59 protein-coding genes and 1 pseudogene (1 of these 60 only partly in view) are annotated in these 55,743 nt (G+C 71.3%); 35 read left to right on the top strand and 25 right to left on the bottom strand.

Annotation, left to right across the window (positions count from 1 at the left end; genetic code table 11):
* Positions 1-522, bottom strand: the 5' portion of a protein-coding gene (locus AB0H62_RS39930; RefSeq protein WP_220247576.1) for a putative hydro-lyase. Its footprint begins 243 nt before the window's first position; only the first 522 of its 765 coding nucleotides appear in the window; its start codon is at positions 520-522; its stop codon lies off the left edge, out of view.
* Positions 523-550: 28 nt separating this feature from the next.
* Positions 551-1,783, bottom strand: coding sequence for an NRAMP family divalent metal transporter (locus AB0H62_RS39925; RefSeq protein ID WP_220239083.1), 1,233 nt, complete (start codon positions 1,781-1,783; stop codon positions 551-553).
* A gap of 93 nt (positions 1,784-1,876) precedes the next feature.
* Between AB0H62_RS39925 and AB0H62_RS39920 the strand changes: the two genes are divergently transcribed.
* From AB0H62_RS39920 to AB0H62_RS39905, 4 genes are read left to right on the top strand one after another with little or no spacing between them, the layout of a single operon-like run.
* On the top strand, positions 1,877-2,698 hold the full coding sequence (locus AB0H62_RS39920; protein ID WP_354875106.1) for a creatininase family protein: 822 nt from the start codon (positions 1,877-1,879) through the stop codon (positions 2,696-2,698).
* A gap of 3 nt (positions 2,699-2,701) precedes the next feature.
* Positions 2,702-3,478, top strand: coding sequence for a GntR family transcriptional regulator (locus tag AB0H62_RS39915; RefSeq protein ID WP_360591827.1), 777 nt, complete (start codon positions 2,702-2,704; stop codon positions 3,476-3,478).
* Between the two features lie 3 nt (positions 3,479-3,481).
* Positions 3,482-4,726, top strand: a complete 1,245-nt coding sequence (locus AB0H62_RS39910; protein WP_220239080.1) for an MFS transporter — start codon at positions 3,482-3,484, stop codon at positions 4,724-4,726.
* 48 nt (positions 4,727-4,774) lie between these two features.
* Positions 4,775-5,767, top strand: a complete 993-nt coding sequence (locus AB0H62_RS39905; RefSeq protein ID WP_220239079.1) for an LLM class flavin-dependent oxidoreductase — start codon at positions 4,775-4,777, stop codon at positions 5,765-5,767.
* Positions 5,768-5,769: 2 nt separating this feature from the next.
* Here the strand turns inward: AB0H62_RS39905 and AB0H62_RS39900 are convergent, their stop codons facing one another.
* The 4 genes from AB0H62_RS39900 to AB0H62_RS39885 form a co-directional block, all read right to left on the bottom strand.
* Positions 5,770-6,213 carry a nuclear transport factor 2 family protein gene (locus AB0H62_RS39900; protein ID WP_220239078.1) on the bottom strand — a complete coding sequence of 148 codons (444 nt, stop codon included), beginning with the start codon at positions 6,211-6,213 and terminating at the stop codon, positions 5,770-5,772.
* Between the two features lie 117 nt (positions 6,214-6,330).
* Positions 6,331-6,660, bottom strand: a complete 330-nt coding sequence (locus AB0H62_RS39895) for a hypothetical protein (RefSeq protein ID WP_360591826.1) — start codon at positions 6,658-6,660, stop codon at positions 6,331-6,333.
* Between the two features lie 69 nt (positions 6,661-6,729).
* Positions 6,730-7,308, bottom strand: a complete 579-nt coding sequence (locus AB0H62_RS39890) for a transcriptional regulator (RefSeq protein ID WP_360591825.1) — start codon at positions 7,306-7,308, stop codon at positions 6,730-6,732.
* The gene (locus AB0H62_RS39885) at positions 7,269-7,526 is read right to left on the bottom strand and encodes a hypothetical protein (protein ID WP_360591824.1); all 258 of its coding nucleotides are present in this window, start codon (positions 7,524-7,526) and stop codon (positions 7,269-7,271) included. The genes AB0H62_RS39890 and AB0H62_RS39885 overlap by 40 nt, the downstream gene beginning before the upstream one ends.
* A gap of 166 nt (positions 7,527-7,692) precedes the next feature.
* On the opposite strand from AB0H62_RS39885, the gene AB0H62_RS39880 reads away from it, so the two are divergent.
* From AB0H62_RS39880 to AB0H62_RS39855, 6 genes are all read left to right on the top strand, one after another.
* A complete protein-coding gene (locus AB0H62_RS39880; RefSeq protein WP_220239075.1) occupies positions 7,693-8,559 on the top strand; it encodes an oxidoreductase in 867 nt (288 codons plus the stop codon).
* A gap of 47 nt (positions 8,560-8,606) precedes the next feature.
* On the top strand, positions 8,607-9,080 hold the full coding sequence (locus AB0H62_RS39875) for a DUF664 domain-containing protein (RefSeq protein WP_220239074.1): 474 nt from the start codon (positions 8,607-8,609) through the stop codon (positions 9,078-9,080).
* 86 nt (positions 9,081-9,166) lie between these two features.
* Positions 9,167-9,562, top strand: a complete 396-nt coding sequence (locus AB0H62_RS39870) for a YciI family protein (RefSeq protein WP_220239073.1) — start codon at positions 9,167-9,169, stop codon at positions 9,560-9,562.
* Complete coding sequence (locus AB0H62_RS39865; RefSeq protein WP_360591823.1) at positions 9,562-10,791, top strand: DUF6596 domain-containing protein; 1,230 nt, start codon at positions 9,562-9,564, stop codon at positions 10,789-10,791. The genes AB0H62_RS39870 and AB0H62_RS39865 overlap by 1 nt, the downstream gene beginning before the upstream one ends.
* Before the next feature lie 97 nt (positions 10,792-10,888).
* Entirely contained in the window at positions 10,889-11,275 is a 387-nt protein-coding gene (locus AB0H62_RS39860; RefSeq protein WP_360591822.1) for an Imm1 family immunity protein, read from the top strand.
* Between the two features lie 70 nt (positions 11,276-11,345).
* A protein-coding gene (locus tag AB0H62_RS39855) for an IS5 family transposase (RefSeq protein ID WP_360591821.1) occupies positions 11,346-12,187 on the top strand; the annotation gives its coding sequence in 2 pieces (ribosomal slippage) (positions 11,346-11,688 and positions 11,688-12,187; 843 coding nt in all).
* 228 nt (positions 12,188-12,415) lie between these two features.
* Here AB0H62_RS39855 and AB0H62_RS39850 read toward each other — a convergent pair.
* From AB0H62_RS39850 to AB0H62_RS39835, 4 genes and pseudogenes are all read right to left on the bottom strand, one after another.
* Complete coding sequence (locus AB0H62_RS39850) at positions 12,416-13,135, bottom strand: cold shock domain-containing protein (RefSeq protein ID WP_360591910.1); 720 nt, start codon at positions 13,133-13,135, stop codon at positions 12,416-12,418.
* Positions 13,136-13,165: 30 nt separating this feature from the next.
* Positions 13,166-13,363, bottom strand: a pseudogene (locus AB0H62_RS39845) (cold shock domain-containing protein); the annotation flags it as partial.
* Between the two features lie 149 nt (positions 13,364-13,512).
* A complete protein-coding gene (locus AB0H62_RS39840; protein WP_360591820.1) occupies positions 13,513-13,869 on the bottom strand; it encodes a YrdB family protein in 357 nt (118 codons plus the stop codon).
* 68 nt (positions 13,870-13,937) lie between these two features.
* The gene (locus AB0H62_RS39835; protein WP_360591819.1) at positions 13,938-15,026 is read right to left on the bottom strand and encodes an MFS transporter; all 1,089 of its coding nucleotides are present in this window, start codon (positions 15,024-15,026) and stop codon (positions 13,938-13,940) included.
* Positions 15,027-15,493: 467 nt separating this feature from the next.
* Here AB0H62_RS39835 and AB0H62_RS39830 point away from each other — a divergent pair, with 467 nt between their 5' ends.
* Positions 15,494-15,694, top strand: coding sequence for a hypothetical protein (locus AB0H62_RS39830; protein WP_220239066.1), 201 nt, complete (start codon positions 15,494-15,496; stop codon positions 15,692-15,694).
* 79 nt (positions 15,695-15,773) lie between these two features.
* Here AB0H62_RS39830 and AB0H62_RS39825 read toward each other — a convergent pair whose 3' ends face one another.
* Genes AB0H62_RS39825 through AB0H62_RS39810 form a run of 4 tightly spaced genes read right to left on the bottom strand, consistent with a single transcriptional unit; the run spans position 15,774 to position 21,485 of the window.
* The gene (locus AB0H62_RS39825) at positions 15,774-17,606 is read right to left on the bottom strand and encodes an ABC transporter substrate-binding protein (RefSeq protein WP_220239065.1); all 1,833 of its coding nucleotides are present in this window, start codon (positions 17,604-17,606) and stop codon (positions 15,774-15,776) included.
* On the bottom strand, positions 17,603-19,666 hold the full coding sequence (locus AB0H62_RS39820) for an ABC transporter ATP-binding protein (protein WP_360591818.1): 2,064 nt from the start codon (positions 19,664-19,666) through the stop codon (positions 17,603-17,605). Before AB0H62_RS39820 ends, AB0H62_RS39825 begins: the two co-directional genes overlap by 4 nt.
* Before the next feature lie 5 nt (positions 19,667-19,671).
* Positions 19,672-20,541 (bottom strand): ABC transporter permease, encoded by an 870-nt coding sequence (locus AB0H62_RS39815; protein ID WP_220239062.1) that lies wholly within the window; start codon positions 20,539-20,541, stop codon positions 19,672-19,674.
* Complete coding sequence (locus AB0H62_RS39810; RefSeq protein ID WP_220239060.1) at positions 20,541-21,485, bottom strand: ABC transporter permease; 945 nt, start codon at positions 21,483-21,485, stop codon at positions 20,541-20,543. Before AB0H62_RS39810 ends, AB0H62_RS39815 begins: the two co-directional genes overlap by 1 nt.
* Positions 21,486-21,772: 287 nt before the next feature.
* Between AB0H62_RS39810 and AB0H62_RS39805 the strand changes: the two genes are divergently transcribed.
* Entirely contained in the window at positions 21,773-23,023 is a 1,251-nt protein-coding gene (locus AB0H62_RS39805) for a hypothetical protein (protein WP_255637780.1), read from the top strand.
* 148 nt (positions 23,024-23,171) lie between these two features.
* On the top strand, positions 23,172-23,978 hold the full coding sequence (locus AB0H62_RS39800) for a serine protease (protein WP_360591817.1): 807 nt from the start codon (positions 23,172-23,174) through the stop codon (positions 23,976-23,978).
* A 15-nt stretch (positions 23,979-23,993) separates the two neighbouring features.
* On the opposite strand, the gene AB0H62_RS39795 is transcribed toward AB0H62_RS39800, so the two are convergent.
* From AB0H62_RS39795 to eno, 3 genes are all read right to left on the bottom strand, one after another.
* The gene (locus tag AB0H62_RS39795; RefSeq protein WP_220239058.1) at positions 23,994-24,893 is read right to left on the bottom strand and encodes a LysR family transcriptional regulator; all 900 of its coding nucleotides are present in this window, start codon (positions 24,891-24,893) and stop codon (positions 23,994-23,996) included.
* A gap of 6 nt (positions 24,894-24,899) precedes the next feature.
* The gene (locus tag AB0H62_RS39790; protein ID WP_266118388.1) at positions 24,900-25,466 is read right to left on the bottom strand and encodes a PadR family transcriptional regulator; all 567 of its coding nucleotides are present in this window, start codon (positions 25,464-25,466) and stop codon (positions 24,900-24,902) included.
* 88 nt (positions 25,467-25,554) lie between these two features.
* On the bottom strand, positions 25,555-26,832 hold the full coding sequence (eno, locus tag AB0H62_RS39785) for a phosphopyruvate hydratase (protein ID WP_220239056.1): 1,278 nt from the start codon (positions 26,830-26,832) through the stop codon (positions 25,555-25,557).
* 551 nt (positions 26,833-27,383) lie between these two features.
* Between eno and AB0H62_RS39780 the strand changes: the two genes are divergently transcribed.
* The 14 genes from AB0H62_RS39780 (at position 27,384) to AB0H62_RS39715 (ending at position 42,174) form a co-directional block, all read left to right on the top strand.
* A complete protein-coding gene (locus AB0H62_RS39780) occupies positions 27,384-28,343 on the top strand; it encodes a phosphate/phosphite/phosphonate ABC transporter substrate-binding protein (RefSeq protein ID WP_220239055.1) in 960 nt (319 codons plus the stop codon).
* Complete coding sequence (phnC, locus tag AB0H62_RS39775; protein WP_360591816.1) at positions 28,340-29,128, top strand: phosphonate ABC transporter ATP-binding protein; 789 nt, start codon at positions 28,340-28,342, stop codon at positions 29,126-29,128. The genes AB0H62_RS39780 and phnC overlap by 4 nt, the downstream gene beginning before the upstream one ends.
* Entirely contained in the window at positions 29,125-30,771 is a 1,647-nt protein-coding gene (gene phnE / locus AB0H62_RS39770) for a phosphonate ABC transporter, permease protein PhnE (RefSeq protein WP_360591815.1), read from the top strand. The genes phnC and phnE overlap by 4 nt, the downstream gene beginning before the upstream one ends.
* A gap of 98 nt (positions 30,772-30,869) precedes the next feature.
* Positions 30,870-31,619 (top strand): GntR family transcriptional regulator, encoded by a 750-nt coding sequence (locus tag AB0H62_RS39765; RefSeq protein ID WP_255637778.1) that lies wholly within the window; start codon positions 30,870-30,872, stop codon positions 31,617-31,619.
* The gene (gene phnG / locus AB0H62_RS39760; RefSeq protein WP_220239051.1) at positions 31,612-32,046 is read left to right on the top strand and encodes a phosphonate C-P lyase system protein PhnG; all 435 of its coding nucleotides are present in this window, start codon (positions 31,612-31,614) and stop codon (positions 32,044-32,046) included. The genes AB0H62_RS39765 and phnG overlap by 8 nt, the downstream gene beginning before the upstream one ends.
* Positions 32,043-32,636 carry a phosphonate C-P lyase system protein PhnH gene (gene phnH, locus AB0H62_RS39755; RefSeq protein WP_220239050.1) on the top strand — a complete coding sequence of 198 codons (594 nt, stop codon included), beginning with the start codon at positions 32,043-32,045 and terminating at the stop codon, positions 32,634-32,636. The genes phnG and phnH overlap by 4 nt, the downstream gene beginning before the upstream one ends.
* Positions 32,636-33,745, top strand: a complete 1,110-nt coding sequence (locus tag AB0H62_RS39750) for a carbon-phosphorus lyase complex subunit PhnI (RefSeq protein WP_220239049.1) — start codon at positions 32,636-32,638, stop codon at positions 33,743-33,745. Before phnH ends, AB0H62_RS39750 begins: the two co-directional genes overlap by 1 nt.
* Positions 33,745-35,562 carry an alpha-D-ribose 1-methylphosphonate 5-phosphate C-P-lyase PhnJ gene (locus AB0H62_RS39745; protein WP_220239047.1) on the top strand — a complete coding sequence of 606 codons (1,818 nt, stop codon included), beginning with the start codon at positions 33,745-33,747 and terminating at the stop codon, positions 35,560-35,562. The genes AB0H62_RS39750 and AB0H62_RS39745 overlap by 1 nt, the downstream gene beginning before the upstream one ends.
* A gap of 5 nt (positions 35,563-35,567) precedes the next feature.
* Complete coding sequence (locus tag AB0H62_RS39740) at positions 35,568-36,305, top strand: ATP-binding cassette domain-containing protein (RefSeq protein ID WP_360591814.1); 738 nt, start codon at positions 35,568-35,570, stop codon at positions 36,303-36,305.
* 34 nt (positions 36,306-36,339) lie between these two features.
* Complete coding sequence (locus AB0H62_RS39735; RefSeq protein WP_360591813.1) at positions 36,340-37,545, top strand: alpha-D-ribose 1-methylphosphonate 5-triphosphate diphosphatase; 1,206 nt, start codon at positions 36,340-36,342, stop codon at positions 37,543-37,545.
* A gap of 76 nt (positions 37,546-37,621) precedes the next feature.
* Positions 37,622-38,443, top strand: coding sequence for an inositol monophosphatase family protein (locus AB0H62_RS39730; protein ID WP_220239044.1), 822 nt, complete (start codon positions 37,622-37,624; stop codon positions 38,441-38,443).
* Positions 38,440-38,976: an HD domain-containing protein gene (locus tag AB0H62_RS39725; RefSeq protein WP_220239043.1), complete on the top strand. Its 537-nt coding sequence runs from the start codon at positions 38,440-38,442 to the stop codon at positions 38,974-38,976. The genes AB0H62_RS39730 and AB0H62_RS39725 overlap by 4 nt, the downstream gene beginning before the upstream one ends.
* Positions 38,977-39,148: 172 nt before the next feature.
* Positions 39,149-40,708, top strand: a complete 1,560-nt coding sequence (locus tag AB0H62_RS39720; RefSeq protein WP_220239042.1) for a metallophosphoesterase family protein — start codon at positions 39,149-39,151, stop codon at positions 40,706-40,708.
* Positions 40,709-40,956: 248 nt separating this feature from the next.
* On the top strand, positions 40,957-42,174 hold the full coding sequence (locus AB0H62_RS39715) for a cytochrome P450 (protein WP_360591812.1): 1,218 nt from the start codon (positions 40,957-40,959) through the stop codon (positions 42,172-42,174).
* A 3-nt stretch (positions 42,175-42,177) separates the two neighbouring features.
* On the opposite strand, the gene AB0H62_RS39710 is transcribed toward AB0H62_RS39715, so the two are convergent.
* Both AB0H62_RS39710 and AB0H62_RS39705 read right to left on the bottom strand, forming a co-directional pair.
* Positions 42,178-42,570: a PPOX class F420-dependent oxidoreductase gene (locus tag AB0H62_RS39710; RefSeq protein ID WP_220239040.1), complete on the bottom strand. Its 393-nt coding sequence runs from the start codon at positions 42,568-42,570 to the stop codon at positions 42,178-42,180.
* A 10-nt stretch (positions 42,571-42,580) separates the two neighbouring features.
* A complete protein-coding gene (locus tag AB0H62_RS39705) occupies positions 42,581-43,825 on the bottom strand; it encodes an MFS transporter (protein WP_220239039.1) in 1,245 nt (414 codons plus the stop codon).
* 192 nt (positions 43,826-44,017) lie between these two features.
* On the opposite strand from AB0H62_RS39705, the gene AB0H62_RS39700 reads away from it, so the two are divergent.
* Entirely contained in the window at positions 44,018-44,953 is a 936-nt protein-coding gene (locus AB0H62_RS39700; RefSeq protein ID WP_220239038.1) for a LysR family transcriptional regulator, read from the top strand.
* Positions 44,954-45,182: 229 nt separating this feature from the next.
* Here the strand turns inward: AB0H62_RS39700 and AB0H62_RS39695 are convergent, their stop codons facing one another.
* Positions 45,183-45,452, bottom strand: coding sequence for a hypothetical protein (locus AB0H62_RS39695; protein ID WP_360591811.1), 270 nt, complete (start codon positions 45,450-45,452; stop codon positions 45,183-45,185).
* Between the two features lie 422 nt (positions 45,453-45,874).
* On the opposite strand from AB0H62_RS39695, the gene AB0H62_RS39690 reads away from it, so the two are divergent.
* Complete coding sequence (locus AB0H62_RS39690; RefSeq protein WP_360591810.1) at positions 45,875-46,153, top strand: hypothetical protein; 279 nt, start codon at positions 45,875-45,877, stop codon at positions 46,151-46,153.
* Here AB0H62_RS39690 and AB0H62_RS39685 read toward each other — a convergent pair.
* Together AB0H62_RS39685 and AB0H62_RS39680 are read right to left on the bottom strand one after the other, a co-directional pair.
* Positions 46,131-47,225, bottom strand: a complete 1,095-nt coding sequence (locus AB0H62_RS39685) for a CaiB/BaiF CoA-transferase family protein (RefSeq protein ID WP_220239035.1) — start codon at positions 47,223-47,225, stop codon at positions 46,131-46,133. The genes AB0H62_RS39690 and AB0H62_RS39685 overlap by 23 nt on opposite strands.
* Positions 47,226-47,270: 45 nt before the next feature.
* Positions 47,271-47,678 carry a MarR family winged helix-turn-helix transcriptional regulator gene (locus tag AB0H62_RS39680; RefSeq protein WP_220239034.1) on the bottom strand — a complete coding sequence of 136 codons (408 nt, stop codon included), beginning with the start codon at positions 47,676-47,678 and terminating at the stop codon, positions 47,271-47,273.
* A gap of 78 nt (positions 47,679-47,756) precedes the next feature.
* On the opposite strand from AB0H62_RS39680, the gene AB0H62_RS39675 reads away from it, so the two are divergent.
* The 6 genes from AB0H62_RS39675 (at position 47,757) to AB0H62_RS39650 (ending at position 51,029) form a co-directional block, all read left to right on the top strand.
* Complete coding sequence (locus tag AB0H62_RS39675) at positions 47,757-48,362, top strand: non-oxidative hydroxyarylic acid decarboxylases subunit B (protein ID WP_220239033.1); 606 nt, start codon at positions 47,757-47,759, stop codon at positions 48,360-48,362.
* Entirely contained in the window at positions 48,332-49,753 is a 1,422-nt protein-coding gene (locus tag AB0H62_RS39670; RefSeq protein WP_360591809.1) for a non-oxidative hydroxyarylic acid decarboxylases subunit C, read from the top strand. Before AB0H62_RS39675 ends, AB0H62_RS39670 begins: the two co-directional genes overlap by 31 nt.
* A 23-nt stretch (positions 49,754-49,776) precedes the next feature.
* The gene (locus AB0H62_RS39665; RefSeq protein ID WP_220239031.1) at positions 49,777-50,010 is read left to right on the top strand and encodes a non-oxidative hydroxyarylic acid decarboxylases subunit D; all 234 of its coding nucleotides are present in this window, start codon (positions 49,777-49,779) and stop codon (positions 50,008-50,010) included.
* 94 nt (positions 50,011-50,104) lie between these two features.
* Positions 50,105-50,371: a hypothetical protein gene (locus AB0H62_RS39660; protein ID WP_220239030.1), complete on the top strand. Its 267-nt coding sequence runs from the start codon at positions 50,105-50,107 to the stop codon at positions 50,369-50,371.
* A gap of 49 nt (positions 50,372-50,420) precedes the next feature.
* A complete protein-coding gene (locus tag AB0H62_RS39655) occupies positions 50,421-50,720 on the top strand; it encodes a putative quinol monooxygenase (protein ID WP_220239029.1) in 300 nt (99 codons plus the stop codon).
* A gap of 114 nt (positions 50,721-50,834) precedes the next feature.
* Entirely contained in the window at positions 50,835-51,029 is a 195-nt protein-coding gene (locus AB0H62_RS39650) for an antitoxin (RefSeq protein ID WP_220239028.1), read from the top strand.
* Positions 51,030-51,095: 66 nt separating this feature from the next.
* Here the strand turns inward: AB0H62_RS39650 and AB0H62_RS39645 are convergent, their stop codons facing one another.
* From AB0H62_RS39645 to AB0H62_RS39635, 3 genes are read right to left on the bottom strand one after another with little or no spacing between them, the layout of a single operon-like run.
* Positions 51,096-51,710 (bottom strand): isochorismatase family protein, encoded by a 615-nt coding sequence (locus AB0H62_RS39645; RefSeq protein ID WP_220239027.1) that lies wholly within the window; start codon positions 51,708-51,710, stop codon positions 51,096-51,098.
* Positions 51,707-53,584, bottom strand: coding sequence for a hydantoinase B/oxoprolinase family protein (locus AB0H62_RS39640; protein ID WP_360591808.1), 1,878 nt, complete (start codon positions 53,582-53,584; stop codon positions 51,707-51,709). The genes AB0H62_RS39645 and AB0H62_RS39640 overlap by 4 nt, the downstream gene beginning before the upstream one ends.
* Positions 53,585-53,587: 3 nt before the next feature.
* Positions 53,588-55,678 (bottom strand): hydantoinase/oxoprolinase family protein, encoded by a 2,091-nt coding sequence (locus AB0H62_RS39635; protein ID WP_220247574.1) that lies wholly within the window; start codon positions 55,676-55,678, stop codon positions 53,588-53,590.
* Between the last annotated feature and the right edge of the window lie 65 nt (positions 55,679-55,743).

Here is a 55,743-nt window from a genome sequence, read left to right as displayed (position 1 = left end):
CTGGCCGGAGATGCGCACGGCGTCGGCGACGCGGTCGGCGGCGATCGGGCGCATCGAGACGACCATGGGACCGCTCAGGCGGCCCGCGGGGGCGCACTCGCGGGAAGTCTTGTACATCGAGACGTTCTGGCCCTTGCTGATGTGGCGAACCTCGATGCCCGCGGCGACCATGGGCGTCTCGAACGTGTAGCTGCAGCCGATGAGGAACGTGACGAGGTCGTCGTTCCAGTACTCCAGCACGTCGTCCGGCTCGTCGACCAGCTCGCCGTCGCGCCAGACGCGGTAGGCGCCGACGTCGGTGCGCAGGTCGGCACCCGGCGCGAGGTCGGTGTGGGGGCTGCCGGTGTCGGTGACGCCGATGATCGGGCACGGCTTGGGGTTGCGCTGGCCGAACAGGAGCGCGTCGTAGGCGTACTCGCGCGGCACGATGATCATGTTGGCCTGGGCGTAGCCCGGCGCCCAGCCTGCGGTCGGCACGCGCAGGCCGCCGCGGAAGGCTTCGCGGGATTCGGCCGGGCTCAGAGCGGGGGTGACAGTCATCAGCAACTCCTCAGGAGAAGATCGAACCGAGTGAGGTCAGGGATTCCACGGCGGCGTACGCGGTGAACAGCCAGGCGGCGATGCCGACGCCGAGCAGCACCTTCGGGTAGCGGTAGCCCGCGATCAGGTCGCGGCGGCGCAGCGCCACCCACAGGATGATGGCCAGGCCGATGGGCAGCACGAGCCCGTTGATCGCGCCCGCGAACACCAGCATCGACTGCGGCGTCTGACCCGCGGCGATGAAGATGATCGTCGCGAGGCCGATCAGCACGATCACGGCGCGGTTGAAGTGCGTGCGCACGGGCTTGACGTAGGACTGCAGGAACGTGGCGGTGGTGTAGGAGTTGCCGATCACGCTCGTCATCCCGGCGGCCCAGAACACCAGGCCGAACAGGTGCAGCCCCACCGTGCCGAACGCGGAGAGGAACGCCGAGCCCGCGGCGTCGTTCTTGTTCGCCAGCGTCGCGCCGGTCGCGACCACGCCGAAGAAGCCGAGGAACAGCACGATCCGCAGCACGCAGGCCACGAGGATGCCGGTCCACGCGCCGCGGTTGATGCGCTTGAGGTTCGCCACACCGGTGATGCCGGCGTCGATCAGCCGGTGCGCGCCGGAGTAGGTGATGAACCCGCCGACGGTGCCGCCGATCAGCGTGAGGATGGGCAGGAACGGCAGGCCCTTCGGGTCGACGGTGCCCACGGCGGCCTGGCCCACCGGCGGCGCCGTGGCCACGACCAGCGCGATGATCAGCGCGATCTTCACGAGCCCGAGCACCACCATCACGCGGTCCACTGCCGTGAGCACCGAGCGGACCAGGAAGATCGCGATGGTGAGGATGCCGCTGATGGCCGCGCCGATCCGCGGGTCGATGCCCAGCAGGTTGTGCAGGCCGAGGCCGGTGCCGGCGATGTTTCCGATGTTGAACACGACCGCGCCCAGCACCACGAACACCGTGAGCACCTGGCCGGCGCCCGGGAACACCTTGCTCGCGATGTCCTGCGCGCGCTGCCCCGAGATGCCGAGGATGCGCCATACGTTGAGCTGCACGGCGACGTCGATGATCATCGAGACCACCACCGCGAACGCGAACGAGGCCCCGTAGAGCACGGTGAACGAGGCGGTCTGGGTGATGAACCCCGGTCCCGCCGCGCTCATGGCCATCAGCAGTGCCGCGCCGAACAGCGGCGGCACGCGCAGCCTGCCCGGCCGGGCCTGCCGGTCGTCGGTACTGGTCACGCTGTCCATCCCACTCCTTGGTCCCGATTGGCGGGGGTTGCCACGCAGCTTAAGTTAGACGTCTGACGTCTTACGACCTGTTTCACCATCTGGGAGGTACCCGTGGCGGACACCCTGCCTTCGGTTTGGATCCAGGACCTGACCTGGGAAGAAGTGAGCTCGTACCTGGAGCACGAGCGGATCGTGATCGTGCCGATCGGCAGCACCGAGCAGCACGGCCCGGCCGGTGTGCTGGGAGTCGACTCGTACGTGGCCATCACGTTGGCCGAGGACGTGGCCGAGCGCAAGGGCGTGCTGGTCGCGCCCCCCATCTGGTACGGCGACTCGTCGCACCACGGCGCGTTCCCCGGCACCATCACGGTGCGCCCGGACACGCTGATGCTGCTGATCCGCGACGTCGCCCGCAGCCTCGCGCGCCACGGCTTCACGCGCATCATCCTGCTCAACGGGCACAAGGGCTCGAACCTGCCCGCGCTCAACAGCGCCGTGCGCGTGCTGCACGACGAGGAGCTGCCCGAGGTGCTCTTCGCCGTCGCGGACCCGCTGCACCTCGCGCGGTCGGCCTCGCCGACGATCAAGGAGACCAACGAGCACCACGCCGGTGAGCTCGAGCTCTCCCACGTGCACTACCGCTACCCGGGCAAGATCCGCACCGACCGGCTCACCGACGCCTCCGTCGACTTCGACGCGGTCTTCGGCGGCTTCGTCGGCAACGACCTGTTCGGCCCGGCGCCCGACGGCGTCGAAATCATCTGGTCCGGCGACGAGCAGCGCGCGTTCACCCCGACCGGCTCGTTCAGCTCGTCGAAGGGCCTCTCGGAGGACAAGGGCAAGCGCTACCACGACCACATCGTCGGGCGCCTGGGCGAGCTGGTCGACTGGCTGCGCACGTACAACGGTCCCATCGGCCACCGCGAGGACTGACCCGTGGTCACGCGGATCCACCCCGAACCCGCTCTGCCGGCCGACCTCACGGCGATCACGTCCGACGCGTACCGGCAGGTCAAGGACCGGCTGCGCGAGGTGATCACCCGCCTCGGCGAGGCGGGCCGGCTGCGGCTGCCGTCGGAGGCGGAGCTCTCGTCCGCGCTCGGCGTGAGCCGGGCGACGCTGCGTTCGGCGCTGCAGTCGCTGCAGAAGGAGGGGCGGATCCGCCGGCTGCACGGCCACGGCACGTTCATCAACCGCCACGCGCTGGGCCTCGGCGCCAACCTCGCCGAGGCGGGCGCGTTCATGGACCTGCTCGCGAAAGCCGGTCACGAGGCGTCGGTGAGCACGGCCGACCAGCGGGTGGCGGCGCTCGAGGCGGACATGGCCGCGTCGCTGGAGATCCCGGCCGGCGAGCAGGCGCTGCGGATCGAGCGCGTCTTCGCCGCCGCGGGTGAGCCCGCGGTGCACAGCGTCGACCACTTCCCGGTGCGGCTGCTCGGCGAGGACGCGCGGGCGCTGGAGCCCGCGCAGTCGACGTTCGAGTTCGTGGAGCGCCACCTCGGCCCGCCGGTGTGCTACTCCGTGGCCGAGGTCCGGCCGGTGCTGCCACCGCCGGACGTGGCCGCGGCGCTGAAGATCCCGGCGACGCAGCCGTTGCTTCGGTTGCGCCACACCCACATCCGGGCCGACGAGCAGCCCGTGGCCGTCACGGTCGCGCACGTCAACGACGAATACCTGCGTTTCTCCGTGATCCGGACCTACCTCGATGAGTGAGAGATGACCACACTGGCCAACCCACCGCGGCTCGACCGCAAGGCGTGGGGCGTGCTGGCGCTGACCCTGGTGTTCTGGGTCGCCGACGGCTACGACACGTTCGTGCTGCTGATCACCGCGCGGCCGACGCTCACCGAGCTGCTGCCGCACGACCAGCTGCCGCACCTCACGACGTACCAGGGTTACCTGGTCGCCATCACGCTCGCGGGCTGGGCCACGGGCGGGATCGTCGGCGGCGTGCTCGGCGACCGGCTGGGCCGGCGGCGGACCATGATCGTGGCCGTCGCCGTGTACAGCGTCTTCACGGCGTGCTCGGCGTTGTCCGGGAACTGGTGGATCTTCGGGCTCACGCGGTTCCTCACCGGGCTCGGGATCGGCGCCGAGTGGGGTGTGGGCACTTCGCTGCTGCAGGAGGTGTGGCCGGAGCGGTGGCGCGCCCGGGGCGCCGGCTTGCTGCAGGCGGGGTTCTCCGTCGGCGGCGTGCTCGTGTCGGGCCTGTGGGTGCTGCTCGGCTCGACGCTCGGGCTGTCGTGGCGCTGGATGTACCTGTTCGGGGTGATTCCGCTCGTGGTGGTGCTGCTGGTGCGCCGCAGCATCCCCGAATCCCCGCGATGGGCGGCGCAACGCAAGCGAAAAGTCGGGCTGGGTGAGCTGCTGGCGCCCGGCGTGCGGCGCAATTTCCTGGGCGCGCTGGCGGTTTCGATCGCGATCACCGGCGGCTGGTGGGCGGTGAGCTCGTTCCTGCCCAGCTTCGTCGGCGGACTCGTCGACGATCCGAAGCGCGTCGCGTTCTACACGGGCTGGGCCGGGGCGCTGTACAACCTCGGCGAGATCGTGGGCTGCGTCCTGCTCGGGTTCCTGGCCGAGAGCTGGGGCCGCAAGCTCTCGGTCCAGGTGTACTTCGCCGGGTGCGTGGCGATCGTGCCCATCGTGTTCCTGCTGGTGCACGACGCGGCGACCGCCACGTGGCTCCAGCTCATCGCCGGGTTCCTCACCGGCGGCGTGTACAGCTGGTACACCGTGCACACGCCGGAGCTGTTCTCCACGTCGATCCGCGCGACGGCGATCAGCGTGGTGTTCAGCGGTTCGCGGTACCTGGCCATGGCCGGCGCCGTGCTGATCGGCCCGCTGGCCTCGGCCGTGGGCGGATTCGGCCACGCCGCCGCGATCTTCGCCCCGATCTACCTGCTCGGCATTCTCGCCGTGCAGTTCCTGCCCGAGACCAAGGGCAAACCCCTGCCGGACTGAGTGCTTCTCGCCGGACTGAGTGCTTCTCGCTGGAAGAAAGGACCACCCATGACCGTGAAGGTCGACATCCGGGTTCCCGTCGGCCGCCCGCTGCCCGAGCTGACGAAGTTCATCGTGTCGTGTGAAGAGGCCGGGTTCAACGGCGTCGGCGTGCACGACCACCACCACTCGGGCCGCGACGTCTACTCCGCCCTGACGCTGGCCGCGGCGGCGACGTCGAAGCTGCAGCTGTACCCGGCCACCACCAACACGGTGACGCGCCACCCGCTCGTGCTCGCGGCGATCGCGAACTCGCTCGCCGAGATCGGCCCGGGCCGCGTGCTGCTCACGCTCGCGCCGGGGTTCCTCTCCGTCGAGAAGGCGGGCCGCCCGCAGGGGCGGCGTGAGCAGCTCGGCGAGGCGGTCACGGCCATCCGCAAGCTCGTGGCCGGTGAAACGGCCACTGTGGACGGTCACGAGATCAAGATGAACAACGTCGCCAAGCCCGCGCCCGGGATCTTCGTGCTCGCCGCCGGGCCGAAGATGCTGGAGCTGGCCGGCGAGGTCGCCGACGGCGTGGTGATGCTCGCGGGCCTGCACCCGGACAGCATCGAGGCGGCGCGCTCGCACGTGCGCGCGGGTGCCCTGCGGGCTGGCCGGGCGCCGGAGTCGGTGCAGGAGATCCTCATCGTGCCCACGGCGATCGAGCCGTTCGACACCGCGCGCGAGTGGGTGCGGCGCTACTTCCGGCCCGACAAGCCGTTCCTCAACTACCCGAGCACGGCCAACCTGCGGTGGCTGCGCGCGGCCGGTCTCGACATCCCCGAGGACCACGACCCCACCGCGTTCACCTCCGCGCAGGCCAAGGAGATCAGCGACGCGTTCGGGCTCTTCGGGCCCGCCGAGTACTGCGCGGAGCGGCTCCTGCAGGCGCGCGAGGAATCCGGCGTGGAGCACGTGTTCTTCTTCCCGTCGCACACGGCCGAAAGCGGCTACGACCTGCCGGAGGCCGACGTCGCCGCGTTCGCCGACGTGATCGGTCCCCGCCTGGCCGCCGGCTAGTTTCAGTCCCGCACGGGAACCGCTTCGCCCAACGCCTGCACCACGGCCAGCGAGTCGAGGTAGTCGCGCCAGTGCACGACCTTGCCGTCCGCGACGGTGACGATGGAGACGAAGCGGTTCTCGTACGGCCGGCCGGTTTCGACGATCCGGCCGCGCACCGAGTACTCGAGGGTGACCACGGACTTCTCGCGGTCGTGGTGCACGGCCAGGTCGCCGGCTCCGTCGAGCACGATGGCGTCGCCGTAGCCACGGTAGAGCTCGGCCAGCGCCGCGCGGCCTTCGACCCTTTTCGGGTAGCCGGGGACGGTGACGACGAACTCGGTGACGAGATCTTCGGCGAGCAGGTCGAAGAAGTGCTCGCCCTCGGCGAGGCCGGCGAGGCCTTGCTGGACGACACCGAAAAACGGGTCGAGAGCGGCGAAGTCTTCGAGGTGTTCCACGGTCATGGGGCTGTCCTGTTCTCGATCCGGGTGGGTCCCGTAGCCGAGAACGGTAGGACCCGGCACCGACAGTTTCGGCCGCCGCGGCTTCCCTCGATCCGGTGAACCGGCCGCCCCCCGACGCTACTTCGTCAGCGTCCGCATCAGCTCCACCAGGCCGGAAGCCCCGGCGACGGCCCGGGCTGTCACCGCGTCGGCCGGGGCGTTGCGTTCCGCCATGGCCGCGGCGAAGAGGTCCATGTCCAGGAGTTCGACCTTGCTGAGGTGCTCCACTTTCTCCGCGGTGATGGCCTCGCCGAGGGCGGAGAGGGTGAAGCTGCCCACGCTGCCGTTCTTCAGGACGGCGACGAGCGACGGGAGGTCCACGTCGAGCGGGAAACCCGCTTCGGCGATGGCCGTGGCCAGCGGGGCGCCTTGGTCGCCAAGACCGATGAATCCGATCGAAAGAGTCATGCCTCCAGTTTCGGCAAGTGCACGGGCCACCCGGGTAGGCCGTCGTTTTCCTGGGAGCGACAGGGCCAATCAGGCGGCGAGACTGCCGAGCAGCTCGGCGCTGCGGCTGCCCGGGTCGGCCTGGAACACGACGAGCGTCACGGCGTCCGTACCGTCGACGGTGAGCTTCGTCGACCGCAGCTCGAAGTCACCGATCGAAGGGTGCGTCAAGCGGTGCACGCGGCCGACTCTCGGGCGCACGTCGTGGCGGCCCCACAGCTGACGGAACCTCGCGCTGCGCACGGAAAGCTCGCCGACGAGTTCCCGCAGCCGCGGGTCGTCGACGTCCGGGCCGACGCGGGCGCGCAGCGTCGCCACGCCCGCGGCCGTCGCCTCCGTCCAGTCGCGGCGCAGCGCGCGTTCCGCGGGGTCGAGGAAGACCGCGCGCAGCAGGTTCACGCCCGGCCGGTAGTTCGGGGACAACGCGGTGGCCGGCGGGTTGGCGGCGAGCACGTTCGTGAGCTTGTCCTGGACATACGCGGGCGTGTCGGTCACGCAGTCCACCAACCGGTCGACGCCGGGCGGCAGGCGCCGGGGCGGGCTCTTCCGGCGCGTCGGGCGGCTCAGGCTCAGCAGGTGCGCGATCGCGTCGCCATCCAGCTGGAGCACACCGGCGAGCGCGCGCAGCACCTGTTCCGACGGGTTGCGGTCACGGCCTGTTCGAGCCGCAGGTAGTAGTCGGAGCTGATGCCGGCGAGGATCGCCACCTCCTCGCGGCGCAGCCCGGCGACGCGGCGACCGGTCCCGCCGGGCAGCCCCGCGACCTCCGGGCGCACCAGGTCGCGCCGGGCGCGGAGGAATTCGCCCAGCGCGTTCGTCGTGTCCACACCGGCGACGGTAACCGCGGCCGGCGCCGGAAAACCTGGCCCTGCCACTCCCAGGCTCCGCCACTCCCAGGAACGCAGGGGCCGTCCCATCCCCCGGCCCGCGGGCGCATCGTGGAACACGGGCGGGACAACCGTCCGGAAAACCCAGCAGGAAAGGCATCCGACCATGGCCGACAGCGTTCCCGGCGGCACCCTCACCCTCGCCGACGACCTCACCCTCAGCCGCATGGGCTACGGCGCCATGCAGCTGGCCGGCCCCGGCGTCTTCGGTTCCCCCAAGGACCACGACGAGGCGATCGCCGTGCTGCGCGAAGCGGTCGAGCGCGGCATCACCCACATCGACACCAGCGACTTCTACGGCCCGGCCGTGACCAACGAGCTCATCAAGGAAGCGCTGCACCCCTATCCCGCCGACGTGCACATCGTCACGAAGGTCGGCGCGCGCCGCGGCCCCGACGGCGCCTGGATCCCGTCGCTGGAGCCGGAAGACCTCAAGGCGCAGGTACGCGAGAACCTGCAGCACCTCGGCCTCGACGGGCTCGACGTGGTGAACCTGCGCGTCGGCGCCCACGAGGGCACGGACGACACCCCGCTCAGCGACGAGTTCGGCGCGCTGGCCGAGCTGCGCGAGCAGGGCCTGATCCGCCACCTCGGGCTCAGCGGCGTCTCCAGCGCGCAGCTCACCGAGGCGCAGGCCATCGCGCCCGTGGTCACCGTGCAGAACCTGTACAACCTGGTCACCCGCGACGACGACGCCCTGGTGGCGCGCTGCGCCGCGGAGAACATCGCGTTCGCGTCGTTCTTCCCGCTCGGCGGTTTCAGCCCGCTGCAGTCGGAGACGCTGGCCAAGGTCGCCGCGAACCTCGACGCGTCGCCGCAGCAGGTCGCGCTCGCGTGGCTGCTGCAGCGCTCCGCCACGACCGTGCTGATCCCCGGCACGTCGTCGCGCGGGCACCTGCGCGAGAACATCGCGGCGGCCGACCTCGTGCTGCCGGCCGAAGCGGTGGCGGAGCTGGACGCCATCGGCGCCTGAAAGTCCACAGTGGATCCAGATGCGATCGCGGGGCTACGCTCACCGGCGTGATCACCACGGACGGATACCTGTACCTCGTCGACCGCGCACTCGACGGGATGGCGGCCACACTCACCGAGCTCGGCGACGAGCTCGTGAACGCGCGCCCCGAGGCGGCCGGGACGAACTCGCCGTACGCGATCGTCACGCACTGCCTCGGGGTGATGGCGTTCTGGGGCGGCCAGGTCGTGGCCGGCCGCGACGTGGCGCGCGACCGGGCGGCGGAGTTCGAGGCGGCGGGACCCGTCGCGCCGCTGGTGGAGCGGATGCGGGCCCTCCGGGAGCGGTTCGGCGCCGATGTCGCCGGGTGCGCCCCGGAGGCGCCGCCGAAGGGCGAGGTCCCGCCGAAGTACCGCGACACCCCGATCGGTGCGACTCAGGGCGTGGCGCTGCTGCACGTGTACGAGGAGCTGGCCCAGCACCGCGGCCACCTCGACCTCACCCGCGACGTGCTGCTCGGGCGCGTGGAGAAAACCGGGTAGAGCGCTGTGTAGAGGACACGGGAGCGGCTCCGTCCTTACAGTGAGCGTGCCGACGCGCGGCACGCCGGAAGGGCGGAGGAGCGACGATGACGAAGTACATGGTGATGCAGACGTACTCGGGCGGCGAGGCCTGCGACGTGCCGATGACCGAGTGGTCCCCCGACGACATCCGCGCGCACATCGCGTTCCAGCGGGCGCTCAACGAGGAGCTCGCCGACAAGGGCGAGCTGGTGGACGCGCAGGGGCTGGCCGGGCCGGAGGCGGCGAAGAAGGTCGTGTCCGGCGGTGCCGGTGGGACCGTGGTGACCGACGGGCCGTTCACCGAGAGCAAGGAGCTGCTCGCGGGGTACCGGATCATCGACGTCGACTCGGAGGAGCGGGCGCTCGAGATCGCGGCGCGGCTCTCGGCGGCGCCCGGGCTCGGGGGCACGCCGATCCGCCAGCCGATCGAGGTCCGCCAAGTGATGAGCGCGCCGGCCTGATGACGGCCGACCGCGTCGAGGACCTGCTGCGCACGCTCGCGCCGCAGGTCCTCGGCGTGCTGGCCCGGCGGTTCGGCGACTTCGACGCCGCCGAGGACGCCGTGCAGGAGGCGCTGCTCGCCGCGGCGCTGCACTGGCCCGGCGACGGCGTGCCGGACAACCCGCGCGGCTGGCTGATCCAGGCGGCGGCGCGGCGGCTGACCGACGCGTACCGCAGCGACGAAGCCCGCGCGCGGCGTGAGCTGGCGGTGTCCGCCGAGCCGGGCGGCGCCGAGGTCCCGGACGAGGACGACACGCTCACCCTGCTGTTCCTGTGCTGTCACCCCGCCTTGACGTCGGCTTCGGCCATCGCGCTCACGCTCCGGGCCGTCGGCGGCCTGACGACGGCGGAGATCGCGGGCGCGTTCCTCGTGCCCGAGGCGACGATGGCGCAGCGGATCAGCCGGGCGAAGGGGAAGATCAAGGCGTCGGGTGTGCCGTTCCGGCTGCCGGCCGGCGACGAACGCGCGGCGCGGCTGAAATCGGTGCTGCACGTGCTCTACCTGGTGTTCAACGAGGGCTACACCAGCAGCGCCGGAGCCAGCCTGCACCGCACGGAGCTCTCGGGCGAGGCGATCCGGCTCGCGCGCCTGGTGCAGCGGGTGCTGCCCACGGTGTTGCCTCAAAGCAGCGGCGAGGTCACGGGCCTGCTGGCCCTCATGCTGCTCACCGACGCGCGGCGTCCCGCGCGGACCGGGCCCGACGGTGACCTGGTGCCGCTGGAGGACCAGGACCGTGCGTTGTGGGACCGGTCGTCGATCAGGGAAGGCGTCTCGCTCGCCACCGCGGCGCTTTCCGACGGGCCCGCCGGTGAATACGGGCTGCAGGCGGCGATCGCGGCGAGCCACGACATCGCGTTGCGCGCGCAGGACACGGACTGGCCGCGCATCCTGGCGCTCTACCAGCGGCTTGAAACACTGGCGGACAACCCGATGGTCACGCTGAACCGCGCGATCGCGACCGCGATGGTCCACGGGCCCACCACCGGTCTGGACCTGCTCGCGACGCTCGACGAGCGGCTCGCCGGCCACTATCGTCTCGACGCCGTGCGCGCTCACCTGCTGGAACGCGCGGGCGAAACCGCGGCCGCGATCGGCTGCTACGAGGCCGCCGCGGCGCGCACCACGAACGCCCCGGAACGCCGCTACCTCACGGTTCGCGCCGCGCGGCTGCGGGCGGACCACCCCTGACTGTCCTCTTCGGACAGTGAGTTGATGTTCCACACTTCGTTCTCACACCGTGGCCCAGTAGGATCAGCACCGATCCTCACTGGAAGCGGAGCGGACCATGGCCACCACGGGTGATCGGCGGACGGGGTACGACATCACGAGCGTGCCCGCCGAGACGGTGCTCGCCGCGCTGCAGGCAGCTGTGCCGCCGTCGGCCAACGCGGGGGTCGTCTGGTGGATCTACGCCGGTCAGGGCCCTGGGACACCCCACCTCGTCGTCGGCCTGCGCGGTGAGCGCGGCGCCCTGGTGTGGCAGGAACACGGCGCCGCGCACCTGCCCGCCGACGGCGACGGCGCCGCGTCCGCCGACTACTTCAGCCTGCAGGGCGGCCACTTCCCGCAGCCCGAGGGCAGCGAGGTGCCGGCCGAGCTCGTGCTCCGCGCAGTGCGGGAGTTCGCCCAGACCCGGGTCCGGCCGGAGTGCGTCGCCTGGAAGCTGCCTTAGACCTGGTCTCAAAACTTAAGGGTGTGTCACTGCGTAACCTGCCGGTCCTGGTCGTCGATCGTGGGCGGTCGTGGCGAAGACGACGCAGCAGCGGCGGGTCGAAGACCGGCTCTGGGACCTGATCGAACCCCTGATCCCGTCCCGACCAGCGCCGCGCGGTCCGGGTGGGCGGCCCCGGATCGATGACCGTGCCGCGCTAGAGGGGATCTTGTTCGTGCTCGACACCGGCTGCCGCTGGCGAGACCTACCCGAGCAGCTCGGATGCGGTTCCGGGCACACCGCGTGGCGGCGGTTACGTGAGTGGCAGGACGCCGGCGTGTGGGACCGGCTGCACCAGCTCGTGCTCGACGAGCTGTCCAACATCGACGAGCTCGACTGGACCAGAGGCTGCATCGACGCGGTGTCGGTGCGGTCGAAAAGGGGGGCGAGCTGACCGGCCGCAGCCCCACTGACCGGGGTAAAGCCGGCTCCAAGTACCACGTTCTGTGCGACGCGAACGGGCTACCGCTGCACATCATGTTGTCGGCGGCAAACACCCACGACAGCATGCTGTTCGAGCGGCTGCTGGACACGAACCCGACCGTGCGCGGCCACCACGGCCGGGCGGGCCGGCCACGATGCCGACCGGACAAGCTGCACGCCGACAAGGGCTACGACTACCGCCGCTGCCGCCGCTACCTGACCCGCCGCGGTATCAAGGTCCGTATCGCCCGGCGCGGGATTGAGGACAAGTCCCGCCTCGGCCGGGTCCGCTGGGTCGTCGAACGCACCATCTCCTGGCTGCTGCGGTTCAAACGCCTCGGGCTGCGCTACGACCGGACCGAACGCACCACGCTGGCGCTACTCACGCTGGCCTGCACCGTGATCAACGTCCGCCGGCTCATAAAGATCGAGCTCTGCGACCAGGTCTAACGCATCCATTCACTCGTTGGGATACATCGGTAGCTCTGTGTCGTTGGGTGGGGGTGACTGGCGAGCTTCTGAGCGCGGAGCAGGTCCTCGGGTCGGCACGGGGCCCCGTCACCACGAGGGAGATCGATCTCCTGGAGGAGGCTGCAGCCGCGTTGCTGACGGCACCATCGACGGGGATGAACGAGCGCTCTCGTCGGGAAGTGATCAGCCATCGGTGGGGCCGCCTCTTCAGAGGCGTTCGATGCGGTCGGCCTGCGGGCCCCGGTCGCTCTGACGCACCGCGTACCGGACCCGGTCACCCTTCCGCAGCGGCTCCGACCCCATGATCACGGACACGTGGGCGAAGAGATCGTCGCCGCCTGCGTCCGGGGTGATGAAGCCGAAGCCGCGGTCGCCGTCGTAGCGCGCGACGACGCCCTCGCCGCCTCGTACGGGCACGTCCCGCGCCGCCGGCCCTGCGGCCGCGGCAGGTGCCGACCGCTGCGGCGCCGTCTGGGGCTCGGTGCCCCGGACCAGGTGCACGTCGCGGGCCTGCGGGCCCTTGTCTCCACTAGCCACCTCGTAGGCGACGCGATCGCCCTCCGCGAGCCACGTCAGCCCCTCGGCCAGGGCCCGGGCGTGAACGAAGACGTCCCCGGCGCCGGAGTCGGGGTTGATGAAGCCGAAGCCCTTGTCCTCGTCGTACCAGGCCACCGTGCCGTCGGCACCGTCCGCGATACCAGCCGCAGCGGGTGAGCCGGCCCCTGCTCCCAGCGGGATCACGTGCCCGGCCTGCGGGCCGCGCTCGCCTTCGACGATCAGGAAGGCCACCCGCTGCCCCTCGGTGACCACGCCGCCGGTCACGATGGCGGAGCTGTGCACGAAGATGTCGGCGCCGCCGCCGTCCGGCGACGCGAAGCCGTACCCCTTGCCCGGCTCGTACCAGTTGACGGTGCCGAGCAGGCCCACGGCGCTGCCGGTGGCCGCATCGGCGGTGACGCGAACGCGCAGCGCCTGGGGCCCGCGGTCGTTCTCGCCGACCTCGAACACGACGGCCTGACCCTCGCGGAGCACTTTCGCGCCGCCGTCCCCGACGATCTCGGAGGCGTGCACGAACACGTCCGGCGAGCCGTCCTCGGGCGCGAGGAAGCCGAAACCCCGTTCGGCGTCGAACCAACGGACGGTCCCTTGCGGCATCAAAGGCTCCAGGTCGAGAGGGCGGGCACTGGCCCCCAGTCTCTCTGACAGACCTCCGGTCCGTCGGGCCGGGCCCACAGGCGGGCGGTGCGGAGCCAGGGGCCGGCCGTTGGTTCACCTAGCGACACGCCGAGTTTTGAGACCAGGTCTTAGGCCGTCGCCGCGTCGAGGTGCATCAGCTTCACCACGGCGAGGTTCGCGACGAACAGGGCGGGCAGCAGGAGCCCGAGCGTCTGCAATCCCGAGAACCACAGACCCACGCCGGCGCCACCGATCACCACGACGACGGTGAGCGCGTAGAGCAGCGGCGTGTGCAGTTTCGCGGTCGGCGCGGCGAACAGGGCCCACAGGCCGATGCCCACCGCGGGCGCGCCCAGGCCGAGCAGCAGCTTGCCCGCGGTGGACTCCCCCGCATGGAACCCCCAGTACCCCAGCGCGACGATCGCGGCCAGCTCCAACAGGAAAGCCAGGCCCAGGTTTCCCCAGCGCCACACGGACTCGATCACGGTCGCCTCCTTGACTTGAGAGCAGTGCTCTCTGTTGGGAGCAGTGTTCACCCGCCGGGTTCGCGTTGTCAAGAGCACTGCTCTCGGATTGCCAGGGCGGCGGTCGCGAGGACGGCGGCGAGCCACACCGGCGCGCGGTAACCGGCGCCGATGAGGGCGGCGGCGAGCCACGGCCCGGCGGCAGCGCCGACGTTGAGCGCGGCGGTGGCGAACGCGCCCCTGAGCGCCGGTGCGTCCGCGGCGGCGCGGAGCACCTGCGCGACGGCGGTGGACCCGACGGCGAACGACAGCAGCGCTTGCAGCGGAACGAGGACGAACAGCACTGTCGCGTTCCCCGCGCCGAGCGCGAGGGCGAGCCAGCCGACGGCGAGCGCCACCTGCGTCTTTCGCGTAGCGGGACGCCGACCGGCGAGCGCGACCCCGGCGGCGGCGCCGATGCCGAACAATGCGAGGAGGACGGGGAGCCCGCCTTCGGCTTGCGAGGTCGCAAGCGGGGCGAGGTAGGTGAAGACGGCGAAGGTGGCGCCGTTCACGAGCGCGCCCCTGCCGAGCGCCGCCAGCACCCGCGGCCGCTTCACCACCGCGAACTCGGCTTTGACGGGCACGCTCGCGGTCTCCGTCGCAGGCGCCCACCGCGCGATGGCGGCGAACGCGGGCACGGACACCAGCGCGACCGCCCAGAACGCCGAGCGCCACCCCCACACCTGCCCGAGCACGGCGCCCGCCGGCACCCCGGCGATGCACGCCAGCGTGGTCCCGGTCAGCACCACGGCGGTCGCCCTCCCCTCGGCCCCGGGCGCGGCATCGGCCGCCACCGTCAGCGCGACGGCGAGAAACCCGGCCGTCGCCAGCGCGGCCACCAGCCGCGTGACGAGCAGGATCCCGAACCCGGGCGCCAGCGCCCCCGCCACGTGCACCGCGACGAACACCCCGAGATACCCCAGCAACGCGCCCCGCCGCGGCCATCCCCGCCCCGCGACCGCCAGCACCGGTGCCCCGAGCACCATCCCCACGGCGAACACCGCTGTCAGCGACCCCGCCGCGGCCACGGAAACCCCCAGGTCCCGCGCGACCTCGGGCACCAGGCCCGACACCATGAACTCCGACGTTCCCTGGGCGAACACGGCCAGGGCGAGCAGATACGGCAAAACACGCAAGACAGACACTCCCGAGATCGACGTGACCGTCCTGTTCGGACGGTGAAAGAAGGCACGGTCGATCGGAGCGCCTGGCCTGAGCCACTAGGGAACACAGCCCCCAGGCAACACAGCCACTAGGGAACACTGCGGCCAAGGAACACAGACCCCGCAACGCCACCGCTCGACCGGTGGCGCCACTCTGTTGGCCTCAGGACTCCCCACGGCGCGCACGGTAGCAGCGCCGCGTGGTGGTGCCGAACGGTTTTCCACCGGGGCTGCGCGACCGCGCAGGCCTGTGCCGGGATTCGCGGTCCCGAAACGGCCGTGGGCCGGAAAAATCACCTGCCAAGAGGCCAAGGGCCACCCTCGGTGGTAGTTCCGGGCAGTGGTCACGATGGGTAGCGCTCGAACGGAGCAGCGAGCCGAGATCGTGTCCTTCGTTCGGCGGCGTCGCTCTACCGTGGGTCTCAGTAATCTTCTCCGCCATGAACGACCGAAGGACCGGGATTCGCACGGTCCAGATGGCGGGCCTGGGCATCGTCGCCGGGCTGGGGTTCCTGGTGGCGAGCCTGTGGTGGTCGGCGGCCACGTGGTGGAGCTGGCTGGGCGGGAGCCTGCTGGTGGGGATGCTGACGTGGATCTTCGTGTTCGAGCTGCTGAGGCTGGGGCGAAGAGACGACGACTGAACCATGCGAGGAAACCAAAGGCACAACGGCACGAAAAAGGGGCCGCCCCAGAGAAAAGGGCGGCCCCTGAAAAGAAAACCTACTTGGTGAAGTACCACTCCTCAGGGCTGCGCGCCGTCTGCACGGCCGGGAACGAGACGCCGCCGAGGTCCTTCGCGACGACCTCCGTCGCGCCGCGCAGGGGCATGTTGATCTGGCCCGGCAGGGTCTTCGTCGCGTAGTCCTCGTAGGCGGCGAAGGCGTTCTTGTCGTCGCTGTGCAGCGTGGCCTCGATGAGCTTGTCCAGCTGCGGGTCGTCGTAGTTGCCGATGTTGCCGGTGGAGCCGGGGAGCAGCAGCTGGTCACCGGTGGGCACGGCGTTGTATTGCTGGTACCCGAAGTAGCCCATCTGCCAGTCGCACGCGGGGCCGGAGCCGTGGCAGTCGCTGACGTCGCTCAGCACCGCGTTGAACTCCTGGCCCTTCAGGTCGAACACGATGCCCGCCTCGGCGGCGTCCGACTTCCACTGCTGCATGATCCGCCCGTACGCGGGATTGCCGGTGGAGTACTGCAAAGTCAGCTCCAGCCGGGTGCCCGCCGCCACGCCGGCGCCGCACTGGTTCGGGGCGCTGCCTGGCGCCGTGCACGTCATGGCGCCGTTCTGCAGGGTCCAGCCGTGCGACGTCAGCAGGGCCTTCGCCTTCGCCTTGTCGAACGGGTACGGGCCCGCGCCGCGTTCGGCGTCGGTCACGTAGGAATTGTCCGGGTTGATCGGCACCGGGCCGGTGGTCACGGTGGCGTAGCCGCGGTAGGCGACGTTCACGTCCGTCACCTGGTCCAGGGTCTGCTGGAACGCCTGCCGGACGTAGAGCTGCTTGAACACGGCCCCGAACTTCGGGTTGTCCATGTTCAGGATCGTCGAGCTCCAGCCCCACGCCGCGGCGGGCACGAGGTTGTAGTTGGCCTGCAACGGGTTAGTCGCCGGCAGCTTCTCGTTCGCCTTCTTCTGCGGCAGATCCGCGCCCTGCACGCCACCGACCGAGATGGTCCGGCCGCTGCGCATCGTGTTGAACTCCGCGCTGGTGCTCGTGAACGGCTGCATCTTGTAGTGCGCGAGGTGCGGCTTGTCCGGCCCGCTGTAGGAGGGGTTCGGGTCGTAGCTGATGTTCCCCTCGGCGTCGAACGACGTGAGGTGCCACGGCCCGTCCACGACCTGCCACAACGGATCCGTCGCGTAGGTCGAGAGGTCCTTGCTCTTGGTGAACAGGTACTTGTACACCGCGTCGCACTTCGCGCGGTCGTCCGCGCAGCCGCCGCTGCCCGCCGCCGCGGAGTCGGAGGTCTTGTCCCACGCCATCGGCAGCGGCGCGATCTGCGCGAGCTCCTGGCCGGTGAACCACGTCGGCGAGTACGAGTCGGTGAGCTGCAGCGTCACCTGCTGCGGCCCGGTCGCGGTCGCGGACTTCACGTTGTCCGGGAACTGGCCGGGTACGTAGCCGTACCAGTTGGCCTTCTCCGCGAACATCATGTTCATCCAGAACACCACGTCCTTGGCGTTCACCGTCTCGCCGTTGGACCACTTGTACGGCTTGACGTTGATCACCACCTTCGTGTTGTTGTCGCTGAACACGGGCGGGTCGGCGAGGCTCTTGCGCGTGTTGACCCCGGTGCTGCCATCGGCGTCGCCGAACCAGTACAGCTCGCGGTACATCAGCTGCTGCAGGTCGCCCGTGGCGTAACCGCTGTTGTGCGCCGAGTCCACGAACGGGAAGATCCAGTTCGGCTGGGCGCCCGGCGATTCGGCGAACACGGCCGTGCCGCCTTCGGTCGGGGTGCCGCCGCCGGAAGACGAGCTCCCGCCGCTGCACGCGGTGGCGAGCGCGGCCGCGGCCAGCACCACCACCGGCGCCACGAGTGCCTTGCGCAGTCTCATCCGTTCTCTCCTTGGTAGACCTTCGTCGCGTCGTGCTCACGAGCGGCGTCGAGCGGGAAGTGGCAGGCCGCCTCGTGCCCGGCGCCGAAGGGCCGCAGCACGGGCTCCTCGGCAGCGCAGATCTCCTGCGCGAACGGGCACCGCGTGCGGAACCGGCAGCCGGACGGTGGCGAGATCGCCGACGGCAGCTCGCCCGAGACGCCGCCGCTCTGCCGGGCCGCCCACGGGTCCGCCACCGGCACGGTGTCGATCAGCCCGCGCGTGTACGGGTGCCGCGGGTGACCGTGCACCTCGGCGGCCGGACCGGTCTCCACGAGCTTGCCGAGGTACATCACGCCGATGCGCTGCGCCAGGTACCGCACCACGGACAGGTCGTGGGAGATGAACACGTACGTGAGCCCGTGGCGCTCGCGCAGGTCGTTCATCAGGTTCAGGATCTGCGCCTGCACGGACACGTCCAGCGCCGACACCGGCTCGTCGGCCACGATCAGCTTCGGCTCCAGCGCCAGCGCCCGCGCAAGCCCGACGCGCTGGCGCTGCCCGCCGGAGAACTCGTGCGGGTACCGCTGCGCGGCGTCGGCGGGCAGGCCCACCTCGCCCAGCAGCTCACGGACCCGCCGGCTGCGCTGCGCCCGTGTGCCGGCGCCGTGGATCTCCAGCGGTTCGGCCAGGATCGCGCCGACGCGCATGCGCGGGTCGAGTGAGGCGTACGGGTCCTGGAACACCAGGTGCGTGTCGCGGTGGCGCTGCCGCAATTCGGCCCCGCGCAAGGAAGTCAGCTCCGTGCCGCCGATCCGGATGTGGCCCGACGTCGGCTCATCAAGGCCGACGACGGCCCGGCCCACGGTCGTCTTGCCGCAGCCCGATTCCCCGACCAGGCCGAAGGTCTCCCCCGCCGCCACGGAGAAGCTCACGCCGGCCACCGCAGACACCGTGCCAGTGCGCCGCCGCAGCACCGCGCCCTTGGTGACGGGGAAGTCCTTCACCAGGTTCTCGACTTCCAGGAGCGGCGCGCCCGCCGTCGGCTCCGAGGCCGGCGCGCCCGCCCGTTCGTGCACGCGGACGACGGCCGACGGCTCCTCGACGCCGGCCGAACCGACCGGGTGGAAACACGCGTACTCGTGCCCGGCCACGTCGGCGCGCAGCTCCGGCTCCTTCTCGACGCACTCGTCGGTCGCGTAGCGGCAGCGCGGCGCGAAGCGGCACCCGGCCGGCGGCTCACGCAGATCCGGCGGCAGGCCGGGGATGCTGTAGAGCTTCTCCCCCGACTCCGCCGAGTTCTCCGGCAGCGCCTCGAACAACGCCTCGGTGTATGGGTGGCGCGGGTTGCCGAACAGCCGGCGCGCGTCCGTGAGCTCGGCGATCTTCCCCGCGTACATCACGGCGACGCGGTCGGCGCGGCCCGCGACCACGCCGAGGTCGTGCGTCACGAGGATCACGGCCATGCCGAGGCGCCGGCGCAGGTCGTCGATCAGCTCCAGGATCTGGTGCTGCACGGTCACGTCGAGCGCGGTGGTCGGCTCGTCGGCGATGAGCAGCTCCGGCTCGCACACCAGCGCGCGGGCGATCATCACGCGCTGGCGCATGCCGCCGGAGAGCTGGTGCGGGTAGTCCTCGGACCGCTTGCGCGCGTCCGGCAGCCCCACCAGCTCCAGCATCGCGACGGCGCGCTCGTGCAGCTCCCGTCGAGAGAGCGTCGAGTGCAGCTCCAGCGGTTCGCTCACCTGGCGCCCGATGGGCAGCGACGGGTTGAGCGAGGTCATCGGATCCTGGAACACCGTGCCGATGCGCTTGCCGCGGACCTCCCGCAGCTCGGCGGGGGTCATGGCCGCGACGTCGTCTTCGCCGAGCAGGATCCGCCCCGACGCGATGCGCCCGCCGGACGGGAGCAGCCGCAGGATCGACAGGGCCGTCATCGTCTTGCCGCAGCCGGACTCGCCGACGAGCCCGAGCAGCTCGCCGCGGCCGACTTCGAGCGTCACGCCGTCGACGGGGTGCACCATGCCGTCGCGGACGTCGATGGTGGTGTGCAGGTCTTCCAGGCGCAGCACGGGGTTCATGGGGTTCAGCGCCTCCGCAGCCGCACTTCGAGCGCGTCGCGCAGGGCGTCGCCGAGCAGGTTGAACGCCACGACCACGAGCATGATCGCGATGCCGGGCGGCAGGATCATCCACCAGTAGCCGTTCTGCACGAACTCGGTGCCGTTGGACAGCATGTTGCCCCAGTCGGCGTGCGGCGGCGCGATGCCGAGGCCGAGGTAGCTCAACGCCGCCACGAGCAGGATCGCGTCGGCCACCTGGAAGGTCGCGTTGACCACGATGGTGCCGATCGCGTTGGGCATGATGTGGCGCAGCACCACGCGTTTCCCGCCGCCGCCCATCATCCGCACGGCCTGCACGTACTCGCGGGTGCGCAGGGAAAGCGTCTCGCCGCGCACGAGCCGGGCGGGACTCAGCCACGCGCCGAACGACACCACCAGGATCAGCAGTCCCAGCGTCGGCGTGAAGATCGCGGCGAGGATCAGCAGCAGGAACAGCGTGGGGATGGCCAGCAGCGTGTCGACGATCCGCATCATCACCGTGTCGACGAACCCGCCGACGTAGCCCGCGATGGCGCCCCAGAACGTGCCGAACATGGTCGCGAGCACCGCGGCCGCGACGCCGATCTCGAGCGACGACTGGCCCCCGACCATGAGCCGGCCGAGCTCGTCGTAGCCCACGTCGTCGGTGCCCAGCGGGTGACCCGCGCCCGGCGGCTGGTTGGCGCCCGCGAGGTTCGTCGCGATCTGCTCGGTGTGGTAGACGAGCGGGCCGAAGAAGCAGAACAGCACGAACAGAACGATCAGCACGAGCCCCGCGACCGCCAGGCGGTTCTCCAGGAAGGCCCGCAGGGTCGCCCGCGCCGTCGATCTCGGGGGTGCCGCTTGGTCGGTCATCAGTACTTCACCCTCGGGTCGAGCACGGCGTAGCCGATGTCCGCGAGCAGGGAGCCGGCCACCGTCGCGAGCGCGACGACGAGCCCGATCCCCAGCAGCACCGGGTAGTCGTGCACCTGGGCACCCTGGATGAACGTGAAGCCCATGCCCGGGTAGTTGAACACCTGCTCGGTGATGAGCGCGCCCGCGAACAGCTGCGGCAGCGACAGCCCCAGCAGCGTGACGATCGGGATGAGCGAGTTGCGCAGCACGTGCCGCGTGAGCACCTTGCCCTCGCTCGCCCCACCCGCGAGCGCGGTGCGCACGTAGTCCTGGCTCAGGTTCTCCATCACCGACGAGCGCGCGTAGCGGCTGAACGACGCGATGGTGATCAGCGCCAGCGTGACCACGGGCAGCACGAGCGCGGGTGCCTGCGACAGGATCTCGCCCAGTGAGTCACCGCTCGGCCCGAGCGGGGAGAACCACTGCAGCTGCACCGCGAACAGCAGCACGAGGATCTCGCCGAGGAAGAAGCTCGGCATCGAGTAGAACGCGAACGACAGGCCCGTGGCCACGTAGTCGCCCAGCGTGTTGCGCTTGCGCGCCTGGTACACGCCCAGCGGCACCGCCACGACGAGAGCGACCAAAGTGGACAGTGTCATGAGCAGGATCGTCTTGGGCAGGTGATCGGCGATCACGTCGGTCACCGGCTGGTTGAGCTTGTACGAGTAGCCGAGGTCACCGTGGAGCACGCGCCCGGCCCAGGTGAGGAACTGCGTGATCAACGGACGGTCGTAGCCGTTGTCGTGGAGGAAGGTCCGGATCTGCAGCTGCGTGGCCTTCGGCCCCAGGATCGCGCGGGCCGGTCCGCCGGGCAGCAGCTGCAGCAGCACGAAGGTGAGCACCGCGACCAGCACGACCACCACGACCGACTGCAGGACGCGGCGCGCCAGGTACCCCGCCATCAACCGTCCCCGTGATCGTTCCAGTACTTGCCTGGTGCATAGACCTACACCGGCAACGGCTCACCTGTCCACGGTGTCCACGGAAACTGACGTGCTGGTGTCCCACCTGGTGATCTTCCTACTTTCGGCGCTACCGCTCCCGAAGTGTCCGATGTAGATGATCGGCAAACCGGACAATCCGGGGCACACTGTGATACACGACCCCGCCTCCGCGTTGTACGGATCGTGTACGGAACGCGCACAGACTCCTCACCGTTCGCGACGGACGAGTGAAGGAGCTGAGTGTCGTGCTGGGGAAGACAGTCGGGAAGACAACTGCCCGCCGCGTGGTCGCGGCAGTCCTGGCCGCGGGCGCGGTCACCACGAGCGGGGTGGCGCTGGCGGCGCCCGCGAGCGCCGCGCCGGCCGGGTCCTGGCGCGCCGATCTGTCCCATGTCGACGGTGACGACGTCAACGTCGAGGCGGCGGGCGGAGCGCTGACGCTGAAGGATTCCGCTTGGCACAGAACGGATCTGCTCACCGCCGGCAGCCAGGGCTACCTGGTCTCCGCCGCGCGGCAGCTCGCCTCGCCGGTGAACCGCGTGACGACGAAGGTCGCCGCGGACCTGCCGAAGGGCACCGACGTGCAGATCGACGTGCGCGGCCGCACCGGCGCCGACGACTGGACCGAGTGGACGCCGGCCGGCGCGCAGGCCGCGACCTTCGGCCGCGCGGTGAGCGTGGTGCAGGCGCGGATCTCGCTGTCGAGCACCACCGACGGCGTGCGCCCGACCGTGCGCGAGGTCGACCTCGACGGCACGCTGGCCCCGCAGGCCAACGCGCTCGCGGCCACGACCCCGCTGACCTACACGATCTACGCCACGCGCGAAGGCCTCACCGGCCACACCACCGCCAACGGCCACGTGATCACGGCCAACGACCACTTCGTCGCGCTGCCCTCGGGGAAGGCGACCTCGCCCAAGGGCACCGGGAACTACACGGTGAAGGTGTGCCGCACCGACGGCAGCCGCTGTGAGTACGCGCCGGTGTGGGACGTCGGCCCGTGGAACACCAAGGACGACTACTGGAACCCGGCCTCGGTCCGCTCGGAGTACAAGGACCTGCCGCAGGGCCAGCCGGAGGCGTATGCCGCCTACCACAACCACTACAACGGCGGTAAGGACGACCTCGGCTACACCGTGGGCAACCCGGCCGGCATCGACCTCGCCGACGGCGTGTTCAACTCCGGGCTCGGGCTCGCCGACAACGGCAACGTGAAGGTGACCTATTTGTGGACTGGTTCGGCCGCCGCCACCGGGGTCGTGAGCACCGCCGGCGACCCGATGAACGTGCGCGCCACCGCGAGCACCACGGCCGCCGTCAAGGGTCTCGCGGCGAACTACGCCAAGGTCAACATCGAGTGCTACGTCAACGGTTCTTCGGTGACCGGAACGTTCGGCACCAGCACGATCTGGGACCGCATCGGCCCGGACAACTTCATCTCCGACGCCTACGTGAAGACCGGGTCCGACCTCCCCGTCGCCCCGCTCTGCTCCTGAATTCGGCGGTGAACGGTCCGGCGGGGACACTCCGCCGGACCGTTCACCTTGACCCGCAACGTTTTTTCCACCCGGTTCAGCGACACCGGTTTCCCGTCGGCCCAGCTATCGTGTCTGCCATCGTTTTCTTTGCGCCGAGGGGGTTTTCATGCCGAGGACACGACTGCTCGGAAGACATCCGAACGCGGTACTCGCCGCAGCGTTCTTCAGTATGGCGGTGTTCGGTGCGGCAGTGGTGACCACTGTGGTCACCGGCCCGGAAGCGGCCGCGCAAGGCGCGATCGTGGGCGGGGAAAAGGCATCGCTGGCCGACTACCCGTACGCGGTGTACCTCGTGGACGACGCCGGCACGCAGTTCTGCGGCGGCGTGATCGTGAGCAGCTCGACGGTCGCGACCGCGGCCCACTGCGCCGAAGCGGTGGCCACGAAGGACATCCGCGTCGTCGTCGGCCGGGAGGACAAGCGCACGAACGAGGGCAGCACGCTCGCCGTCACGAAAGCGTGGGTGCACCCGGACTTCGAGAAGGCCGAAGAGGGCCACGACATCGCGGTGCTGACCGTGCGCGGCCGCCTGCCCGGCCGCGCGGCGACGGTGGCCCGCGACACCGATGTGTACACCCCGGGCACGAAGGCCACCGTGCTCGGCTGGGGCCGCGTCGCCGACGGCGGCGAACGCTCCGACTACCTGCGCGGCGCCGTGGTGCCGATGGTCAGCGACTCGACGTGCAAGCAGGCCTACGACTCCTACGATCCGGCGAGCATGGTGTGCGCCGGGTACCAGCAAGGCGGCATCGACGCGTGCAAGGGCGACTCCGGCGGCCCGCTCGTCATCGGCGACACACTCGTCGGGATCGTGTCCTTCGGCGACGGCTGCGCGAAACCCGGCAAGCCCGGCGTCTACACGCGCGTGACCACGTTCGCCGGCGCGATCGCCCGGAAGACCCGCGGCCACTGACAGTCCACAGTAGACCTACGCGGCGCCGGCCGACGAGCGCAGCACCTCGAGGAAATCCGCGACCGGCTTCGACCGCGGCGCCTCGGGCAGCGTCGCCGCCGTGACGCGCCGGGCGAACCCGCGACCCGCCAGCGGACGGTCGGCGAGATCCTTGCGGTGCGCCGCCAACGACAGCCGCGGCACGAGGCTCACACCCATGCCCGCGGCCACGAGCCCTTGCAGCGACTGGTAATCCGCCGCGCGGAAGGTGATCTGCGGTTCGAACCCGGCGATGCGGCACATCGTCTCGTACGCCTGCTCGTACGGCGCGCGGTGCGTACGCGTCACCCACTGCTCCCCGGACAGGTCGGCCAGCGCCACCTCTTCCGCGTCGACGAGCGGGTGGTCCAGCGGCAGCACGACGTGCAGCGGGTCATCGGGCAGAGCCACGTGGTGCAGCCCGCGGTCCACGGGCTGCGGCGCGAAGTCGTAGCCCCACACGAGGACCACGTGCGCGGCGCCCTCGCGCAGCCGGCTGAACGCGTCGTCGCCGTGGGTGGCCGACAGGCGCAGGCGCACGCCGGGGTGCAGTTCGCGGAACGCCTTCACCACCGGCGGCAGCAGCTCGACCCCCGCGGTCGCGAACGCCTCGATCCGCAGCTCCGCCGGGTCGGTGCCGAACGAGCGCACCTCCTGCTCGATGGCCGAGAGCTCGCCGAACAGGCTCTTCGCGTGCGCGGCAAGCACCTCGCCCGCCGGGGTCAGCTCGACCCCGCGCGGCAGCCGTTTGAGCAGCGACATGCCGACCTCTCGCTCGATCACCGACATCTGCTGCGAGACCGCCGACTGCGTGAGCTGCAGCCGGTGCGCGGCCGCGGTGAACGAACCCCCTTCGACCACCGCGACGAGGATCCGCAGGCGCCTGACGTCCAGCACAGGCGCCTACTCGCCCGTGACGGCGTACTGCGGTGCCCGCCCGCCGAGGGTCGCGTCCACGAACGCGACGGCCGCCCGCGCGTTCTCGAGCCGGAAGGTGAGCAGCACGATGTCGAACCCGTCGGAGGAGCCCTGCTGCTTCTCGAGCCCGTCGACGATCCGGTCCAGCACCCGCCGCTGCTCGCCGAGCAACGGCGCCGGGTCGGCCCCGCGTCGTTCCAGCAACGCGAGCTTCACCAGCAGCTCCGAGCGCACGTCACGCACGTGCCGGGCCGGCCGGGCGAGCCACTCGCCCACGGCCGCGTGGCCTTCGGGCGTGGCCTGCACGAGCGCACGCGGCGGGCCGGAGTCGCCGGGTTCGGTGCCCGCGCCCACCACGAACCCGCGGGCCAGCAAGCGGTCCACAGCGCGGTAGACGACGGGTTTCGGCAGCCGCCAGACGCGACCGACCTCGCCGGCCTCCGACGTGAGCCGCACGAGGGCGAAACCGTGCGTCGGGGACTCTGTTATCAGGCAGAGCACGATCCACTCGCTCAGTGACAACCCAGCGGACAACCCGGCTCCGTCTTCCACGTCCGACACTGTAGCTCGTGAGTAGTCTCGGTGATACTAGTCGTGGAAGATCGGGCCGGGCCGCCGCTCGCCTGGCGCTGTTTTCGGCTCAGCCGCGCAGCGTGGCGCGCCCCGCGTACCGGGCCTCGGTGCCGAGCTCCTCCTCGATGCGCAGGAGCTGGTTGTACTTCGCGGTGCGGTCGGAGCGCGAGAGGGAGCCGGTCTTGATCTGGCCGCAGTTGGTGGCCACGGCGAGGTCGGCGATCGTGGTGTCCTCGGTCTCGCCCGAGCGGTGCGACATGACCGCGGAGTAGCCGGCCTTGTGCGCGGTCTCGACGGCGGCGAGCGTCTCGGTGAGGGTGCCGATCTGGTTGACCTTGATGAGGATCGAGTTCGCGATGCCGCGCTCGATACCGTCCTTGAGGATCTCGACGTTGGTGCAGAACAGGTCGTCGCCCACGAGCTGCACGCGGTCGCCGATGGTGTCGGTGAGCTGCTTCCAGCCGGTGTAGTCGTCCTGCGCCAGACCGTCCTCGATGGACACGATGGGGAAGCGCCGCGTGAGGTCTTCGAGGTAGGCCACGTGTTCTTCGATGCTGCGCTTGCGGCCTTCGCCGGTGTAGTCGTAGACCTCGCCGGTGTAGAACTCCGACGCCGCCGGGTCGAGCAGCAACGCGATGTCCTCGCCCGGCGTGTAGCCGGTCTGCTCGATCGCGCGCACCACGAACTCGAGCGCCTCGTCGGCCGAGCCGAGCTGCGGCGCGAAGCCGCCTTCGTCGCCGACGTTGGTGTTGTGGCCGGCCTCGTGCAGCGACTTGCGCAGCGTGTGGAAGACCTCGGAGCCCATGCGCACGGCGTCGGCGAACGTCTCGGCGCCGACCGGGCCGATCATGAACTCCTGGAAGTCGATCGGGTTGTCGGCGTGGGCGCCGCCGTTGATGATGTTCATCATCGGCATCGGCAGCAGGTGCGCGTAGACCCCGCCGACGTAGCGGTAAAGCGGCAGGTGGTTCGCGGCCGCGGCGGCCTTCACCACGGCCAGCGACACCCCGAGCGTCGCGTTGGCGCCGAGGCGAGCCTTGTTCGCGGTGCCGTCGAGCGCGATCAGCGAACGGTCGACGTCGGCCTGCGCCTCGGCTTCGAGCCCGGTCACGGCCTCGGCGATCTCGCCGTTCACCGCGTCGACGGCCTTGCGCACGCCCTTGCCGTGGTAGCGGGACTTGTCGCCGTCACGCAGCTCCACGGCCTCGCGCGTGCCCGTGGACGCCCCCGACGGCACGGCCGCGCGCCCGCGCGACCCGTCGGCCAGCTCCACATCGACCTCGACCGTCGGGTTCCCGCGGCTGTCCAGCACCTCGCGGCCCTTGACCCGGACGATGCTTGTCATGTCGCTCCTCGGAGGTTCGGCCGGAGCGCTCGTCGACGAGACCGTGGGCACTGCGGCGGCAGGCGGCACCACGGTGAGCCGCGAATCACGGGGAGGCTAGCAGAAATCCGCTGAATCGATCCTGAAAGTTCGGCGACGAGGTGGCGCCGTTCCGCTCAGGGGGACGAACGAGGAGGCTCTTGCGCCCCGGCTCGAGCCGCACAGTTCACGGAGAGTCCACAACGGACATCTGGCGTCCCGGCGAGCCGGGAGCCATGGTCGAGGAGTACCCCGAAAGCGTCGCTCTGCGTAACACGCTCACCAAGTCCCGCCGAACCCGAAGTCACGAAGCCATTACGGGCCCTGCCAAGATCTTCACAGCTGGCGCCCTTGATCCACACGCGGGCGAGGCACCGGTCACCACTGCGCACTCCTCCGACCGGGTTACGACAACTTACGCGCGGAGTTCTGCGAAGCGTAACCACGGCTTCTCCTCACCTGCATCGGCCGGAACGACTCTCGGGACGTCAACACCTGCCGCCCTACCCGGGCGAAAAAAAGGAGAGTCCCCGATGTCCCGTCTCCCCCGACGCACGGCCGCGGCCGTCCTCGGCGTGGCCGCCGCCTTCCTCCTGGCCGCGTGCGGCCAGAGCGCGGCGACGAACACCGGCAACGCAGCCGATGGTGGCGGTCGTAACCCCGATGAGCTCGTCTTCTCGGCGGTTCCGTCCGAAAACGCGCAGAGCCTCCAGCAGTCCTTCCAGCCGGTGATCAACCTCCTGGAGAAGGAGACCGGCAAGAAGATCAAGTTCCAGCCGGCCACCGACTACGCCGCGGTGATCGAGGCGCAGCGCAGCGGCAAGGTCGACATCGCCAACTACGGCCCGCTCTCCTACGTGCTCGCCAAGAACAGCGGCGTGAAGGCCACCCCGATCGCCGCCGGGATCACCACCAAGGGTGAGACGCCCGGCTACAAGTCCTACGGCATCACCAAGGCGGGCTCGCCGATCAAGAGCATCGCCGACTTCAAGGGCAAGAAGATCTGCTTCGTAGACCCCGCTTCGACCTCGGGCTACCTGTACCCGAAGGCCGCGCTGCTGCAGGCCGGCATCGACCCGGTCAAGGACATCACTCCGGTGATGACCGGTGGCCACGACGCGTCCGTGCTCGCCGTCAACAGCGGCCAGTGCGATGCCGGCTTCGCCGAGGACGTCATGGTCGACAAGATCCTGATCGACAAGGGCCAGCTGAAGCAGGGCGACATCAACACCGTCTGGAAGTCCGACATCATCGCCGGCTCGCCGGTCGCGGTGGACGACGACCTCTCCGCCGACCTCAAGGCGAAGATCACCGACGTGTTCCAGAACAAGGCCAACGTCGACTACCTCACCGCCAACGGCTTCTGCTCCACCGCCTGCAAGGCGGTCGACGACGCCGGCGACTGGGGCTACGCGAAGGTCGACGACGCGTTCTACGCCGGTGTCCGCAAGGTCTGCGCGACCACCAAGGACAAGCAGTGCACCGCGTCGTGACCGACGAACCGGTCATCGTCTTCGAAGGTGTCAGCAAGCACTTCGGGCCCGAAGTCCGGGCGCTGGACGAGGTTTCGCTGAAGGTCCACCCGGGTGAGGTCGTGGTGCTGCTCGGGCTCTCGGGCTCCGGCAAATCCACGCTGCTGCGCCACGTCGACGGGCTGCAGCGGCCCACCGGCGGCTCGGTCACGGTACTCGGCACCGACGTCGGCAAGGCCCGCGGCAGTGAACTGCGGCGCCTGCGCCGGCGGATCGGGTTCGTGTTCCAGCAGTTCCACCTCATCGGCAGCCTCACGGTGCTGGAGAACGTCTGCGCGGGTGCCCTCGGGCGCCTGCGCGGGCCGCGGCTGGGCCTGTTCACCTATCCGAAGTCCGTCCGGATCGAGGCGCTGGGCCACCTCGAACGGGTGGGGCTGCTCGACCGCGCGTTCCAGCGGGCCGACACGCTCTCAGGAGGCCAGCAGCAGCGCGTCGCCGTGGCGCGGGCGCTGATGCAGCGGCCGGAGATCCTGCTCGCCGACGAGCCGGTGGCCTCGCTCGACCCTGAGTCGTCGGCTCAGGTCATGGCCCTGATCCGGGAGATCGGGGCCGAGCAGAAGCTCACGGTGCTGTGCAGCCTGCACCAGGTCGACCTGGCGCTGAGCTGGGGCGACCGGGTGGTCGGCCTGCGCGGCGGCCAGGCGGTGCTCGACACCCCGGTCGCCGGGCTGGATCGGGACGCGGCCATGGGCCTGTACGCCAAGGTGGCCGCGGCCCCGCTGCCCGTGCCCGCGGCCGTCGGATGACCGCCGCGCCGCCGCTGTCCACCGCCCGCGTGGCGCAGCGGACCCTCGCCCGGCCCCGCGCCGGTGGCACGGCGGCGTGGCTCGTCCTCGCCGCGATCGTCGCCGTCGGCGTGTGGGCGGTGGCGGACCTGAAGATCAACGTGGCCACGTTCGTCGACAGCGCCGACAACGCCGTCGACTTCGCCGGCCGGATGTTCCCGCTCGACTTCCCGCCCGTGGGCGAGCTGCTGGAGCTGTGCGGGAAAACGCTGGCGATCGTCGTGTCCGCGACGTTGCTGTCGGTGATCATCAGCGTGCCGCTGGCGATCCTCGCGGCCGTGAACACGACGCCGCACCGCACGGTGCGCGTCGGGGCCCGCACGCTCATCGTGCTGGCCCGGGCCGTGCCCGACGTGGTGCTCGCCATCGTGTTCTTCCGCATCTTCGGCCTCGGCGCCATGACCGGGGTGCTGGCCATGGGCCTGCACTCGGTCGGCATGGTCGCCAAGATGTACGCCGACGCGGTCGAGCAGATCGACGAAGGCACCCGCTCGGCCGTGCGGGCGGGCGGCGCCGGGACGTTCCAGGAGCTCGTGACCGGCGTGCTCCCGCAGGTGCTGCCGGCGTTCGTGGCGACCGCGCTGCACCGGCTGGACATCAACCTGCGGGTCTCGGTGGTGCTCGGGTTCGTCGGCGTCGACGGGCTCGGGTACGCGATCGCCACGGCGTTCCAGCAGCTCGACTACCCGCGCGGAATGGCTCTCGCACTGGTGGTGCTGCTGCTGTGCGTGGCGGTGGAGCTGCTCTCCGGAGCCATCCGCCGCGCGCTGCTGCGCGGGCAGGACACCCGCAAGACCGTGGCGATCCCCGTGCAGCGCGGGAACCAGGTCAGTCCCGGGTGGACGTTCCGCCGGGTCCGCCAGGCCGCCTACGCGGTGGTGACCGTGCTGGTGATCGCGGCGTCCGCGTGGGGTGCCGACCTCGACCCGGCGCAGTTCTTCGGCGCGCTGGGCAATCTCGGGCAGACGGCCGGGCTGTTCTGGCCGCCCGAGACGGCCGGGATCTTCGGGCAGCTGCTCGACGACCTGTGGGTCACCGTGCAGATCGCGCTGGGCGCCACGGTGCTCGGGGCGGTGCTGGCGGTGCCGATCGGGTCGCTGGCCGCGCGCAACGTCGCGCCGGCCGCGTGGGTCGCGCGCACGTTCCGGCTGATCGTGGTGCTGATCCGCGGCATCCCGGAGCTGGTGCTCGCGATCGTGTTCGTGGTGATCACCGGGCTCGGCGCGGTGGCAGGCACGCTCGCGCTCGCCGTGGGCGCGGTCGGGCTGCTGGGCAAGCTCGTGGCCGACTCGCTCGAGGAGGTCGACCCGGGCGTCGAGCAGGCGATCCGGGCTACTGGGGCGGGGCCGTGGCACGTGTTCTTCACGGGCACGCTGCCGCAGGCGGCCCCCGCGTTCGTGGCCCACGTGCTCTACCAGCTCGACACGAACATCCGCTCGGCGACGCTGCTGGGCATCGTCGGGGCGGGCGGGATCGGCTTCGACCTGCTCAGCGCTTCCCGGGTGATCGAGTTCGGCGTGGTCACGACCGTCCTGCTGCTGGTGTTCGCCACGGTACTGCTCGTGGAACTGCTCGCGGTCTGGCTCCGGCACGTCGTGCGCTGAGCCGCCGCCGACAACTGTCGCTGATGTTCACCTTCGGGCGTGCGAGCGTTGGCCACGGCGCAGTTGTCCGGACAAGCCCGGCGAGCACTGTGGGTGACATGACCTCGACGAGGTACCTCGACATCGCCGACCAGCTGGCCACCGAGCTGGTGGCCTACGCACCCGGGACGCGGGTGGCGAGCGAGCCGGAGCTCGCCACCCGCTTCGGGGTCGGCCGGGCGGCCGCCCGTTCGGCCCTGCAGGAGCTGGAGCGGCGGCTGCTCGTGCGCCGAGTGCAGGGTGCCGGCACGTTCGTGAGCCGGCGCATCGACTACGTGATCTCGCACAGCCGGCCGCCGTCCTGGCACGCCACGGTGGCGGCGGCCGGTGCCACGCCGCGGTCGCAGATCAAGGGCGTGGAACGCGTCGAGGCCTGCGAGGCGGCCGCCCGGCAGCTCGAGCGGCCGGTGGGCTCGCCCGTGCACCGGGTGATCCGCCACTTCTACATCGACGACCTGCTCGCCTCCTGGACCGAGGAGCTGATCCCGGTCGACGTGGCCCCGAACCTCGACCTCGCGCTGCACAGCGTGGAGTCGGTGGACCTGGTGCTGCGGCAGCTGGGCGGCGTGCAGCCGGTGCGCGCGTGGTTCCGGGCGAGCGTGGACATCCCGCCCGCCGAGGTGCTGCGCGGCCTGCAGATCGAGGCCAGGGTCCCGGTGTGGTGCATCGAAAGCGTCAACCGGGACGCCGAATCCGGCCGGGTCCTCATGACCAGCAGCGCGTGGACGCGCATGGACGCCGTCCGCGTGGTGGTGGAGCTGGAAGACCCGGCCTTCCCCGCGAAACGTGAAGGAGAACAGGGTGACTGACCCCTTGGGCCGGGAGGAGCGCTGCGGCCTGCTGGCCGAAGCCCAACCCGGCGAACTGCGGGCGCTCGCCGACGCCTGTCTCGCCGACGGCGCCGACGTGCGGGTGCTGCTCGCGCCGGAGGTCGGCTGCGTGCAGACCCAGGTTCGTGAACCCGTTGCCGGTGAACGGTTCCTGCTCGGCGACGTGCTCGCGTGCCGCGCCGAGGTGGAGCTCGCCGGCCATCGCGGCTGGGCGATGCGCCTGGGCGACGACCGCGCGGCTGTGCTCGCCGCCGCGGTGCTCGACGCCGAGGTCGAGGCCGGCCGGGCACACGCGTCCGAAGTGGACGAACTGTGCCGCGAGGTCGCGCGCCGCCTCGTCGAGCGGGAAGAACGCGAATGGGCCGAACTGGCCCCGACCGTGGTCGAGTTCGAGGAGCTGACGTGATCGCCACCGCCAACGCCACCGCGCCTGCCGCGGTCCTGCGCCCCGCGGAGTCGCAGCAGGTGTTCCGCACCGTGTTGGAAGCGCTTTCCCGTCCGGGCGCGCCGCAGGACCTGCCACAGGATCTGGTGCGCGGCACGGATCCCGCGGTGCTGCCGGTGCTCGCACTCGCCGACCTCGGCACCGGCGTCTGCGTGCTGGAAGAAAGCACGAAGTGGGCCGACGCCGTCGCGCTGGCGACCTCCGCGCCGATCCGGCCGCTCGAGCTGGCCCGCCTGGTCGCCGCCGTGCGCCCGGTGACCACGGACGAGATCACGCGCCTGTGCCGCGGCACCGCGCCGGCCCCGGAGGACGCCACGCTGGCCGCCCTCGCCGTGTCCGATGTGGACGGCGGCGAGCGCCGCTGGCGAATCTCCGGCCCGGGTGTGCCCGGCGAACTGACCCTGGCCCCGCGCGGCCTGCCGAAGGGCTTCGTCGCCGCGCGCGCCGAAGCCGTGGCCGGCTACCCGGCGGGGATCGACGTGCTGCTGGTGACGGACGACGGCCGCGTCGTCGGCCTGCCGCGCACCACCACGATTTTCGAGGAGGACTGATGGGGTACTCGGGAGCCCGGGGCGGGCTCGAAGCCATCCTCGCGGCCGAAGACCTGGTGCGCCGCGCCCGCGACCACGCGCCGGTGGCGTGGGCCGACACCGAGCAGATCGTCGCGCGGTTCCGGCTCGCGGTCGACCGCGTGATGGGCGAGGCCGGCCTGTTCGACGAGGACACCGCCGCCGCGGCGTTCCGCCAGGCCGAAGGCGACCCGCTGGAGGCGTCGCACCTGCTGCGCGCCTACCGCTCCACGCTGCCGCGCCTGGCCGTGGGCGAGCCGGTGGACCCGGACGAAATGCTGATCCTGCGCCGGATCGTGCCCGCGTTCCGCGAGCCGGACGGCCCGCAGCTGCTGGGCCGTACCACCGACTACACCGGGCGGCTGCTCGAAAAGCCGGCCGACGCACCGGAGGCCGACGAGCACGTGGCGGGCGCCCCGAAGCCGCGCACCGACGAGCAGCGCCGGCCGCGGCGGTTCCTCGACCTGCTGCGCGAGCTCGACCTGGCCGTGGATCACCGCGGCGAGGCCGAGGACGCCGAGCCGTTCGACCTCACCCGCAAGCCCGCCCGGCCGCCGGCCCCGCGCTCGGCCGCGCTGGCCGCCATGGCGCGCGCGGAGACGGGCGCGCTGGTGTCATTGTGGTACCGCTCGATCCTCGGACCCGACGGCAACCTCCACGAGGTCACGCTCGGCGAGGTCCGCCACGGCCGGCTGCCACTGCGCGTAAAGCACCCGCACACCGGGAACCCCGTGTCCGTCGGCGACTTCCGGGTGACCGAGGCCGAGGCCATCGAGGATCTCAACGGCGCCGAAGAAGACCGCAGCCGCTTCGATGTGGGCTACGGCCTGTGCTTCGGCCACAACGAGCGCAAGGCCATCGCGATGGCGAACCTCGACATCGCCAACCGCCGCTTCGGCAAGTCCGGCCCGCTCGAACAACTGCTGCTGCTGACCACCGACGGGCTCGACTCCGGCGGTTTCCTGGAGCACCTCAAGCTCCCGCACTACGTCACGTTCCGCTCGATGGTGGAACGCAAGCGGGCTCTGCAGGCCGCGGCCGGTGAAGGGCCGGCGCCCCGGCAAAGCGAGCCCTTCGGAGGAGAATGCTGATGAGCACGACCGAACAGCTGCTCACCGACCTCGAGGCGGTCGCCGAACCCGCGGGGATCCTCGACGAGGGCGGCAAACGCGAGGTGCGCCGCGCGGCGCTGACCGCGGTGTGCGTGCCCGGCTACCAGGTGCCCTTCGGCTCCCGCGAGATGCCGGTGGCCCGCGGCTGGGGCTCGGGCGGCCTGCAGGTGACGCTCGCCGTCGTCGGCACGCAGGACACCGTGAAGGTGATCGACCAGGGCGACGACGCCGGCGTGAACGCCACCAACCTGCGCCGGATGATCGCCGCCACCACCGGGGCGACCGAGACGGCCGACACGCGCGAGGCGACGATCGTCCAAACGCGACACCGCGTACCCGAGGAGGCGTTGTCGGAAGGCGATGTGCTCGTGTACCAGGTGCCGGTGCCTGAACCGTTGCGCGGCGTCGAGAAGTCCATGGCCGAGTGCGGCCGGATGCACGCCGAGGGCGACTACTCGGCGATGTGGGTGAGCCTGTACGAGGACATCGTCCGCAACGGCATGATCACCCGCACCACCGGCTACCCCGTGCTGGTCGGCGGCCGGTACGTGATGGCCACGACGCCGATCCCGCGCTGGGACGTGCCGCGGCTGCACCAGTCACCGCAGCTGAACCTCTTCGGCGCGGGCCGCGAGAAGCGCATCTACGCCGTGCCGCCGAACACCGACGTGACGCCCCTGACCTTCGACGACGTGCCGTTCGAGGTCGAGTACACACCGGGCGCGGTGTGCAAGCTGTGCGGTCGCGACGATTCGTTCCTCGTCGCCGCCGGCACGAGCGGCGCCTACGCCTGCAGCGACACCGAGTGGTGCGCCCGGGTGCGCGCCGGCGACGCCGACGTGAGCGCCCACTACCACCGCGCGCCGCTGAACCTGCTGCCGGACCCGGGCCGGCGCGCCCGAGCCACCGTGACGGCGGAGCACCGCGAGATGCCGCGGCGCGAGATCGCCGCGGACGCACCCGAGTGGGCACTGAAGGTCACCGGCATCGGCAAGGTCCACGGCGCGGGCGGCGCGGACGCGGTGCCCGGCACCGGGCCGGAACACGGCACTGCCGTCAGCCCCGCGACCGGCGCGATCGTGGCGGCGTGGGACGTGTCCTTCGACGTCGCGCCGGGCGAGGCACTGGGCGTGATCGGCGAGTCGGGTTCGGGCAAGTCGACCGTGCTGGCGTGCGTGATCGGCGACGAGCGCGCCACCGCCGGCGAGGTCCGGCTGGCCACTGTCGACGGTGGCCGCACGGACCTGATGACGCTGCCGGACGCGCAGCGGCGCGGCCTGCGCGTGGACTCGATGGCCGTGGTGCACCAGAACCCCGCCGACGGGCTCGACCTGCGGGTCAGCGCGGGCGGCAACATCGCCGAGCGCCTCACGGCGGCGGGCTGGCGTGGCTACCACGACATCCGCCGGCGCGCGGCCGAGCTGCTCGACCGCGTCGAGGTGCCGCTGTCGCGGATGGACGATCCCGTGGGGACGTTCTCGGGCGGCATGCGCCAGCGCGTGCAGATCGCCAAGGCCCTGGCCACCGAGCCGCCGGTGGTGCTGCTCGACGAGCCGACCACCGGGCTCGACGCGTCGGTGGCCGCCGGTGTGCTCGACCTGCTGCGCGGCCTGCTGTCCGAACGCGACATCGCGGCCGTGGTCGTGAGCCACGACTTCTCCGTGATCGACGCGCTCACCGACCGCACGCTCGTGATGCAGCTCGGCCGCGTGGTCGAGCGCGGCCTGACCGACCAGCTCTTCCACGACCCCCACCACCCCTACACCCAGCGGCTCGTCGCCGCGGCCCGGAGGTGACCCCCGTGTCCCCCGTCCTGTCCTTGCGCGGCCTGCGCAAGTCGTTCACGCTGCACACGATCGACGGCCGCACCGTGCACTCGCTGCACGGCGTGGACCTCGACGTGCGCGCCGGCGAGCACGTGGCGCTCGCCGGGCCCAGCGGTGCCGGCAAGTCGTCGCTGCTGCGCTGCGTGAACCGCACCTACCTGCCCGACTCCGGCTCGGTCGGGCTGCGCACCGCTGACGGCACCGAGCTCGAGCTGACGGAGCTGCCCGACCGTGCGATGGCCCGGGTGCGCGGCCGCGAATTCGGTTACGTGTCCCAGTTCCTGGCCGCTCCCCCGCGTACCGGACCGCTCGAAGTCGTGGCCGCCACGGCCCGGCGTCGCGGCGTAGACCGCGCCGAGGCGCGGGAAGCCGCCGCCGAAGCGCTGAAGCGGCTCAACCTCGACGAGGCGCTGTGGGACGTCGACTGTTCGGTGCTCTCGGGTGGCGAACGCCAGCGCGTGAACCTCGCCGCGGGCACCGTCCGGCCGCCGCGCCTGCTGCTGCTCGACGAACCGGTGTCCGCTCTGGACCCGGCCAACCGCGAGTCCGCCCTGGAGCTCATCGCCTCGCTCACCGCGCGAGGCGTGGCCGTGCTGGCGGTGTTCCACGACCTCGACGCCATGCGGCGCCTGGCTTCCCGCGTCGTGCTGATGAGCGACGGCCGCATCGCTCGCGACGGTGCTCCTGACGAAATCCTGGAGGAAGTGGCATGACCACTGCCGACGTTCTCACTACCGCGGAGGCGGCATGACTACCGAAGTGTTCGAGGCCCGAACCGATCAGTGGACGCTCGGCGCGCCGCCCGCGGACTACGTGCTCGGGCACGTGCGCGCGGTGCTGCCGGACCACGTGCTCGACGACGCGCTGGTGGCGGTGCGCGACGGCGTGGTCGCCGCCGTGGAGCCGCACGCGCCGGGCGTCGAGGCCGATGTGGACGGTCAGGGCCTGCTGTGCATCCCCGGTTTGGTCGACGTGCACAGCGACGGGCTGGAGAAGGAACGCCTGCCGCGGCCCGGCGCCGAGCTGCCGATGGAGTTCGCGCTGCTGTCGTTCGAGGGCAAGCTGCGCGCAGCGGCGGTGACGACCGCGTTCCACGGCGCCGGGTTCGAGCAGAGCCACGGCCGCGGGCTCGCCCGCACGGTCGAGCGCGCCCACGACGTGTGCCACGCGGTGGACGAGCGCTCGGCGAACCTGGTGGACCACCGGATCCTCTACCGGCTCGACGTCCGCTCCCCCGAAGGTCTCCAGGCGCTGCAGAGCCGGATCGCCGAGGCCCCGGACGCCGGTGTCGCGCCGCTCGTGTCGCACGAGGACCACACGCCGGGTCAGGGCCAGTACGCCGACCGCAGCTACTACGAGCGTTACCTCATGGGCGTGCGCGGGCTGTCGGAGCAGGAAGCGGCGGAGCACGTGACCAACCTGATCTCCGAGCGCGACGGCCGGCTCGGCGTGCGCGAGGACGCGATGGCGTGGCTCGGCGAGCAGGCCCGCGCGGGCCGGATCCGCCTGCTGGGCCACGATCCGGCGTCGGCGCAGGAAATCGGCGAGCTGGTGGAACGCGGCGGTTCCGTCGCCGAGTTCCCGACCACCGTCGAGGCGGCGCGCGAGGCTCGTGAACGCGGCCTGCCCGTGGTGATGGGCGCGCCGAACGTGCTGCGCGGCGGCTCGCACAACGGCAACGCGTCGGGCCGCGACCTCGTCGCGCTGGGCCTGGTGACGGCGCTCGCGTCGGACTACCTGCCCTCGGGCCTGCTCGCGGCGGCGTTCGCGCTCGTCGACGACGGCCTCGTGACCCTGTCCGAAGCCATCGGGCTCGTCACGAGCGGTCCCGCGGCCGTCGCGGGGCTCGACGACCGCGGCCGGCTCGAACCCGGCCGGCGCGCCGACCTGGCCCTCATCGCGGCGGGCCCGCGGTGGCCGGTCGTCCACACCACCCTGGTGAGCAAGGCATGACCGCGCTCGCGAGGGAATCGAATCGACACAGCGCTTCGCGGCTCAGCCGCGGCGCCGAGCGCAGCGAGGTGCGCGCATGAGTTTCATCGGATGGCCCGTGCCCGAGCCCGTGATCCCCGAGGGCACGCACCCCGCCCTCGCCGACGCCACCCGCGCGGCCGTCGCCGCGTTCGCGGCAGCCCGCGCGAAGCACACCCGCGCGGAGCTGGCGGAGAAGGTGCAGATCGGCGCCGACGGGACGCCGACGATGCGACTGGACATCCTCGTCGACACCGCCGTCGCCGAGGTCGTGGACTCCCACCGCGTGAACCTGCTGAGCGAAGAGATCGGCGTGATCGACCACGGTTCGTCGGTGACGCTCGTGGTCGACCCGGTCGACGGCACCGCCAACGCGGCCGCCGGCGTGCCGCTCTCGGCGTTCGCCGGGGTCGTGGCCGTGGACGGGGTCGCGACCGAGGCCCTGACCTGCTGGCTCGACACCGGCCGCTGCTGGCACGCCGTCGCCGGCCGGCCGACGCCGTATCGCACCACGGGCCGCCGCGAACTCGACGGCGCGGCCGTGAGCCTGCTGCGCCCCCACGGCCCCGACGACGACGCGTGGTGGCGCGTGGCCAAGCGCGCCTCGCGCGTGCGGATCCTGTCCACCAGTTGCCTCGAGGCGGCCCTGGTCGCCGAGGGCTCCACCGACGCGTTCGCCGACGCGGGCTCCGACACCCACCGGATCATGGACCTCGCCGCGGCGATGGTGATGGTCCCCGCCGCCGGCGGCGCCGTGCTCGACGTGAACGGCCGTCCGCTGGAGATCGACCCCGACCTGACGCGCCGCTGGTCCGGTGTCGTCGCCGCCACCCGCGAGCTCGCGGAAGAGCTCGTGAGCACGCTGAAGGAGAAGCCGTGACCCTCACCCGAGAAGCGCTGGCCGAGCTCGTCGACGGTCTCGCCGGCCTGCCCTACGGCGGCGAGGCCGTGGACCAGCGCACCCACGCGCTGCAAGCCGGCTGGTTCGCCAAGCAGCACGGCGGCGACGACGAGCTCGTCCTCGCCGCGACGCTGCACGACATCGGCCGCGCCCGGGCCGTCCGCGAGGAGTGGCCGGGCCTGCCGCACGAGCTGTCCGGCGCCGAGTTCGCCCGCCGCCATCTCGGCGAGCGCGCCGCGTGGATCATCGCGCAGCACGTGCCGGCCAAGCGCTACCTCGTCGCCACCGACGCCGAGTACCACGACCACCTCAGCCCCGCGTCCGTCGCGTCGCTGAAGGTCCAGGGCGGCCCGATGACGGCCCAGGAGGTCGCCGAGTTCGCGTCCCACCCGAACGCCGAGGAGGCCGTGCTCGTCCGCCGCTGGGACGACGACGCCAAGGACCCGGACGGCCCGGCGCTGGCGACCGCCGATGTGGTCGCCGCGTACGACCGGTTCCTCGCGAGCCGCTGACGCGGTTTCGCCGCCTATGCCCGAAAAGTTCCGGTGCGCGGGTGTCCTGATTGGACCGTCCGGCCCAGAGCGGACACCCGCGCTCGGAGACACTTCACGCGGCTGACAGGTCTCGTTCATCACCGCGTCGGCCTGCGCGCCTAGGTTCTCCTGGCCGAAGCCGAGGAGGGTCATGTCCGAGACCAGCAAACACACCGTAAGCCGCCGGGGGGCTCTGGGCCTGCTGGGCGCGGGCGCCGCAGTGCCCCTGCTGGGCACCGGAGTGGCCGCCGCCGCGCCGCAGAGCGCCGCGTTCGTGCCGCAGGTCGGCTCCGGCACCACGCCGGTGCAGGGCCTGCACCTCACCTTCGGCCGCGACCCCGCGCGCCAGATGGTGGTCTCGTGGATCACCGAAGCCTCCGTGCGCAAGCCGCGCGTGCTGTACGGGACGCTCGACGGCGGCTTCGGCGCCGTGGCGCAGGCCGACACGCGCACGTACGTCGACGGCACGTCCGGCCGCACCGTGTGGGTGCACCACGCGCTGCTCGACCACCTGCGCCCGGGCACCGAGTACATCTACGCCGCGCAGCACGACGGCGCGACGCCCGACGCGGCCACCTTCCGCACCGCCCCGAGCGGCCGCTCGGCCTTCACGTTCACCAGCTTCGGCGACCAGTCGGCGCCGCAGGTCACCTGGAACGCCGCGGGCGCCGTGGGCCTCGACGCCAACTCCACGCCGGCGACCAAGGACATCGTCACCGGTATCGAGACGGTCGCGCCGCTGTTCCACCTGCTCAACGGCGACCTCTGCTACGCGAACCTCGATGTCGACCGCGTGCGCACGTGGAACAACTTCTTCACCAACAACACCCGCTCCGCGCGCTACCGGCCGTGGATGCCCGCCGCGGGCAACCACGAGATCGAGAAGCTCAACGGCGAGATCGGCCTCGGCGCGTACCAGGCCTACTTCCAGCTGCCCTCGACCGAGACCGACCGCGAGCTGGCCGGCCTCTGGTACAGCTTCACCGCCGGTTCGGTGCGCGTGATCGTGCTGCAGAACGACGACAACGCCCTGCAGGACGGGGGCGACGTCTACATCAGCGGTTACTCCGGCGGCCGCCAGCTCGCGTGGCTGAAGAAGGAGCTGGCCGCGGCCCGCGCGTCGAACGACATCGACTGGATCGTCGTCGCGATGCACCAGGTCATGATCAGCACGTCGGACGCCAACGGCGCCGACCTCGGCCTGCGCGAGAAGTACGGACCGCTGTTCGACCAGTACGGGGTGGACCTGGTGCTGTGCGGGCACGAGCACGACTACGAGCGCTCGCTGGCCGTGCACGGCGTGGTCTCCGGCAGCGAGACGCTCACGCCGAACCCGGTCTCGACGGCGACCGACAACATCGACGCCTCGCACGGCACCGTGCACATGATCCTCGGCGGCGGCGGGGTCTCCGGCACGACCAACGGCAGCTTCTTCAAGGACGGCACAGGCAAGGTCATCACCGCCGTCTCCGCGAAGGCCGACCCGGGCACGGGCAAGCGCGTGTCGACCTACGTCAAGGAGCAGGCCGTGTGGAGCGCGGTCCGCGACGAGGAGCACCCCTACGGTTTCGCGTCCTTCACCGTGGACCCGGGCCGCCACCGCGGCGACACGACGACCATGCACGTGACCTACTACAACGTGAACAAGCCGCACGGCGAGCTTTCGGTGTTCGAGAAGTTCTCGCTGCACCGCCGCCGCTCCGACGGCTGAGCGGAATCTCCGAGGGCGGGGCGCCATCCGGGTGGGCCGGGGTGGCGCCCTTTTCCGCGTCCAGGGCGCGTCCGGGGCGCGCGTTCGGGGCGCGTCAACCCCTCTTGACGGTCTTCACCCTGAATGATCATCCGGACCCCTTCCCGGGGGACGGTTCGGGTGGGTCGCGCGCTACGGTTCCCGGCACCGGTGCTCGGCGAGGACAACCGTCCTCTGTGGACACACCGGCCAGCGAGGAGCGCCTGCCGATGGACCACACCGCGACCCCCTTCGTGCTCGACCCCGCCGCGCGCGACGTGCACGGCGAAGGCGCGCGGCTGCGCGAACGCGGGCCGCTGACGCCGGTCGAGTTGCCGGGTGGCGTGCCGGCGTGGGCGGTCACGAGCCCCGCAGTGTTGAAACAGCTGCTCACCGACCCGCGCGTGTCCAAGGACCCGCGGCGGCACTGGCCCGCCTACCGCGCCGGCGAGATCCCCGAAGACTGGCCGCTGCACATCTGGGTTTCGGTGCAGAACATGTTCACCGCCTACGGCAGCGAGCACCGCCGGCTGCGTTCGCTGGTGTCGCAGGCGTTCACACCGCGGCGCATCGAGGGCATGCGGCCGCGGATCGAGGAGCTCACCGCGGACCTGCTCGACGGCCTCGCCGCCGGGCCCGCGCACACCGACCTGCGCGAGAGCTACTGCTACTCGCTGCCGATCGAGGTGATCTGCCGGCTCGTGGGCGTGCCGGAGGAGTCACGGCCGGGGTTGCGCGAGGGCGTCGCGGGACTGTTCGCGACGTCGGCCACGGCTGAGGAGGCGACCGCCAACGTCGCGCGGCTGTACGAGCTGCTGGGCGACCTCGTGGAGACGCGCCGCGCCGAGCCCGGCGACGACCTGGCCACCGTCCTCATCTCCGCGCGCGACGACGACGGCTCCGCCCTGACAGACGCGGAACTGCTCGACTCGCTGATGCTGGTGATCACGGCCGGGCACGAGACCACGGTCAATCTCCTCGACCAGTCCGTGGCCGCGCTGCTCACGCACCCCGCGCAGCTGCGCCTCGTGCTCGACGGCGACCGCGGCTGGTCCGACGTGATCGACGAAAGCCTGCGCTGGCAGTCGCCCGTCTCCCACCTGCCCCTGCGCTACGCCCTGGCCGACATCGACGTCGCCGGCACCACGATCCACGCCGGGGACCCGATCCTGGCCTCGTTCGGCCCGTCCGGGCGCGATGAAGCGTGCTACGGCCCCGACGCCGGGGTTTTCGATGTGACGCGGGCGAACAAGTCGTCGCTGGCGTTCGGCCACGGCGCGCACTACTGCCTGGGCGCGCCGCTGGCTCGGATGGAGGCAGAAATCGCGCTGCCCGCGCTGTTCGCGCGGTTTCCGGAGCTGGCGCTGGCCGTTCCCGCCGAGGACTTGCACCCGCTGGCGTCGTTCATCACCAACGGGCACGAGTCCTTGCCGGTGCGGCTGTTCTGAGCTTCAGCCCATCGACCCGATGTGCTCGGCCTCGATACGCAGCAACAGCCGCACCTGGTCGCGCCCGCCGTACCACGCGTAGGGCTGCCCGGTGTAGCGGAGCGCGAGCTTGTCGATGTGCTCGGCGGCGCCTTCGGTGGTCGCCTCCAGCACGCGCCCGCGGACGGTGAAGTAGCGGAACGGGTGCGTCGCGTCCGCGATGTTCAGCGCCACCCGCGGGTCGCGCTCGATGTTGCGCACCTTGCGGAAACCCTCGACCGTATTGACGAGGATGTGCTTGCCGTCGGTGTCCACCCACGTCTGCGTCAGCTGCGGCGAGCCGTCGGGCATGGTCGTGGCGATGAAGCAGAGGCTCGGCTGTTCCAGCAGAGCGAGAAGACCGGCGGGGAGATCCATGGGTCTCACGCTAGCCGCCGGTCGCGGGGGTAATCGAGTCAGGTTCCGTGCTGGTTTCGCGGGTTCCGGGGACCAGGAGCAACGGGACACTGAGGACACAAAGGACACCCGCGGCGGCGATCGCGACCCGGACGTCCGTGGCGCTCGCGAGGAGGCCCGCGGCGACGATGAACAGCGGCCGGACCAGGCGGCTGCCGGCGGACCAGCCGGCGAGGACTCGCGCCATCATGTCCTCGCGCGTCAACGTCATGCGGTGGGCGCTGAACAGCGGGTTGAACACCCCGGCGCCGAGCAGCAGCAGGGTGTCGATCGCCAGGAACGCGAGCACGCCGCCGAGGCCGGGCCCCACGAACGGGATGGCCAACACCCATGGCGTGCGGGCGATCCCGGCCCAGACCAGCACCCGGCGCGTGCCGAAGCGCGCCGCCAGGCGGGGTGCGAGGCGGGCACCCAGGACGCCGCCCAGGCAGGGCAGGCCGATGACGAGGCCGTACTGCCACGGACGGAAGCCCAGGTCGTCGAGCATGAACACGGTCTCCAGCGGCGAGATGGCGAGCACGGCGGAGCCGAAGAGCAGCGCGTTGCCGAACAGAAGCGCGAGTTCGCGGCTGTGCAGCAGGTAGCGCCAGCCCTCGAGCAGGTCGCGACCGACGTGCGCCGACGTGGTGCGCGCGGGCGGCGGTGGCTCGGGGCTGCGCAGCGAGCGCACGCCCAGTGCGGACGCGAGGTAGGAGACGGCGTCGACCAGCATCGTCACGGCCGGGCCGGTCAGGGAGACCAGCACTCCGCCGACGGGTGGCCCGGCGGAGTTCACCGTCCAGCTCGCGGCTTCGAAGCGGCTGGCGGCTTCGGCGCGCTGGCGCGCGGTGACCAGTGCCCGTAGGTGCGCTCCGCTGGCAGCGGTGAAGGCGACGAGCGCGACCGTCTGCACGACACCGACCACGTACAGCTGAGCCAGCGACACCGCGCCGAGCCCGATCGCCACCGGCACGCTCGCGAGGGCGACGAACCGCACGACGTCGGCGGTGATCATCACCGGCCGTTTCCGCCGGAACTCCACGAACCCGCCGATCGGCAGGGAGATCAGCGCGCCGGCGAGGCCGGGGATCGCGGCGAGCAGGGACACCTCTGCGGCGGACGCGTGCAGGATCAGCACCGCCACGAGGGGCATCGCGCCGTAGCCGATGGCCGAACCCGTCTCGCTCGCGGTGAACGCCCACCACAACCGTCGGAAATCCGCCCCCAGCCCCCGCATCCGGATGACGATAGCGGGACCGGGCCGCCGAAATGACCATCGGGGCAGCGGCAACGGTACTTTCGGACCCCTCTCTCGCGCCACCCGGCACTTGCATCGCGGCTGGTGGAACGACATCCCGCACGACCAGGCCGGAAAGGTGACATTCGCAGCGACATCCGTCACCTCGACCCTCGGCGGATAATCGGACGGGTGGACGACGGACGCGCCGGCAAGGTCACTTTCGCGGACCTGGAGCTGCTGCTGAGCTTCGCCGACACCGAGCACTTCGGGCAGACCGCCGTGGAGCTCGGCGTGAGCGTGGCGACGGTCCAGCGCGGGATCCGCGCGCTGGAGCGGAAGCTGGAGATCCGGCTCGTGGAGCAGGACGGCCGCCGCGTGCGGATGCTGCCGGCGGGCCACGTGCTGGTGCGCGAAGCGCACGCCGTGCTGCGCGCGCGGTCCGACGCGGTCGGTGCGGCGCTCGCGGACGCCGGCGAGCCGCAACGGCTCCTGCGGATCGCGCACACGTACTCGCTGGGGCTGGGGTTCGTGCCGGGCGTACTGGCCGACCTGCTCGCCGAACGGCCCGAGCTGCGCCTGCGCTGCACGCAAAGCCCGGCCACCGGCGTCGTCGAGACGCTGCTGCGCGGCGACGCCGACGCCGCCTTCTCGTCGGTGGCGCCGACCGAGTCGGACCTCGTGGTGGAGCCGCTGTTCACCGAGTCGCTGCTGCTGGCCGTCCCCGTCGGCGACGACCTCGCCGGGCGCAAGCGCGTGTCGCTGCGGGAGGTGAGCGAGCGGCCGTTCGTCGCCATGGAACCGGGTTCGAGCAGCCGCACGCACATGGTCAACGCGTGCGCGCGGGCCGGCTTCGTCCCGCGGATCACGGTGGAGGGCAACGACCTGTTCGTCGTCGAGTCCATGGTCGGCGCGGGAATCGGCGTGTCGGTGGTGCCGGAGGGCATGAACGACCACCAGCACCCCCGCATCACCCGCATCCCCATCGACGACCCGTCGTTCTCCGGCCGCACGATCTTCCTGGCATGGCACCGCAGCTCCACCGTCGCCGGCAGCGTGCAGACCCTCGCGCGCATCGCCCGCACCCACGGCAAACGCATGTCGCGACCGTTACGCCGCGTGCAATGATCCCGCCGCGCGATGGCGTTGTTCACCACCACCCGGCTCCCTACGCTTCGTGATCATGGCCGCCACGTCCGTTCACCCGAGGACTCCCGAGTCCTCCGCGTGGGTGTGCGCGACCCCTTCCGCGGCAACCCTGCGCTGCCTGCCGGGGGTCGCCGACGAGGCGCTCCGAGCCGCCGTGCGCGAAAGCGGCGGCACGGGCCAGGGCGCGCCGACGGCCCGGATGGCGGGCTCACGCAGCCGGGAAATCGGCCGCACGGATCCGGTCGGGGCGCCAGGGCGAATGGCGCACCCCGGGCACAGCCCGCGGTCCGACGACGGACTCCTCGAGGGCGTCCGCGACGTCCTCGTTCTCGGTCCCGGGGCGTCGCGGCCGCCGGCCGCCGCCGTGCGGGGTGTGGGCGCGGTGCCCGATCCCGGGGTGCTGCTCGTGGCGGACCCGGCCGGCCGAGGGGGCCGACCGGTGACCGCGGGCGGCGCCAAGGGGCGCGTACGCGGCCATTCCACTGTCTCCACCTGCCGCTCCGAAACCTCCCACGGGGAGACCTCCCTTTCCGAGGCCTCTCCCACTCCGGCACTGCCCACTCCGGCACTGCCCACTCCGAGACTTCCCCTCTCCCCGCTCGTGCCCCCTTCCGCCGATCGAGCAATGGAGCCTGTCCCGTGACGACGAACTCTGTTTCCCTCGCCCCCAAGGCCGACTGGTGAACCCGCCGGCCGTCCAGACCGCCGAGCTCGCCGCCCTGGCGTGCGCGCTCGGTGCCGAGACCGTGCCGCCCGCCGAGGTGGTCTCCGGCGCCGATTGGTGACCCCACCGCGCCCGATCAGGTACCGCCCCGCCACCACCCTCGGCGGGGCGGTACCGCGGTAACCGAAGCGGCACCACCCGCGGCCGCTTCGCACTGATGTCCGAAAGGGACTGACGTGACGCGGCCCGCCCGGCTCGGCCACCTCCCCTGGACGCACTACCAACGGAGAGTGGCCCTCGCCGCGATCGTGATCTTCGGCTGCCTCGTGGCCGCGCTGAACCAGACGCTCGCGTTCGGCCCGCTGATGGTCGGCCAGATCTCCCTGTCGCTGGGCTACCCGGCGGTGTTCGTCTTCGTCGGCGCGTGCGGCGCCGTGGTCGCGGTGGCCGTGCCGGCGCTCGCCCCGCGACGCAGCGAGGAACCGGTGCCCGTCACACGCCCCAGTCGGCGATGACCGCTTCCGTGTCGGCGCCCGGCTTCGGCGGCGAAGACGGCAGATCCGGTGCCGTCCGCGAAAACCGCGGCGCGGGAGCGGGCTGCAGCACCCCGTCGAGCTCGACCAGGCCGGCGCGCGCCGCGATGTGCGGGTGCGCCGCGACCTCGTCCGGCTCCAGCACCGGGGTGACGCACGCGTCGACGCCGCCGAACACCTCGGCCCACTCGTCGCGCGTGCGCGAGAGGAACGCCTTGGTGAACTCGGCCCGCAGCGTCGGCCAGCTCGTTTTCTCCAGCTGCGGCGGCAGATCCGCGGATTCCAGGCCGAGCCCGGCGAGCAGTGCCGCGTAGAACTGCGGCTCCAGTGCGCCGACGGCGACGTAGCGGCCGTCCGCGCACACGTAGGTGTCGTAGAAGGGCGCGCCGCCGTCGAGCAGGTTCACGCCGCGCTCGTCGGACCACACGCCGAGGCCTCGCAACGACCACACCATCAGCGCGAGCACGCTCGTGCCGTCGACCATCGCGGCGTCCACGACCTGGCCCAGGCCCGTGCGCTCCCGTTCCCACAGCGCGGAAAGCACGCCGACGAGCAGGAACATCGATCCGCCGCCGAAGTCGCCCACGAGGTTGAGCGGCGGCACCGGCCGCTCGCCCGCGCGGCCGATCGCGTTGAGCACGCCGACGAGCCCGATGTAGTTGATGTCGTGCCCGGCGCGCTGCGCCAGCGGGCCCTCCTGGCCCCAGCCGGTCATCCGGCCGTACACCAGCCGCGGGTTGAGCGCGTGGCAGTCGGCCGGGCCGACGCCGAGGCGTTCGGTCACGCCGGGACGCAGGCCCTCCACGAGCACGTCGGCCTTCGCGGCGAGCCGCAGCACGAGGTCACGGCCTTCGGGTGTCTTCAGGTCGGCCGCGACGGAACGCCGGCCGCGCAGCAACGGGTCCGCCTTGCCGCCGGTGAGGTCGAGCGAGCCAGACGGACGCTCCACGCGCACGACGTCGGCCCCCAGGTCGGCGAGCACCATGCACGCGTGCGGGCCCGGGCCGATCCCGGCCAGCTCCACGACCTTCAGTCCGCTCAGCGGTCCCGCCACGTGCCCTCCTCAGCTCCGGTGCCGATCGCCCGACCCTACCGGGCCTCACAGCGCCAATTTGGTGAGCAGCGCCACGAGCTGGCGCCGTTCCTCGTCGTCGAGCGGCGCGAGCATCGACTCGTTCACCCGATCGACGACAGGCATCGCCGTGGCGAGCAGCTCCTCCCCCGCCGGTGTGAGCCGCAGCTCGCGGCGGCGCCGATCGGCACCCACGGTGCGCGTGATCAACCCGCGTTCTTCCAGGCGCAGCAGCAGGTTCGCGAGCGTCGCCTTGTCCGTGGCCGCCCGCTGCCCGGCCGACGCCTGGTCGAGCCCCGGCGTCTCCGAGATCGCCACCAGCACGGCGTACTGCGGCTTCGTGAGCCCCGGCAGCGTCGCCTGCCAACGGGCCCCGTGCTCCTGCATCGCGCGCCGCAGCGCGTGGAAGACCGACTCGTCCATCCGGCTCGTCATGATCGCCATGTTAGTATGAATGCGAACGGTTCGTATACGAACTTATCCAGTGAACGACACCCCGGAGGAGGTGCCGCCGTGCGGCTGATCGTCGGCATGACGGGCGCGACCGGCGCCCCGTTCGGCATCCGGCTGCTCGAGGTGCTGCGCGCGATGCCGGACGTGGAGACGCACCTTGTGCTCAGCCGCTGGGCGCGCACCACCATCCACCTGGAGACCTCGCTGTCCGCGCGCGAAGTCGGTGAACTGGCCGACGTCGTGCACTCGCCCGAGGACCAGGCGGCCTCGATCTCGTCGGGCTCGTTCCGCACCGACGGCATGATCGTGGTGCCGTGCAGCATGAAAACCCTCGCCGGCATCCGCACCGGCTACGCCGACGGCCTACTGGGCCGCGCCGCCGACGTGGTGCTCAAGGAGCGGCGCAAGCTCGTGCTGGTCCCGCGCGAGACGCCGCTTTCGGAGATCCACCTGGAGAACATGCTCGCGCTCACCCGCATGGGCGCGGTCATGGTGCCGCCGATGCCGGCCTTCTACAACCACCCGCAGTCGCTCGACGACGTGCTCGACCACGTCGTCGCGCGCGTGCTCGACCAGTTCGGCCTGTCCGCGCCCGCGGCCCGCCGCTGGACCGGGCTGAACCCGCAGGAGGACCCATGCCCCACGACGACCTCAGGTCGTTCCTGACCACGCTCGACAAAGAAGGCCAGCTGGTCCGGGTGACCGAGCAGGTCTCCCCCGAGCCCGACCTCGCCGCGGCCGCCAACGCCGCGCCGAAGCTCGGCGACGCCGCCCCCGCGTTGTATTTCGACAACCTCGAAGGCTTCACCGACGCCCGGGTCGCCCTCAACGTCCACGGTTCCTGGGCCAACCACGCGCTCGCGCTGGGTCTGCCCGCCGACACGGGCGTGAAGGACCAGGTCGCCGAGTTCATCCGCCGCTGGGAGACCTTCCCCGTGCCCGTGGAGCGCCGCGAAGACCCGCCGTGGGCCGAAAACGTGCTCGAAGGCGACGACGTCGACCTGTTCTCCGTGCTGCCCCTGTTCCGCCTCAACGACGGCGACGGCGGCTTCTACCTCGACAAGGCCGCCGTCGTCTCGCGCGATCCCGAGGACCCCGGCAACGACGGCAAGCAGAACGTCGGCATCTACCGCCTGCAGGTGAAAGGCCCCGCCGAGCTGGGCATCCAGCCCGTGCCGATGCACGACATCGCGCTCCAGCTGGCCAAGGCCGAGCGCGCGGGCGAGGACCTGCCGGTGGCGATCGCGCTGGGCAACGACCCGGTGATCCCCATCGTCGCCGCCACTCCCCTGGCCTACGACCAGAACGAGTACGAGCTGGCCGGCGCCCTGCGCGGTGCCCCCGCCCCCGTCAACGCCGCGCCGCTGACCGGCCTCGACGTGCCGTGGGGCGCGGAAGTGGTGCTGGAGGGCGTGATCGTCGGCCGGCGCCGCGAGCTGGAGGGCCCGTTCGGCGAGTTCACCGGCCACTACTCCGGCGGGCGCAGCATGCCCGTGATCCGGATCGACCGGATCTCCTACCGCACGCACCCGGTGTTCGAGTCGCTCTACCTCGGGATGCCGTGGACCGAGATCGACTTCCTCATGGCCGCCAACACCTGCGTGCCGGTCCACCAGCAGCTCACGGCGGAGTTCCCCGAGGTGCGGGCGGTGAACGCCATGTACACCCACGGCCTGCTGGCGATCATCTCCACGAAGTCGCGCTACGGCGGCTTCGCGAAAACCGTCGGCATGCGCGCCATGACCACGCCGCACGGCCTCGGGTACCTGAAGACCGTGATCGTGGTCGACGAGGACGTCGACCCGTTCGACCTGCCCCGGGTCATGTGGGCGGTGTCCACGAAGGTCAACCCCGCCGGCGACGTGCTGGTGCTGCCGAACCTGCCCGTGGTCGCCCTCGATCCGGCGGCCGACCCGGCGGGCATCACCCACAAGATGATCATCGACGCGACCACCCCCGTCGCCCCGGACGAGCGCGGCCACTTCAGCCAGCCGGTGAAGGACCTGCCGGAAACCGCCGCGTGGGTGGACAAACTGCGCAAGCTGGCCGCCCGATGACCGCCCCGGAAGGAGCCTCGCCCGTGACCTGCCCCCGTTGTGACCACCCCGATGTCGCGAAGCTCGCCGACTCCCCCGTCGCCGGGGTGTGGACCGTCCACCAGTGCGCGCGCTGCCGCTACACCTGGCGCAGCACGGAACCGGCCCGCCGCACCCAGCGTGCGCACTACCCCGAAGCGTTCCGCCTGACCGCGCAGGACATCGCCGCCGCCACTGACGTGCCCGCGGTGCCGCCGTTACTGATCCGGCCAAAGTAGGTCGACCCCCACGCGGCACGTAGCCGTTGCTGCGAAGCCATTCGGCCGTGGCTGCGGTCGGATTGGTAACGATCGGCACAGTAGAGTCGCGGCCATGAGCGACACACTGATGTGGGAAGTCCGCGCAGCGCCGGGCCGCCAGCAAGACCTGCTGTCCTGGGTCGAGGCCACCGCCGTGCCGGAACTCACGGCCACGGAGCATTTCGCCGGTGCCGACGTCTACCTGGGCGGACAGGACCGCGTTGTGGTCATCGCGCGCTGGAACGCCGTTCCCCCGCGGCTGCCCGACCCGCCGGAGGAGCTGCTCGCGCGTCCGGTGGCGCAATGGCCCTTCCAACACCACAGCACCGTCGCACCCTGAACCCAGTAGGTTGGGAGAGCCGGGAACACCCTCGTCTTGGAGGTCAGGAATGACAGTCGCGCAGATCGCCTACATCCGTCCCAAAGCGGGCAAGGAGGCGGAGGTGGAGCAGCTGCTGCGCGGGCTCGTCGACGCGGCTCGGCAGGAAGAGGGCACCCTGCTCTACCTGCTGAACAAGCGTGAGGACGAGTTCGTCTTCTACGAGATGTTCGCCGACCTCGACGCGTTGAAGGTCCACAGTGGCAACGACGCGCTGCGCGGCCTGGTCGCGCGGGCCGACGAGCTGCTCGAGGGCGGGATCACCGTCGACAAGGTGTCCTACATCGACGGAGCCGGCCGCTTCAACTGAAAAACCTCCCGCTCCCATCTCACCCGATGAGGGGACAATGAGGCTGACCCGGTGAGCTGCTGGGTACTCCTCGAAACGTTCACCGGAATTCGGCACGACGGAAGGGAGCGAGAGATGGCCGGCATGTTCGACAAGGCCAAGGAGAAGCTGCAGGAGTTCGCGGGCCAGCACCCGGACAAGGTCGACCAGGGCGTGGACAAGGCCGCCGACGTCGCCGACGAAAAGACCGGCGGCAAGCACGGCGACCAGATCCAGAAGGGTGCCGACAAGCTGAAGGAACGCTTCGGCGGCGACGAGCAGCAGAAGTAGTCGCGGCCGCACCAAAGAGGGGTCTCCCCGCCGGTATCCCGAGCCGGCCGGGGAGGCCCCTCGTGGTTATTTCCTGAGGTTCTCCAACGCTTCGTCGAGGTCCACGACGTCGGCATACTTCGCGTCGAGGTCCACCAGATTGTTGTCGTGCACGGCTTCCGTTCGGTCCGCGCACGCCTGCCGCACGACTTGGGGCCGGAACCCGTGGTTCAGCGCGTCCATTGCGGACGCTCGCACGCACCCGGACGTCGAGACCCCGGTGACGACCAGAGTGTCCACACCGGACGCGTGCAAAGTGGACGCCAGCGAGGTGCCGAAGAACGCCGACGCGTACTGCTTGACCACCACGACTTCCCCCGGCTCGGGCTTCAGCGGGCCGATCTCGCCCCAGCCGCCCTCGGCACCTGCCTCGAATGCCTTGAGCGCCGGGACTTTCTCCACGAACAGCCCGCCGTCGGCGAGGCCGCGCGTGTAGGCCACCGACGTCCACACGACCGGGTGTCCGGCCGTGCGGGCGGCCTCGAGCAACGCGCGGGTCGCCTCGACCGCAGGCCCTGGGCTGGGAAGCTCGAACGGCCCGCCGGGCTCGGTGTACGCGCGCACGAGGTCGATCACGAGCAGCGCGGGCCGCGCTCCCCAGCCGAGCCGGCCGGAGAACGCGGACCCGTGCGGCCCGTTCATGTCGCCGACCAGACCGGGCGCTGCGGCGCCGGCAGGCCGGTCTCCGCCTCGCAGTTGGCCAGCAGCTCCTCGATCGGCGGACCCATGTCGAACACGGGCAGCTCCGCCGGCCGCGACGCGCGCAGCTGATCGCGCAACGTCTTCGTCGCGTCGGTGTCCACAGTGCCGTCCACCGCCACGACCACACCGTAGCCGCGGGCGCCGTCCGGCGTCACGAGACCGCGTTCGACCTCCAGGCCCACCAGCGCGGGGTCGCGCTCCAGCGGGTCGCCCCAGCCGCCGCCACCCCACGTGACGAAGTGCAGCACGTCGCCGGTGTGCACCGGAACGTCGTGGCACTTGCTGGGCAGCACTTCCTTCGTGCCGTCCGCGCGGTCGATCCACTTGGTCCCGCGAGCGCCGGGTGCGCCGCCGTTGACGCCCCACGGGTAGGTGAGCCAGCGGTCGTCGTGGATCGCGATCGTGCCGGGCTCCTCGAACACGTACGTCACGTCCACGCCGTTGCCGCCGCGGTGCAGGCCCGCGCCGCCGGTGTCGGCGACGGTCTCCCAGCGTTCGATGCGCAGCGGGTAGTAGGACTCCAGGTACTCACAAGGGATGTTGACGAAGCTCGGCCACAGCGAGTGCCCGTCGGGCCCGTCGCCCAGCGGCCGGCCGGGGATGCCGCCGAAGCCGATCGAGTACAGCTGGAACCACTCGCCCTTGCGCTCACCGCTCGAGTAGTTGCCGGAGTACATGAAGTGCGGGCTGGACGAGAAGCCCGCCGCGTTGAGCAGCGCCGGGTTCGTCTGGCCGAGCAGGCCACCGAACAGGTCGAACACGCGGCCGATGCCGTGGTTGCGGCCGTTGAGCGACGCGGGATGTTTCGGCTTCCAGTAGGAACCGTCCGGAATGGTCACGTCGACCAGCGGGTAGAACCCGTCGTTCCACAGGATCTGCGGGTCGGCCACGGTGATCATGTAGATCCCGAAGAACATCCGGGTGAGGTTCTCGTTGATGTAGTAGTTGATCGGCCCCGCGGCCTGCGGCGAGCTGCCCGTGAAGTCCAGGTGCACCTTCTCGCCGGTGCGGGTGAGGGAAAGTTTCAGCTCGTAGGGGCCGAAACCCACACCGTCGTCGCAGATGTAGTCGGTGAAGCTGATCGTCCTGCCGTCTTCGAACACCGTCTGCAGCAGGATCTTCATCGCGTCGTAGTTGCGCTGCAGCAGAGCGTCCAAAGCGGACAGGTAGGTCGCCGTGCCGAACCGGTCGCACATCTCCACCACGCGGCGCGACGCCGTGCGGCAGGCGGCGACGAGCCCATTGAGGTCGGCGCGGTTCCAGTCCGGCATGCGGACCTGGTTGAGGATGATCCGCAGGGCGTCCTCGTTCAGCTTTCCCTTGCGGTAGAGCTTGAACGGCGGGACGACCACGCCCTCTTCGTAGATCGTGCGCGCGTCGGTGGGCATCGAGGACGGGGTCTTGCCACCGACGTCGGACATGTGCCCGAACATCGAGGCCCAGCCCACGAGCCGGCCCTCGTGGTAGATCGGCATCACGATCAGCCAGTCGTTGGCGTGGCTGATCGCCGCCCCGCACGCGTACGGGTCCGACGTCATGAGCACGTCGCCCTCTTCGATGGTGTCGTCGAAGCCCTCGAGGAAGTCCGGGATGGACAGTCCGAACTGGCCGACCACCATCTTGCCGCTCGGGTCGCCGATGAGCGGGAACTCGTCGTGCTGCTCGCGGATGCCGGGCGACAGCGCGGTGCGGAAGAGCACCTCGTCCATCTCGTAACGGGCGTTGCGCAGCCCGTTCTCGATGAGGTCGAGGGTGACCGGGTCCACTTCGGACCTGGTGATCGCACCGGTGGCGGTCTCGATGATCTCAGCCAAGGTTCAGCCCTCCAGCGGGGTGATCAGCAGGCTGCCCGACGCGTGCACGGTGGCGGCGTGCTCGGGCAGCACGAGGGTCGTGGAGTCCATTTCGGTCACGATCGCGGGCCCGGCGACGACGTCACCGGCCAGGAGCTTCGCGCGGTCGTAGACCTTCGCCTCGAGCTGTTTGCCCGACACGTGGATCGGGTGCGTGTCCACCAGCGCGGCCACCGGGTCGCCGGTGCCCTCGGCCAGCGTCACGGCCGCCACCGACGGGCGCGGGCCGGTGACGGTGGCGCGGGCGTTGACCAGCTCGTGGTCCACGTTGAGCAGGAAGGAGAACAGCCGGTCGTGCTCGGCGTCGAAGTGCTTGGCCAGCAGGTCGAGCGCGGTGTCGGGGGTGTCCAGCGACGCCGGGTCGACCTCGACCGGGATCTCGAAACCCTGGCCGTGGTAGCGCACGTCGACCTGGAAACCGAGCGTCTGGTCGGCGCGGTCGAGCCCCTGCTCCACGAGCCGGCCACCGGCCTCGTCACCCAGCTCGCGCAGGATCTGCACGAGCTCGGCGCCGGTGAGGTCGGCGAAGCGGCGCAGCACGGTGCGGGCCGACACGTCCCGCAGGCTCGTGGTCGCGTCGCCCAGCGCGCACAGCACGCCGGGTGACGGCGGCACGATCACGGGCCACGCGCCGGTGAGCTTGCCGAGGGCGTTGGCGTGCAAGGGACCCGCGCCGCCGAACGCGACGAGCGCGAAGTCGCGCGGGTCGAAACCCTGCTGCACTGAGACGAGCCGCAGGCCACCGAGCATGTTCTCGTTGACGATGTCGATGATCCCGGCCGCCGCGGCCTCGACGCTCGGCAGGCCCATCGCGCCGGCCACCTTGGCGACGGCCGTGCGGGCGGCTTCGACGTCGAGCGTGATCTCGCCGCCGGCCAGCTGTGCGGGCAGGTAGCCGAGGACCACGTTGGCGTCGGTCACCGTCGGCTCCGTGCCGCCCTTGCCGTACGCGGCGGGGCCGGGGTCGGCACCCGCCGACTGCGGGCCGACGCGCAGCGCCTTCGTCAGTTCCGGTACGTGGGCGATGGATCCGCCGCCGGCGCCGACCGTACGAACGTCCACACTGGACGCCCGAACGGTGAGGTCACCGACCTGCGTCTCGCGGCCGATGCGCGGGTTGAGGTCCTGCACGAGCGCGACGTCGGTGGACGTGCCGCCCATGTCGAACGTGATGAGGTCGCGGTGGCCGCACTGCTCGGCCACCCACACCGCGCCGGTCACGCCGCCGGCGGGGCCGGACAGCAGCATCGTCACGGGGGCGGCGACAGCGGCGTCGGCCCCCGAAAGGCCACCGTCGCTGCGCAGGATGGCCAGCTCGCCGGCCACGCCGCTGCCGGCGAGCTCACTCGCCAGCGTCTCGACGTACTTCTTCACCTGCGGCTGCACGTAGCCGTTGGCGACGGTGGTGACCGTGCGCTCGTACTCGCGCAGCTCGGGCAGCACGTCCGACGACAGCGACACCGGCACGCCGGGCAGCACTTCGGCGGCGATCCGGGCCACGCGGCGCTCGTGCGCGGAGTCGGCGAAGGAGTTGATCAGCGACACGGCGAGCGCCTGGATCCCGCGGCCGCGCAGCTTCTCCAGCTGGGCCCGCACGTCGGCCTCGTCGAGCTGGCGGATCACCCCGCCGTCGCTGGCGATGCGCTCGTCGACCTCGACGGTGTTCTCCAGCGCCGCCAAGGGTTCCGGCTTCGGCCAGATGATCCAGCCGGCGAGCCCGCCCGGGACGTAGGAGCGCGCGATCTGCAGCACCTGGCGGAACCCGCGCGTGGTCACGAGCCCCACGCGGGCACCCTTGCCTTCGAGGATGGCGTTGGTGGCCACGGTCGTGCCGTGCAGCACCTGCGCGACCTCGCTCAGCGCGATGCCCGCGTCGGCGCACACCTTCGCGATGCCGTTGCGGACGCCGACCGACTGGTCCGCGGGGGTGGACGGGGTCTTCGCCCGCCAGGTGCCGCCGGTCGTCTCCTCGACCAGCAGCACGTCGGTAAAGGTGCCGCCGACGTCGACACCGAGTCGGTAATTTGGCCTCGGCTCCGCCGAGGCGTGCGAGATCGCCTGGGAGCCGGCGTCTCGCTCAGGCGGTCGGATCGGCCGGGGGCCGATCGCACCGCCTGAGC

It is taken from the genome of Amycolatopsis sp. NPDC050768 (assembly GCF_040654155.1).
Classification (GTDB): domain Bacteria; phylum Actinomycetota; class Actinomycetes; order Mycobacteriales; family Pseudonocardiaceae; genus Amycolatopsis.
The sequence above is the reverse complement of the archived record's forward strand: the minus strand, read 5'-3'. Positions and strand labels throughout refer to the sequence as shown.

Excerpts from the sequence above, each read along its gene's own strand:
- AB0H62_RS39925 (WP_220239083.1), bottom strand. The coding sequence starts at position 1,783 with ATGGACAGCGTGACCAGTACCGACGACCGGCAGGCCCGGCCGGGCAGG.
- AB0H62_RS39910 (WP_220239080.1), top strand. The coding sequence starts at position 3,482 with ATGACCACACTGGCCAACCCACCGCGGCTCGACCGCAAGGCGTGGGGC.
- AB0H62_RS39905 (WP_220239079.1), top strand. The coding sequence starts at position 4,775 with ATGACCGTGAAGGTCGACATCCGGGTTCCCGTCGGCCGCCCGCTGCCC.
- AB0H62_RS39900 (WP_220239078.1), bottom strand. The coding sequence starts at position 6,213 with ATGACCGTGGAACACCTCGAAGACTTCGCCGCTCTCGACCCGTTTTTC.
- AB0H62_RS39895 (WP_360591826.1), bottom strand. The coding sequence starts at position 6,660 with ATGACTCTTTCGATCGGATTCATCGGTCTTGGCGACCAAGGCGCCCCG.
- AB0H62_RS39880 (WP_220239075.1), top strand. The coding sequence starts at position 7,693 with ATGGCCGACAGCGTTCCCGGCGGCACCCTCACCCTCGCCGACGACCTC.
- AB0H62_RS39870 (WP_220239073.1), top strand. The coding sequence starts at position 9,167 with ATGACGAAGTACATGGTGATGCAGACGTACTCGGGCGGCGAGGCCTGC.
- AB0H62_RS39865 (WP_360591823.1), top strand. The coding sequence starts at position 9,562 with ATGACGGCCGACCGCGTCGAGGACCTGCTGCGCACGCTCGCGCCGCAG.
- AB0H62_RS39860 (WP_360591822.1), top strand. The coding sequence starts at position 10,889 with ATGGCCACCACGGGTGATCGGCGGACGGGGTACGACATCACGAGCGTG.
- AB0H62_RS39830 (WP_220239066.1), top strand. The coding sequence starts at position 15,494 with ATGAACGACCGAAGGACCGGGATTCGCACGGTCCAGATGGCGGGCCTG.
- AB0H62_RS39825 (WP_220239065.1), bottom strand. The coding sequence starts at position 17,606 with ATGAGACTGCGCAAGGCACTCGTGGCGCCGGTGGTGGTGCTGGCCGCG.
- AB0H62_RS39820 (WP_360591818.1), bottom strand. The coding sequence starts at position 19,666 with ATGAACCCCGTGCTGCGCCTGGAAGACCTGCACACCACCATCGACGTC.
- AB0H62_RS39815 (WP_220239062.1), bottom strand. The coding sequence starts at position 20,541 with ATGACCGACCAAGCGGCACCCCCGAGATCGACGGCGCGGGCGACCCTG.
- AB0H62_RS39810 (WP_220239060.1), bottom strand. The coding sequence starts at position 21,485 with ATGGCGGGGTACCTGGCGCGCCGCGTCCTGCAGTCGGTCGTGGTGGTC.
- AB0H62_RS39800 (WP_360591817.1), top strand. The coding sequence starts at position 23,172 with ATGCCGAGGACACGACTGCTCGGAAGACATCCGAACGCGGTACTCGCC.
- eno (WP_220239056.1), bottom strand. The coding sequence starts at position 26,832 with ATGACAAGCATCGTCCGGGTCAAGGGCCGCGAGGTGCTGGACAGCCGC.
- AB0H62_RS39780 (WP_220239055.1), top strand. The coding sequence starts at position 27,384 with ATGTCCCGTCTCCCCCGACGCACGGCCGCGGCCGTCCTCGGCGTGGCC.
- phnE (WP_360591815.1), top strand. The coding sequence starts at position 29,125 with ATGACCGCCGCGCCGCCGCTGTCCACCGCCCGCGTGGCGCAGCGGACC.
- AB0H62_RS39765 (WP_255637778.1), top strand. The coding sequence starts at position 30,870 with ATGACCTCGACGAGGTACCTCGACATCGCCGACCAGCTGGCCACCGAG.
- AB0H62_RS39750 (WP_220239049.1), top strand. The coding sequence starts at position 32,636 with ATGGGGTACTCGGGAGCCCGGGGCGGGCTCGAAGCCATCCTCGCGGCC.
- AB0H62_RS39745 (WP_220239047.1), top strand. The coding sequence starts at position 33,745 with ATGAGCACGACCGAACAGCTGCTCACCGACCTCGAGGCGGTCGCCGAA.
- AB0H62_RS39735 (WP_360591813.1), top strand. The coding sequence starts at position 36,340 with ATGACTACCGAAGTGTTCGAGGCCCGAACCGATCAGTGGACGCTCGGC.
- AB0H62_RS39730 (WP_220239044.1), top strand. The coding sequence starts at position 37,622 with ATGAGTTTCATCGGATGGCCCGTGCCCGAGCCCGTGATCCCCGAGGGC.
- AB0H62_RS39720 (WP_220239042.1), top strand. The coding sequence starts at position 39,149 with ATGTCCGAGACCAGCAAACACACCGTAAGCCGCCGGGGGGCTCTGGGC.
- AB0H62_RS39715 (WP_360591812.1), top strand. The coding sequence starts at position 40,957 with ATGGACCACACCGCGACCCCCTTCGTGCTCGACCCCGCCGCGCGCGAC.
- AB0H62_RS39710 (WP_220239040.1), bottom strand. The coding sequence starts at position 42,570 with ATGGATCTCCCCGCCGGTCTTCTCGCTCTGCTGGAACAGCCGAGCCTC.
- AB0H62_RS39705 (WP_220239039.1), bottom strand. The coding sequence starts at position 43,825 with ATGCGGGGGCTGGGGGCGGATTTCCGACGGTTGTGGTGGGCGTTCACC.
- AB0H62_RS39695 (WP_360591811.1), bottom strand. The coding sequence starts at position 45,452 with ATGGCCGCGTACGCGCCCCTTGGCGCCGCCCGCGGTCACCGGTCGGCC.
- AB0H62_RS39680 (WP_220239034.1), bottom strand. The coding sequence starts at position 47,678 with ATGACGAGCCGGATGGACGAGTCGGTCTTCCACGCGCTGCGGCGCGCG.
- AB0H62_RS39670 (WP_360591809.1), top strand. The coding sequence starts at position 48,332 with ATGCCCCACGACGACCTCAGGTCGTTCCTGACCACGCTCGACAAAGAA.
- AB0H62_RS39660 (WP_220239030.1), top strand. The coding sequence starts at position 50,105 with ATGAGCGACACACTGATGTGGGAAGTCCGCGCAGCGCCGGGCCGCCAG.
- AB0H62_RS39655 (WP_220239029.1), top strand. The coding sequence starts at position 50,421 with ATGACAGTCGCGCAGATCGCCTACATCCGTCCCAAAGCGGGCAAGGAG.
- AB0H62_RS39650 (WP_220239028.1), top strand. The coding sequence starts at position 50,835 with ATGGCCGGCATGTTCGACAAGGCCAAGGAGAAGCTGCAGGAGTTCGCG.
- AB0H62_RS39645 (WP_220239027.1), bottom strand. The coding sequence starts at position 51,710 with ATGAACGGGCCGCACGGGTCCGCGTTCTCCGGCCGGCTCGGCTGGGGA.